Source organism: Methylobacterium sp. CCH7-A2, assembly GCF_001557075.1.
GTDB lineage: Bacteria > Pseudomonadota > Alphaproteobacteria > Rhizobiales > Beijerinckiaceae > Allobosea > Allobosea massiliensis.
The window spans coordinates 1-55,637 of record NZ_LSKN01000008.1; the positions used below are offsets into that span (position 1 = coordinate 1).

Genomic DNA, 55,637 nt, shown 5'->3' on the forward strand with positions numbered 1-55,637 from the left:
TGACCGGCACGGCGCGGGGGAGGCCGTCCTCGCCGAGCACATAGACGCGGCCGGGCATGCCCTGCTGCGGCGCGCCGCGGCCCTCCTGCATCATCGCCTCGAACTTGGCTCGGCGCTCGGGGTCGAGCACGGCGGCGACCTTGGCGATCATGTCGGCGCGCGCCTTGCGGAAGACCGCGCGGCGCTCGTCCTCGCTCATGCCGGCCATGGCCTCGCGGAAGCCGGCGCGACGCTCCTGCATGATCGCGGCGATGGCCTGCTTCTGCTCGGGCGTCGGCTGCAATTCGGTTTCGATGCGCTCGCGGAAGGCGGCGGCCTGGCCAGGCCCGCCGCCGCGGGTGGAGGGGGCTGCCGCAACGGCCGCTCCGGTGGCAGGTGCCGACCCACCAGCCGCTCCTGGCGGGCGGAAGCGCAGGGCGGCGTTCGCCACGCGCAGCACGTCGCGCCGGTCCTCGGTGACGACCTGGAGATTGGCGGTCATGCCGGGCAGCAGTGCCATGTCCCGGTTTTCGACCCGGATCACGCCGGTATAGGTGACGACGTTCTGGATGGTCTGCGCGCCGAGGCGCACCATTTCGACGCGGCCCTCGAAAGTGCGGTTGGGATAGGCGTTGACGGTAAAGGTCGTCGGCTGGCCCGGCTTCAGGCGGCCGACATCGGCCTCGTCGACATTGGCGTAGATGTCGATGGTGCGCAGGTCCTGCGCGATCTGGAACAGGGTCGGCGTCGAAAGCGAGGCGGCAACCGTCTGGCCGAGATCGACCTGTCGCTGTACGACGACGCCGTCCACGGGCGAGCGGATGTCGGTGCGCTCGAGGTCGATCAGGATGTCCTTGAGCTTGGCGTCACGCTGGGCGATCAGCGCCTCGCCGGACGCGACCTGACCCTCGGCGAGGAGAATATCGGCGTCGAGGCCGTTGAGTTCGGCTTTGGCCGAGGCGACCTGTGCCTCGCTGGAGGCGAGCGTCGCCGTCTGGACCTCGAGCTGGGTGCGGGCGGTGTCGAGCGTCTGCTGCGAGCCGGCGCCGCGGCTGAACAACTCGCTCTGGCGCTCGAAAGTGCGCTTCGCATCGGCGAGCTGGGCTGCGGTGCGGTCGCGCTGGGCTTCGAGGTCCCTGACGGTCGAATTGGCCTTGAGCCGCGTCGAGCGGGCGCGGTCGAGCTGGGCGCGCTTGACCAGGAGATCGGCCTTTGCCTGCATCAGGTCTGCCTGCGCGGCGTCGCGACGTGTCTTGATCTGATCGCTGTTGAGGCGGGCGACGACCTGTCCGGCCTTCACCTGCGAATTGTAGTCGGCGAGGATTTCGACGATCTGGCCGGAGAGCTGCGAGCCGACCAGCACGGTCGTCATCGGCGTCAAGGTGCCCGTGGCGCGCACGGCGGCGGTGATCTGGCCGCGGTCGATCGGAGCCGTCCTGTAGGCCGCCTCGCTGGAGGGACCGCCGGCCGGACGCCACGCCCAGTAGCCGCCGGCCGCGAGCACGGCCACGACACCCGTTCCGATCACCCACTTGCGCAAATTGGTCCCCATCGTCGCGTCGGCATGGCCGACGTCTTTTCAGCCGCCGCACCATGCCAGAATCCGTGTTCGGCGGCGAGTTAACTTACCGCAATGTTGAGGAGAGGTCGGTTTCCGGTTGTTTCGGCGTCAGAAGTCGATGGGTCACGCTGTCCGCGAACCCTGCGTCGCGGCGATCAGATCCCGCAGGGTCGTGATCGTCGAGGCGTCGGCGACGCCGTCAACTTTGTCTTGGCGCCAGTGGCGCTGGAAGGCGGCGACCACCGCTTCCAGCTTCTCGTCATAGATGCCGTCGACCGCGACGCCGTAGCCGAACATCGCGAACATCGCCTGCAATGCCTCGACCGGCTGGCCCGAGTCGCCGCGGGCGAAAAAGCGGCCGCTGCGGATCGGCGCGGGTTCGCTCCAGAGGCCGACGCCGCCTTGCGCAAAATGGCGCCAGGGGAATTTCTCGCCGGGGTCGATCTTGCGGCCCGGGGCGACATCGGAATGGGCGAGCACGCGCTCAGGCGGGATGGCCCATCGCTCGCAGATGTCGCGGCAGAGGTTGAGCGTGGCTGTGATCTGCTCCTCCGGGAAATCGGGCAGGCCGCCGGGATGGCCGGGATTGGCGATCTCGATGCCGATCGAGCAGGAGTTGATGTCGCTCTCGCCGGCCCAGTGCGAGGCGCCGGCATGCCAGGCGCGGCGGGCTTCCGGCACGAGCTGGAGCGTGTGGCCGTTCTCGAAGACGAAGTAGTGCGAGGAGACCTGCGAGACCGGGTTGCAGAGCCATTGCAGGGCTTCGCCGGCAACTGGCATGCCGGTGTAGTGCAGGATCAGCATGTCCGGCCGGCGTGGCGCGCCCTCAAGGGGACCGCCCTTGCGTTCGCCATGGTTGGGCGAGGGGAAGATCTTGGCCGCGAAGCGGCTGTCCGGGGTGGCGTCTCTGCTCATGCGCTGAGGCTCAGGCCGGCTCGATGCTGAGCCGCGCCCGCAGACCGCGCTCGCGCTCGATCCGGTCCCAGGCGGCGTTGATCGCGGCGAGGCGGCGGGTGGCGATGGCGACCGCCTCCTCGGGCAGGCCGCGGGCGAACTCGCGGTCCGGGTGGTTCTGGGCGACGAGCTGGCGGTAATGCCGCTTGAGCTCTTCGTCGCCCATCTCGCGCGAGGCGCCCAGCACGAGATAGGGATCGTCGGCGCGCCGCACATGGCGGGCCTCGATGCGGGCAAAACCGGCCTCGTCGATGCCGAAGATCGTCGCGACCTCGCGGAGATAGGCGTGCTCGTCCTGGTGGATCGCGCCATCAGCGGCCGCGATCAGGAAGAGCCCGTCGAGCACGTCCTCGAGCAGGGCCGGTTCGTCGCGGAAGCTCTCGGCGATCTGCCCGGCATAGGCTTCGAAACCGGCGCTGGTCTGCTTGGCGAGATCGAACAGCATCTCGATGCGCGCCTGCTGCTCGGGCGGGACGGTGACGATGCGCTGGAAGGCGGCGACCTCGTCGCGCGTCACCACGCCGTCGGAACGGGCCATCTTGGCGGCGAGCGCGACGAGGCCGGTGGTGAAGACCAGTTCGCGGGGCGCCGCGCCGAAGGGGGAACCCTCGCGGTCGACCAGCATATGGCCGGCGAGTGCCCCGAGCAGGGCGCCGAGCGGGCCGCCGAGAACGAGGCCGAGGCCGCCGCCGCCCAGCAGCCCCCAGAAAGACGAAACCATGGTTCAGGCGACTCCGGGCGCTGTGGTGACGGCGCGACCATAACCAGAACGCAGCTGCGCCGACAGCCCCGGCATGAGGCCGACTCGCCGCGTTATCCGGTCGCAAACCTCAATTATGGCGGAAATAGGGCACAAAGTGCCGGGTGGGCGCCAATACACAGCCGGCTCGGGACCGCGAAGTGTCGGGGGCGAATTTTTACATGCTCAATACTTTCCAGTAAGAATACGTAGATCGGCCGGATCAAGGTACAAATCGAACGATTTGGCGAATCGAGGGACAGATTCTCGTCACATTTACTGATCACTGGACTGCGCCTTCTAGCCAATAGGCGGTAGCAAAGGTTCAGTCGATCATGCGGTATACCTCCAGCGGCGCTCTCGCCGTCGTCGCGATTTGCCTCGCATCGCTCCAGCCGGCCCAGGCCCAGGTCAATGACGAGACGGACGCCCGGGCGTTCATCGTTCGCGAGGCCGAGATCCAGCGGGAGAAAGCGGCCGCAGCGGCGGGCGAAGCCAAGCCGGAGGAAGCAGCCGCGCCCGCCGCATCGAGCGATGGGAAGAAGGCGAAGGCGGAGCGGGCCGCTCTGTCGGCTCCTGCCGGATCGGAGGGGCTCAAGGCACTGGTCGCGCGCCATGCGGCCGCCAATGGCGTGCCCTTCTCGCTGGCCGATGCCGTGGTGCGGATCGAGAGCCGCTACAATCCCCGTGCCGCCAATGCGGGCAACTACGGGCTGATGCAGATCCGCCACCAGACTGCGCGCGGCATGGGCTATACGGGAGGCGCCGGCGGTTTGCTGGATCCCGAGACCAACGCCCGCTACGCGATGAAATACCTCGCCATGGCCTATCGGGCGGCTGGCGGCGACACCTGCCGCACCATCATGAAGTATCAGAGCGGCCACATGGCCGAGCGCATGAGCGGGGCGAACCGCACCTACTGCGCCAAGGTCCGCACCATCACGGCCCGCAACTGAAGGCGTCGTGGCGGTTGACGCAGCCGCCGGGAGCGCGCACTAGCCCTCCCGCCAGTCGGCCGGACGGCCGCTCTCATGGGAACGCAGGTTCCTGCGAGGGAGGAAAGTCCGGGCTCCACGGAAAAACGGTGCCGGATAACGTCCGGCGGGGGCGACCCCAGGGATAGCGCCACAGAGATCGAACCGCCTCGCAGGGAAGCCTCGGCCTCCACGCGCGGTAAGGGTGAAAAGGTGCGGTAAGAGCGCACCGCGGACCCGGCAACGGGGACGGCATGGCAAGCCCCACCGGGAGCAAAACCGAATAGGGACGATGCTGTCCGCGCGAGCGGAGAGGGGCCTTTTCCGGGCCCTGTCGTCCGGGTTGGTTGCTCGAGGCGCGCAGTAATGCGCGTCCCAGAGGAATGGCCGTCACGCCGGGAGAGCGATCTTCCGGCCATCCAGAACCCGGCTTACAGGCCGACTGGCAATTCTACTCCGGCGGCCGGCTGAAGCGATGTCCTGCGCTTCCGGTGCTCGCGGACGAGATATCCGCTCCGCTCCGGTTCTCGAACATCGCTCCATCCGACTCACCAGAGCGAATTGCCGCAAGCCTCTGCGCGGTGCTTCGGCTTCACGCCACCTTGAGCTCGACGTCGATGTTGCCCTTGGTCGCATGCGAATAGGGGCACACGATGTGGGCCTTCTGGACGAGGTCCTCGACCACGGCCTTGTCGACGCCCGGAACCGAGATGGTCAGCGTCACGGCCAGGCCGAATCCGGCGCCGTCGTCGCGCGGGCCGATGCCGACATCGGCGCTGACCTTCGCATCCTCGGGGATCTTCACCTTCTCCTTGCCGGCGACGAATTTCAGCGCGCCGAGGAAGCAGGCCGAATAGCCCATCGAGAAGAGCTGCTCGGGATTGGTGCCTTCGCCGCCGCCGCCGCCGAGTTCCTTTGGGGTGTTGAGGACGACGGCGACATTGCCGCTGTCGGTCGCGGCCTTGCCTTCGCGGCCGCCGGTGGCCGAACCGTGAGCGGTGTAAAGAACCTTCATGGCGAACTCCTTCGCTGCTGGGCCGCGCGGGCATACCCGTTTGCGACCAGGTGATCTTGCGGGTTCGATTTATATCGTGCACAATCTAATTGTCAACGATCATAACGCCGCGGTTCACGCTGAGTTGATTGGGCTCGCCAATGCTGGTTCATCGCCGCGGCGATGGCCCGGATCGGGTGAGGGCGGCGGATAGGGAAGCGGTCATGTCGAAAAAAGTTCCCGGGCGGGCGAGCCCCAGGCTGGAAGAGCAGCTCTGCTTCGCCGTCTATCGGGCCGGCCAGGCCTTCACCCGGATGTACCGGTCCGTGCTCGCGGAGACCGGGCTCACCTATCCGCAATATCTGGTCATGCTCGTGCTGTGGGAAGGTGACGGGCTGACGGTGAAGGCGCTGGGCGAGCGGCTGTCGCTCGATTCCGGCACGCTGACGCCCCTGCTCAAGCGGCTCGAGGCAGCCGGTCTGATCCGGCGCGAGCGCAGCCGCAGCGACGAGCGCCAGGTCCTGCTCCATCTGACCGAGGCGGGGGAGCGGCTGCGGGAGAAGGGGGCCTGTGTGCCGGGTGCGATGGGCCGGGCCATCGGTGCGGCCCTTCCGCCGGACGGGCGGCTGCTCGCAGACCTGGCAGCGCTGCGCGAAGCCCTGCTGGCCGCAAGCGATCCGGACTGATCGCAGGATAATTTTTTTGAGGTCATTTCCCCGCCCGCAGTGGCCGCGCCGGCCGCTGCGAACGAGGAATCGCGCGTGGTTACGGATACTTAACCTTAACGGGCTGTGATGATCGACAGCCCCCGCAGCGGCGCCTGCGCGGGCGCGATTCCGTTGACGCCCATACAGGCCCATGCTATCCCAAATCATCCCGTCGAAGCCGGCAGGCAGTCGTCAGATCAGGGTCCGTGTGCCGCGCGGAAACTGGTCGATCGTGTCGCCTTGCCTGCTTCGGCGGGGGGCTACCGCCCCGCAAGCTTCGCGGGCGAGCGGCCAGCCAGTGAGCAGGCCGGGAGGCGGCGTTGACGGACCGCTTCGTCTCGAATTTCACCAACCGGCTGGACGCCAAGGGGCGCGTCTCGATCCCGTCGAGCTTCCGCGCCGTGCTGGCCAAGGATGGCTACGAGGGGCTTTACGTTCATCCGGCGCTCGATCTCGCGGCCTTCGATGCCGGCGGTCACGCCCTGCGCAAGACGATCGACGACATTCTCGCGGGCTTCTCGCCCTTTTCGGAGGAGTGGGAGTCGCTGTCGACGGCGCTGAACGGCACCTCGGAGGTGCTGAAGGTCGATCCGGAGGGCCGCATCATGCTGAGCGAGGCGCTGCGCGCGCATACGGGGATCACGGATGCGGTGACCTTCGTCGGGCATGGCCACAAATTCCAGATCTGGGAGCCGGCCCGGTTCCAGGCGCATCTCGATGCCGCCAAGGCGAAGCTGCGCGACGTCAAGCGCGCGCTGAGCGTGCCGCCGCCGAGCGGTGGGGCGGCTGGCTGATGCCGGGCCGCATGCAGAGCCGGGCGGGCCAGACCGCGATCGAGTCGCAAGAGGGCGCGCCGCATATCCCCGTGCTGCTCGCCGAGGTGTTGAGCGCACTCGCGCCGAAGCCGGGCGGGCGCTATCTCGACGGCACCTTCGGCGCCGGTGGCTATGCCCGCGCGATCCTCGAGGCCGCGCCGGATGCGAGCCTGCTGGCGCTCGACCGCGACCCGACCGCCATCACCGGCGGCGCGAAGCTGGTGTCCGAGATGGCCGGGCGGCTGACGCTGGCGCAGGCCCGTTTCAGCGAACTCGCCGAAGAGGCGCAGCGTTTCGACCGCGTCCCGCTCGACGGCATCGTGCTCGACATCGGCGTCTCCTCCATGCAGATCGATCAGGCGGAGCGAGGCTTCTCCTTCCGCTTCGACGGGCCGCTCGACATGCGCATGGGCCGCGAGGGCCGCAGCGCCGCCGACCTCGTCAACGAGGCGGAGGAGGGCGTCCTCGCCGACATCTTCTACCATTACGGCGAGGAGCGGCGTTCCCGCGCGGTGGCGCGCGCGATCATCGAGGCGCGGCGCAAGGCCCCGCTGACGACGACGAAGCAACTCGCCGATCTCGTGGCCGGCATCGTCTGGGCGGAGCCCGGCGGGCCGCATGCCGCCACGCGGGTGTTCCAGGCGCTGCGCATCGCGGTCAATGACGAACTCGGCGAACTCGTGCGCGCGCTGCATGCGGCGGAAGAGGTTCTGGCGCCGGGTGGACGTCTCGTGGTCGTCACCTTCCACTCGCTGGAAGATCGCATCGTCAAACAGTTTCTGGCCGAGCGCTCGGGGCGTGCCCCGGCCGGCTCCCGCCACGCGCCGGTGTTGACGGCCGCTCAGCCGACCTTCAGCCTGGTCAGCCGTGGGCCGGTGGCGCCATCCGAGGCCGAGATGCGGCTCAATCCGCGCGCCCGCTCGGCCAAGCTGCGCGCCGCCGCCCGCAACGAGGCGCCGCCGCGCCCGGCCGGTCCCGATCTCGTCGCGCTCGCCGGCCTGCCCGAGCCGCAGCCCCGCCGGAGGCCCCGTGCATGATCAAGCTGCTGCATCTCGTCGCCATCGGGGCGCTCGTCTCCTCGGCCTTCTACGCCTACACGATCAAATACGAGACGACGCTGGAGGCCGAGCAACTCCAGAAGATCCGGATGAAAGCGCAGCGCGAGCGCGACGCCATCGCCGTGCTGAAGGCCGAGTGGCAGTTCCTGAACCGGCCGGATCGTCTGCAGGCGCTCGCCGACCGCCATCTCGATCTGCAGCCCTTTTCGGTGACGCAGGTGGTGCGCATGTCGGATGTCCCCAATCGCGGCCCGAAGGTCGATGCCATCGGCCGCAAGCTCGAGGATCTCGGCTTGGGCGTGCCGACGGAGACGCCGCGCGACCGCAAGCCGAGTGCGACCACGCCGGGAGGCCGTCCATGAGCGAGACCCCGACCCACATCGTCGAGGAAGCGCCGGAGGCCGCGCCACGGCGCCGTTTCGGCGCGCTGCGCGACGTCTTCCGGATGAGCGGCGAGAAGAGCCAGCCGCGCGTCGGTCTGGTCATCCTCGGCTTTTCCGCGCTCTTCCTGGCGATCACCGGCCGGCTTGTGATGCTGGCGACCCTGCCCAACGAGCAGGTCGGCCTGCGCCGTGCGACGTCCAACGCGATCTCGGCCGCGCGTCCCGACATCGTCGACCGCAATGGCGAGGTGCTGGCGACCGATATCCGCACCGTCTCGGTCTTCGCCGAGCCGCGGAAGATCCTCGACAAGGACGAGGCGACGGAGTTGCTGACCGCCGTTCTGCCCGATCTCGACGCGAAGGACCTGCGCGACAAGCTCGGCACCAAGAAGGGCTTCGTCTGGGTCAAGCGCGAGATCACGCCGCGCCAGCAGGCCGAGGTGCACCGCCTCGGCATCCCCGGCGTCGGCTTCGTGCCCGAGAACAAGCGCGTCTATCCCAACGGCACGGCCGCCGCCCATGTGCTGGGCTTCGCCAATGTCGACAATGTCGGCATCGCCGGCATCGAGAAATACATCGACTCGCATGGGCTGCAGGATCTCAACGGTGCCGGCCTCGCGACGCAGGCGTCCGATCTCAAGCCGATGACGCTGTCGATCGATCTTCGCGTCCAGCACGCGCTGCGCGACGAGCTTTCGAAGGGCCTGGAGAAATACAAGGCGATCGCCGCTGCGGGCGCGATCATGGACGTGAACACCGGTGAGATGATCGCGCTGGTGTCGCTGCCCGACTTCGACCCCGGCAACCCGGTCGACGCGCTGGAGAAGGACCGGATCAACCGGATGAATGTCGGCGTCTACGAGATGGGCTCGACCTTCAAGGCGCTGACCATCGCGATGGCGCTGGATTCCGGCAAGGCCAACATCAATTCGAGCTATTCGACCGCCGGCGGCATGATGCGGTTCGGCCGGCAGGTCATCAAGGAGTATCACGGCACGGGCCGGACCCTGACCGTGCCGGAGGTCTTCCTGCACTCGTCCAACATGGGCTCGATCAAGATGGCGCTGGCCGTCGGCGTCGAGGGGCACAAGGCCTTCCTGCGCAAGATGATGCAGCTCGACCGGATGACGACCGAGCTGCCGGAGAGCGCGGCGCCGATCGTCCCGCAGCGGTGGGGCGAGATCAACACGGCGACCATCGCCTTCGGCCACGGCCTCGCGGTCGCGCCGCTCCAGGCGATGGCGGCGGTCGGTGCGCTGGTCAATGGCGGCACCCTGATCACCCCGACCTTCCTGAAGCGGTCGGAGGAGGAGGCCAAGCGCAGCGGCGTGCGGGTGATCAAGCCCGAGACCTCCGAGGCGATGCGCTTCATCATGCGCCTCAACGGCGAGAAGGGCTCGGCCCGCAAGGCCGACATCGCCGGCTATTTCGTCGGCGGCAAGACCGGCACGGCCGAGAAGGTCATCAATGGCCGCTATGCCAAGAACAAGAACTTCACGACCTTCACGGCGATCGCGCCCTCCGACAAGCCGCGCTACCTCTTCCTCGCGATCTATGATGAGCCGAAGGGCTATGCCGAAAGCGGCGGCTATTCGACCGCCGCCTGGAACGCCGGCATCACCACCGGCAAGGTGATCGAACGCACGGCGCCGATCCTCGGCCTGCCGCCGCGCTTCGAGCCGCCGGCCCAACCCTTCCCGCTGATGGCGCGGCTGGGGGCCTGGGGCACGCGCTGACGCTTGCCGCAGGCCGGGCTCCACGCTAGCGAGCGATCATGACAGAAGCCTTCAGCCTCGGCCGCCTGTTTCCGGGCGCCTTCCCCGCGGATGCCACGCGAGCGGTCGCGGGCGTCGCCTTCGACAGCCGCAAGGTGCGGCCGGGTGAGGTCTTCATCGCGCTCGCCGGTGCCAAGGCCGATGGCGCCCGCTTCATCGCCGATGCGATCGCCAAGGGCGCCGTCGCGGTCGTGTCGGGCGGGCCCCGCCCGGAGGGGCTCGACCCGGCCGTCGCCTTTGCCAAGGTGGCCGAGCCGCGCCTCGCGCTCTCTTTGGCTGCCGCGCAGATCCACCCTCGCCAGCCGGGCACGATCGTCGCGATCACCGGCACCAGCGGCAAATCCTCGGTTGCCGACTTCACGCGCCAGATTTTCCAGTCGCTGGGCCACGCGTCGGCGAGCCTCGGCACCATCGGCATCGTCACCGCCAAGGGCGCCGATTATGGCACGCTGACCACACCGGACCCGCTGTCCCTGCACGCTTCGCTCGACCGGTTGGCGGGTGAGGGCGTCACGCATCTCGCGATGGAAGCCTCGTCCCATGGGCTCGACCAGCACCGGCTCGACGGCGTCAGGCTGGCCGCAGGCGCCTTCCTGAATCTGGGGCGCGACCATCTCGACTACCATCCGACGGTGGCCGACTACCTCGCCGCCAAGCTGCGGCTCTGGTCGCTCTTGCCGAAGGGCGCCCCCGTGGTGATAAATCGCGACGAGCCCTATGCGCAGGAGGCTGCGGATGCGGCGCTGGCCGCCGGCCACCGGCTCGTCGGCATCGGCCGCAAGGGCGAGACGATCCGGCTGGTCGAGAGCGTGCGCGACGGCTTCTCGCAGCGCCTGACGGTGGCGGTCGGCGGCCGCGAGCACCGCGTGACGCTGCCGCTGGTCGGCGACTTCATGGCGGGCAACGCGCTGGTCGGCGCCGCGCTTGCCATCGCTACCGGCGACGACACCGAGCGCGCGCTGCAGGCGATCGCAGGACTGACCGGTGTGGCCGGTCGGCTGGAGCGCGTCGGCGAGGCGAAGGGCGGTCTGGTGGTCGTGGATTACGCTCACAAACCCGATGCGCTGGCGGCCGTGCTGTCGACCCTGCGCGGCTATGCGACCGGGCGCCTGATCTGCGTCTTCGGCTGCGGCGGCGACCGCGACACCGGCAAGCGCCCGGTGATGGGCGCGATCGCGGCCGAAAAGGCCGACATCGCCATCGTCACCGACGACAATCCGCGCAGCGAGGACCCGGCCGCGATCCGTGCGCAGGTGATGGCCGCCTCGCCGAAGCTGCGCGAGATCGGCGACCGGGCGGAGGCGATCCGTGCGGGCGTCGCGATGCTCGCCCCCGGCGATGTGCTGGTCGTGGCCGGAAAGGGCCATGAAACCGGCCAGATCATCGGCGACCGGACCTTTCCCTTTTCCGACCAGGACGTGGTGCGGACGGCTATCGCGGAGATCGCAGGATGAGCGCCCCTCTCTGGAGCGGAGACGAACTGGTCGCGGCGCTGGGCGCGCGGGCCGAAGGCCCTGTGCCAGCAGCCATCTCCGGCATCTCGATCGACACCCGCACGCTGGAGCCGGGCGACGCTTTCTTCGCCATCACCGGCGAGGCCCGCAACGGGCATGACTTCGTCGCGGCTGCCTTCGAGAAGGGTGCCGCGCTCGCCGTCGTGGACGAGGCGCACGCCGCCCAGTTCGCCGGCAAGGGCGCCCTCGCCATTGTGCCCGACGTGCTGAAGGCGATGGAGCGGGCCGGCAGCGTTCGCCGGGCGGAGCTGAAGGCCGGCGTGCTCGCGGTCACCGGCTCCGTCGGCAAGACCGGCACCAAGGAGGCGCTGCGGCTCATCCTGTCGCGCCAGGGCAAGACGCATGCGCCGGTTGCCTCCTACAACAACCATTGGGGCGTGCCGCTGACCTTGTGTCGGACTCCCCGAGACGTGGCTTACGCGGTCTACGAGATCGGCATGAACCACCCCGGCGAGATCCTGCCGCTGGCGCGGATGGTGCGCCCGCAGGTCTCGATCATCACGACCATCCAGCCGGTCCATCTCGAGGCCTTCGCCTCATTGGAGGGGATCGCCGAGGAGAAGGCCGGCGTGTTTTGGGCGCTGGAGCCCGGCGGCACCGCGATCCTCAATGCGGACATCCCCCAGGCCGATCTGCTGGAGCGGATCGCCAGGGCCGGCCCGGCCGGCGAGGTGATCCGTTTTGGCGAAAGCGCGGATGCCGATGTCCGGCTCATCTCCTGTGCGCTGCGCTCCGACGTCTCGACCGTCGATGCGGTGGTGATGGGGCAACCGGTCACCTACCGGCTCGGCAGCCCGGGCAAGCATATCGTGTTGAACTCGCTCGCCGTTCTGGCGGCGGTGAAGGCGGTCGGCGCCGACATCGCGCTGGCGGCGCTGGCGCTGGGCGATCTGCGCCCGCCCGCGGGGCGCGGGGCGCAGCAGCGGCTGGAGGCACCCGGCGGAGCGTTCACGCTGATCGACGAGAGCTACAACGGCAACCCGGCCTCCGTGAAGGCGGCGATCGAGAATCTGGGGCGCATCCCGGTGGCCGGCCGCGGCCGTCGCATCGCCGTGCTCGGCGACATGCTGGAGCTGGGGCCGACCGGTCCCGAACTCCACAAGGGGCTCGGTCCGGCCATCACCGCCAACGGCATCGACAGTGTCTTCGCCTGCGGTCCGCTGATGCGCGGGTTGTATGACAGCTTGCCTTCGACCCTGCGGGGGGCTTATGCCGCGCAGGCGAGCGGGCTCGAGGCGCTCGTTCTGGATGCCGTGCGAGCCGGCGACGTGGTGATGGTCAAGGGCTCGCTCGGTTCGCGCATGGGGCCGATCGTCAAGGCGCTGACGGCCCGCTTCCCCGCCTCGTCGGCCGAAGACTAGAACAAGAGACCGAAACACCGATGCTCGTCTGGCTCGCCGACTTTTCCGGGACGTTCCCCATCCTCAACGTCTTCCGGTACATCACCTTCCGGGCCGGCGGCGCGACGGCGACGGCGCTGCTCGTCGTCTTCTTCTTCGGCCCCGCGGCGATCTCCTGGCTGCGGATCAAGCAGGGCAAGGGCCAGCCGATCCGCACCGACGGGCCTCAGACGCATCTCGCCAAGCGCGGCACGCCCACCATGGGCGGGTTGATGATCCTCGGCGGTCTGCTGGTCGCGACGCTGCTCTGGGGCAATCTGCGCAACCCTTATGTCTGGATCGTGCTCGGCGTGACGGTGAGCTACGGCGCCATCGGCTTCTATGACGACTATCTCAAGGTGACCAAGCAGTCCCACAAGGGGTTCTCCGGCAAGGCGCGGCTCACGCTCGAAATGGCGATCGCGCTCGTCGCCTGCTGGGGCGTGATGCAGCTCGGGCCGCCGGCCATCGCGTCGGGCTTCGCCATGCCCTTCCTCAAGGAGCTGATCATTCCCCTCGGCATCCTGTTCCCGTTGGTCACCGCCTTCGTGGTAGTCGGTGCCGGCAATGCGGTGAACCTGACCGACGGGCTCGACGGTCTGGCGATCGTGCCGGTGATGATCGCGGCGGCGACCTTCGGCTTCATCTCCTACCTCACGGGCAATGCGATCTTCGCCAACTACCTGCAGATCCATCATGTCCCCGGCGCCGGCGAACTCGCCGTGGTCTGTGGTGCGGTGATCGGCGCCGGCATCGGCTTTCTGTGGTTCAATGCGCCTCCGGCCCAGATCTTCATGGGCGACACGGGTTCACTCGGGCTCGGCGGCCTGCTCGGCGTGGTGGCGGTGGCCACCAAGCACGAGATCGTGCTGGCGATCGTCGGCGGGCTGTTCGTGATCGAGGCGCTCTCGGTCATCATCCAGGTCTTCGTCTACAAGCGCACCGGCAAGCGCGTCTTCCTGATGGCGCCGATCCACCACCATTTCGAAAAGCTGGGCTGGACCGAGCCGCAGGTTGTGATCCGCTTCTGGATCATCTCCGTGGTGCTGGCCCTGATCGGCCTGTCGACGCTGAAGCTGCGCTGAGATGACTCCGATCACCTGTTTTGCGGGCCGGCGCGTCGCGCTGTTCGGCCTGGGCGGTTCCGGCCTCGCCACGGCGCGCGCGCTGATTGCCGGGGGGGCGCAGGTCGAAGCCTACGACGACAATGCCACCAGCCGCGACCGTGCGGCAGGCGAGGGGATCGCTGTCGTCGACCTCGCGGCGGCCGACTGGTCGCGCTTCGACAGCCTCATCCTCGCGCCCGGCGTGCCGCTGACCCATCCTGCCCCGCACTGGACAGTGGAGAAGGCCAAGGCCGCCGGCGTCGAGGTCATCGGCGACATCGAGCTGTTCTTCCGGCAGCGCGCGGCGACGGAGCCGGCGGCGCCGGTCGTCTGCATCACCGGCACCAACGGCAAGTCGACGACCACGGCGCTGGTCGCCCATGTCCTTCGCCAGGCCGGACGCGACGTCCAGATGGGCGGCAATATCGGCACGGCCGTGCTGGCGCTGGAGCCGCCATCGGCGAGCCGTGTCCACGTCATCGAGTGCTCGAGCTACCAGATCGATCTCGCGCCCTCGTTGGCGCCGAGCGTCGGCATCCAGATGAATCTGACGCCAGACCATCTCGACCGGCACGGCACCTTCGAGGCCTATGGCGCGATCAAGGAGCGCCTGGTCTCCGCGGCGGACGTCGCCGTGATCGGCGTCGACGACGAGCCGTCCAAGCAGATGGCGCGGCGGCGCGCGGCGTCCGGCCGCAAGCTGGTCAGGATCAGCGGCGAGCAGCCGCTCGATGACGGCGTCTTCGCCGGCGTGACCGCCAATGCCGGCACGCTGGAGACGCGGATCGTCCAGGTGCTCGACGGCAAGCCCCGCATCGTCGCCAATCTCGCGGGCATCGGATCTCTGCGGGGCTCGCACAACGCGCAGAACGCGGCAGCCGCCTTTGCCGCCTGCTTCGCGCTGGGCCTCACGGCCGAGCAGATCGCGGCGGGTTTCGCCAGCTATCCCGGCCTGGCGCATCGCATGGAGGAGATCGGCCGCATCGGCCGCGTCGTCTTCATCAACGATTCCAAGGCGACCAATGCGGATTCGACCGAGAAGGCGCTGACCTCCTTCCGCGACATCTTCTGGATCCTCGGTGGCAAGGCGAAGGAGGGCGGCATCGAGTCCCTGCGCCGCTACTTCCCCAATATCGCCCGGGCCTATCTGATCGGTGCGGCGAGCGACCTCTTCGCCGCCACCTTCGACGATGACGGGCGCGTCGCCTATGAGCGCAGCGGCACGCTCGAGGTCGCGCTGGCGAGCGCGGCGCGGGATGCGCTGGCCCATCCGGGGCAGGGCGACATCGCCGTGCTGCTCTCGCCGGCCTGCGCCTCCTTCGACCAGTTTCCGAATTTCGAGGTGCGCGGTGACGCCTTCCGCGCCCTGGCGAAGGCGCTGCCGGGCTTCCGGCCTGCGGGGACCGCCTAGCACCGGGAAAGGCGGCCTTACCGGTGCGGCATGGCGGCCATCCGCAGCGGGACTGGCCTCACGGCCCGCAACGCGACAAGGCTGCTGTGCGCGCCCGGTCCGCCGAGTCCGCCGAGTGAACGAGGAACGACGATGAGCAGCGCCCCCAATTTCGACGAGCGGATCGACCGCCGCGGCACCCATTCCTCGAAATGGGACATGATGGCGCCGCTCTATGGCGTGCCGGCCTCGGACGGCATCGCCATGTGGGTCGCGGATATGGATTTCCGGCCGCCGGCCTGCGTCCAGGCGGCGCTCGAGGGCATGGCAGCCCACGGGCTCTACGGCTATTTCGGCGACAGCAAAGCCAATCACGATGCGATCCGCTGGTGGATGCGCACGCGCCATGGCTGGGACGTCGAGCCGGCCGCGATCTTCACCGCCAACGGGCTGGTCAACGGCACGGCGCTCTGCGTCGCTGCCTATACCAAGCCGGGTGACGGCGTCGTGCTGATGACGCCGGTCTATCATGCCTTCGCCCGCGTGATCTCCGCGGCAGGCCGGCAGGTCGTCGAGTGTCAGCTCGCGATCGAGGACGACCGCTACGTTCTCGACATCGCGGCCTGGGACGCGATGATGACCGGCAAGGAGCGCATGTTCGTCCTCTGCTCGCCGCATAATCCGGGCGGGCGCGTCTGGACTCGAGAGGAACTGCGCGCCATCGCCGATTTCTGCGTCCGCCACGACCTGATCCTGGTCTCCGACGAGATCCACCACGATCTGGTCATGCCCGGCCACAAGCATCACGTGATGGCGCTGGCGGCGCCGGAGATCATCGACCGGCTGGTGATGATGACCGCCACCACCAAGACCTTCAACATCGCCGGTTGCCATGTCGGCAACATCATCGTGCCGGACAAGGCGCTGCGGGCGCCGCTGGCGGCGGCGATCAATGCCGGTGGCGTCTCGCCCAATTCTTTCGGCATGATGATGGCGACCGCCGCCTACAGCCCCGAGGGTGCGGCGTGGGTCGATGCGCTGGTGGCTTATCTCGACGGCAATCGCCGGCTCTTCGAGGAGGGGGTGAGTGCCATCCCCGGTGTCCGGGCTCTGCCGCTGGAGGCGACCTATCTCGCCTGGATCGATTTCGCGGGCACCGGCATGGCGACGGCCGAGTTCACGGCCCGCGTCGAGAAGCAGGCGCGGATCGCCGCCAATCACGGGCCGAGCTTCGGCAAGGGCGGTGCCTCCTTCCTGCGCTTCAACCTAGCGACGCCACGGGCGGTCGTGGCGGAAGCGGTGGACCGCCTGCAGCAGGCTTTCGGCGATCTGCAATAGGGTGGCATGCGGGGCTTCGGAATCATTCCGTTAACCCTTTGTTGACAGAGTGATTCGGATCGGGAGCGGTGGTTTGTGCCGCTCCAAGCCTGCTCTGGAGCCCCGTCATGGTCTCGCGCGCCGAACCTTCTCTCAGCGGCCGCTGGTGGTGGTCGATCGACCGCATCATCCTGAGCGCGCTCGTCGCGCTGATGGTCTCCGGCGTCGTGCTCCTGATGGCCGGCGGCCCGCCGGTGGCGGAACGGCTCGGGCTCTCCACCTTCCATTTCGTCAACCGCCAGGCGGCCTATCTTCTGGTGGCGCTGACGATCTTCGTCGGCGTTTCCTTCCTGACGCCGCGCCAGGTCCGGCGGATGGCGCTGCTGCTCTTCACCGTCTCGCTCGCGATGGTGGTGGCGACTCTCTATCTCGGCGTCGAGGTCAAGGGCGCGCGGCGCTGGCTCACGCTCGGGCCGATCGGTTCGGTCCAGCCCTCCGAATTCCTCAAGCCCGCCTTCGTCGTACTGGCCGCCTGGGCCTTCGCCGAGGGGACGCGGCGCCCCGACCTGCCGGGAACCTGGATCGCCTTCCTGCTGCTGCCGGCGACGATCGCGCCGCTCGTGCTGCAGCCGGACTTCGGCCAGACCATGCTCGTCACCCTGGTCTGGGCGGGGCTGTTCTTCGTCGCCGGGCTGCACTGGTTCTGGGTGCTGGGGCTCGGTGGGGCCGGCGCCGTCGGTATCCTGATCGCCTACCAGCTCGTGCCGCATGTGCGCGCCCGCATCGAGCGCTTCATGGACAAGGGCTCGGGCGACACCTTCCAGATCGATACGGCCCTTGAGAGCTTCGCCCAGGGGGGCTGGCTCGGGAAAGGCCCAGGCGAGGGCACGGTGAAGCGCATCCTGCCCGACGCGCATACCGACTTCATCTTCGCCGTGACGGCGGAGGAGTTCGGCATCGTCGTCTGCATCCTGCTGGTGATGCTGTTCGCGCTGATCGTGCTGCGGGCGCTATTCGTGGCCCAGAAGGCGGAGGACCCGTTCATCCGCCTCGCCGTCACGGGCCTCGCTCTGCTCTTCGGCATCCAGGCCGCGATCAACATGATGGTGAACCTGCACATGATGCCGGCCAAGGGCATGACGCTGCCCTTCATCTCCTATGGCGGCTCGTCGCTGATCTCGCTGGCGATCGGGACCGGGTTCCTGCTGGCCCTGACGCGCAAGCGGCCCCGCGCGGTCGATTTCGGCTACAGGCGCTGAGGCCGGCGTCATGGCAGAAGGCACGCTCGTGATGCTGGCCGCCGGGGGGACCGGCGGCCATCTCTTCCCCGCCGAGGCGCTGAGCCATGCGCTTCATGCGCGCGGCATTCGCGTCGTGCTGATGACCGACACACGGGCGGCCGAATATGCCGGCCATTTCCCCGCCGAGGCGGTGCATGCCGTGCCGGCGGCGACCCCGTCGGGCCGTTCGCCGCTGAAGATGGCCGGCGCCGTGCTGGAACTCGCCAAGGGTACCTTCGCGGCGCGCGCCATCATCAAACGGGTGCAGCCCGCGGTGCTGGTCGGATTCGGCGGCTACCCGACCGTGCCGCCGGTGCTCGGAGCCTCGCTCGCCGGGGTGAAGACGATCATCCACGAGCAGAATGCCGTGATGGGCCGGGCCAACCGGTTCCTGGCCGGTCGCGCCGCCGCGATCGCGACCGGCTTCGCCGAGGTGGGCGGGATCACCGAGGCGCTCAAGGCGAAATGTCGGCATGTCGGCAACCCGGTGCGGCCGGCGGTGCTGGAGGCGGCCTCCCTGGACTATAGCCGGCCGGGGGAGGGTGAGATCCGGCTGCTCGTCTTCGGCGGCAGCCAGGGCGCGCGGGTGATGGCGGATATCGTGCCGCCGGCGCTCCAGTTGCTGACGCCGGCGGAGCGTGCGCGGCTCGTCATTACCCAGCAAGCGCGCAGCGAGGATCACGCCCGGGTCACCGGCCTCTATGGCGAACTCGGCGTCCGCTGCGAGGTCGCGCCCTTCTTCAAGGATCTGCCGGCCCGGATGGCGCAGGCCCATCTCGTCATCGGCCGCTCGGGCGCCTCGACCGTCGCGGAGCTGACCGTGATCGGGCGACCTGCGATCCTGGTGCCGCTGCCGGGCTCGCTCGATCAGGACCAGGCCGCCAATGCCGCCTTTCTCGAAAGGGCGGGGGGCGCCAAGCGCATCCTGCAGCCGGACTTCACGCCGCAACGGCTCGCCGCCGAACTCTCGGCGATGATCGCGCAGCCCGCGGGGTTGACGAGCATGGCTGCAAACGCGAAGAGCGCCGGCATCCCCGATGCCGCCGAACGACTGGCCGATCTCGTGATCGCCACCGCCCATTCCCAAAACTGACAGGACCGCCGGATCATGAAACTGCCGCCGAAGCTCGGCTCCATCCATTTCGTCGGGATCGGCGGCATCGGCATGTCGGGCATCGCCGAAGTGCTGCACAATCTGGGCTACAAGGTGCAGGGTTCCGACGCGTCCGACGGCGCGAACGTCAAGCGCCTGGCCGAAAAGGGCATCACGACCTTCGTCGGGCACAAGGCGGAGAATCTCGGCGAGGCCGAGGTGGTCGTGGTCTCGACCGCGATCAAGCGCGACAATCCCGAGCTGGTTGCCGCCCGTGAGAAGCGGCTGCCGGTGGTGCGCCGCGCCGAGATGCTGGCCGAGCTGATGCGGCTGAAGAGCTGCGTCGCGATCGCCGGCACCCATGGCAAGACGACGACGACCTCGCTCGTCGCGACGCTGCTCGAGAAGGGCGGGCTCGACCCGACCGTGATCAATGGCGGCATCATCAACGCCTATGGCACCAATGCCCGCATGGGCGAGAGCGACTGGATGGTGGTCGAAGCCGACGAGTCGGACGGCACCTTCCTGAAGCTGCCGGCCGATGTTGCCATCGTCACCAATATCGACCCCGAGCATCTCGACCATTTCGGCACCTTCGACGCGATCAAGGCCGCGTTCCGGAGCTTCGTCGAGAACCTGCCCTTCTATGGTTTCGCGGTGATGTGCATCGACCATCCCACGGTGCAGGGGCTGGTCGGGCAGATCGAGGACCGCCGCGTCGTCACCTATGGTGAGAACCCGCAGGCCGATTTCCGCCTGATCGACATCGATCTCTCGGGCGGGCAGGCGAAGTTCACGCTGCTCATCCGCGACCGCAAGCGCGGCCGCGACGAGGTCGTCCGCGATCTGATCATGCCGATGCCCGGTCATCACAACGCGCTCAACGCGACCGCCGCCATCGCGGTGGCTTATGATCTCGGCATCCCGGTCGAGCGCATCCGCGCGGCGTTGGCCGGCTTCGGCGGCGTCAAGCGCCGCTTCACCCGGACCGGCGAGTGGAACGGCGCGCTGATCTTCGACGACTACGGACATCACCCGGTCGAGATCGCCGCCGTGCTCAAGGCCGCGCGCGCCTCGACAAAAGGCAAGGTGATCGCGGTGGTGCAGCCGCATCGCTACACGCGCCTCGCCAGCCTTTTCGACGATTTCGCCGCCTGCTTCAACGATGCCGACACGGTGATCGTCGCCGACACCTATGCGGCCGGCGAGGCGCCGATCGCGGGGGCGGACCGGGATTCGCTGGTCTCGGGCATCAAGGCGCGCGGACACCGCCACGCCTTGCCGCTGGAGGGCTCCGACAAGCTCGCGGGGATGGTCGCCGAGCTCGCCGGCCCGGGCGATTACGTCGTGCTGCTCGGCGCGGGCAACATCACCCAATGGGCCTATGCGCTGCCGGGCGAGCTGGCGGCGCTGTCGCCGCCAAAGACCGCCGCATGAGCTTTCCGGACATCACGCCGGCCCTCCGCGCCGCGGCACCCGATCTGCGCGGGCGGCTGCTCGCGAATGCCGAGATGGCGCCGTTGACCTGGTTTCGGGTCGGCGGACCGGCCCAGGCGCTGTTCACGCCGGCCGACGAGGCCGATCTCGCGCATCTCCTGTCGGGCCTGCCGCAGGAGATCCCGCTGACGGTCGTCGGGCTCGGCTCGAACCTGATCGTCCGCGACGGCGGCATTCCGGGGCTGGTGATCCGGCTCGGCGGCAAGGCCTTCGGCGAGATTACGATCGAACCGGGCGATCGTCTGCGGGCCGGCGCGGCGGTGCCCGACGTCAAGCTGGCGCGGGCGGCGGCGGATGCGGCGCTCGACGGGCTGGCCTTCTACCGCGGCATCCCTGGCTGTATCGGTGGCGCGCTCAGAATGAATGCCGGCGCGCATGGCGGCGAGACGACCGACGTACTCGTCGAGGCGCGTGGCGTGCGGCGCGATGGCAGGCTCGTCACCTTGTCCCATGCCGAGATGGGTTTTTCCTATCGCAGCAGCGGCGCCGGAACCCAGGACATCATCTTCACCTCGGCACTGTTCCAGGGCCGGCCGGGCGACAGGGCCGCGATCCAGGCCGAGATGGATCGCGTCACCGCCGCGCGCGAGGCGGCGCAGCCGATCCGGGAGCGCACCGGAGGCTCGACCTTCAAGAACCCGCCCGGCGGCAAGGCCTGGCAGCTGATCGACGCCGCCGGGTGCCGCGGCCTGCGGATGGGTGGCGCGCAGGTCTCCGAGATGCACTGCAACTTCCTGATCAACACCGGCGGGGCGACGGCGGCCGATGTCGAGGGCCTGGGCGAAGAGGTAAGGCGCCGGGTGAAGGCGCATTCCGGCTTCGAGCTGCAGTGGGAGATCAAGCGGATCGGCGTCGTTTGACGCTCAGGCGATCGGTTGTTTCAGCCATTCGCGCAAGGCGTCGTTGACCCGCGACTGCCAACCCGGGCCGGACGCCCTGAGCTGTTCGACGAGATCGATGTCGAGCCGGATCGACACGGCTTCCTTCGTCCGGGCCGGTCCGCGTCGCCTGATGCTGTCCTGAAGCGCGGCGTGGACCTCGGGCAGGGCTTCCTGCATGGGGCGCAGACCCGCAAGTTCCGCTTCCGTCAGTTCGGGGTTGTCGACAGCGGCCCAATCGGCCTCGTCATAACCTCTCCCGTGAACGAAAGGCTTCGTCATAGGATACTCCTCTCGCGGCGCGAGGCCGGCCGCATGCTGATGATGGACAGGGCTTCCGTGCCCAAGGTCACGAAGACCACCGTCACGACGCCGTTCAAGCGTCCGATTGCAGTCCAACGCCCGTCCCGGGCAGGACCGATGCGAGCTTCCGCGAAGAAGCGCTCGTCGAGCGCCGCGAAGTCCATCCCGTGCTTGTCGAGATTCGCCAACCGCTTGGGCTCGTCCCACAGGATTTTCATTTAACTTGTATATACGGGTTTGTGCCGTCCAGGGCAAGGGCCTCGCAGTCGGTCCCCTTTCGACGCTTGGAGAATCCCGGCTCCGGAGAGTCTCGCTCGCCGGCCGCAGCAAAGGAATCCACGCGCGATCCCCATCTCCCGCGCGCAACCTTTACCAAAAATTTACCAGCAGATCGAAGAGTGGGCGTTAACGGCGCATCAAGCAATCGGGTGCCGGGACGTCTGCAGAACCTTCATGAGCCGGGGCCGCAAAACAGCGTGTTTCCGTGCTGAGAAGAGGCTCCGGACGGCCCGACGAGACCGAATCGACTCGGTGCCCGCCCTGGCTGCCCATGCGGGCTCAACTTCGGTGAACGCGTCACATGGATGGTGGAGGACGCCTCCCTCGATCGGTGAAGTCGGCAGCCGCCGTCGCGGCGTCCCGCCTGCCGGTCCCGGCTCCCGGGCCGCAGCTGCTCGTCGGTGAGCGGAGCGGCCGCTGGCTGCGCCGGTCGCGGCGCAGTGCGGTCGCCGTGCCGTTGGCCCGGCGCCTGCCGCGCCGGATCGGGACCTGGCTGGCGCTCGGCTTCCTGAGCCTCAGCCTCGGCGCGGGCACGGTGCTGGGCGGCCATGTCGAGACTCTGCGCGCCAATTACGGCGAGCCGCACCACATGCTGGCCCGCCTCGTCGGCTTCGGCATCGACCGCGTCACGATCGCCGGCATCGCCGAACTGTCCGAGGTCGAGGTTCTGGTCGCGGCCGGGATCGACCCCAAGATCTCGCTGCCCTTCTTCGATGCCGACCAGGCGCGCCGCCGCCTCGAAGCCGCCCCGCTGATCCGCGAGGCGGCGATCCGCAAGCTCTATCCCGGCGAGGTCGCGATCACGCTCGTCGAGCGCGAGCCCTTCGCGCTCTGGCAGGTCAAGGGCGAACTCTTCGTCATCGCCGCCGACGGAACCGTGATCGACAAGATGGATGACGGGCGCTTCGCCCATCTGCCGCTGGTCGTGGGCCCGGAGGCCAATGTGCGGGCGCGCGAATATCTCGCTCTGCGCAGCCAGGCGGGGCCGCTCGCCGCGCAGATCAGGGCCGCGACGCTGGTCGCCGGGCGGCGCTGGAACCTGAAGCTCGAGAACGGCATGGATGTTCGTCTGCCGGAGGTCGATCCGGGCGCTGCCGTCAAGCGCCTCGCCGCACTGCAGGCCGATTACCGGATCTTCGACAAGGACCTGCTGGCCATCGATCTGCGCCAGCCGGACCGCGTCGTGATGCGGCTGACGGAGGAGGGCGCCGCGACCCGCGCCGAGCAGCTCAAGAGCAAGACCAAGAAGAAGGGAGGCGAGGCATGAACCACGTCACCTCCCAGGGTCTGACGCCGCGGATGCGTCCGCTCTCGTCGCGCAAGAGCGCGACGCTGTCGATTCTCGACATCGGCACCAGCAAGGTCGTCTGCCTGATCGCCGAGCTGAATCCGGCCGAGGCGAATGAGCGGCTGCGCGGACGCACCCATGTCGCGCGCATCATCGGCATCGGCCATCAGCGTTCGCTCGGCCTTAAGGGCGGCGCGATCATCGACCTCGAAAGCGCCGAGAAGGCGATCCGTGCCGCGGTCGATGCGGCCGAGCGCATGGCCAAGGTCGAGGTGCAGTCGGTCATCGTCAACCTGACCGGCGGGCGCCTCGCTTCGCAGCATTACGCAGCCAGCGTCGATCTGCGTTCCGGTTCGGTGGGCGACGGCGACGTCAAGCGTGTGCTCGCCCATGCCGCGACCCACGCGCTACGGCCGGGCAAAGCGGTGCTCCACGCGCTGCCGACCGGCTATGCGCTCGACGGCGTGCCCGGCGTTCTCGATCCGCGCGGGCTGATCGGCGGCAAGCTCTCGGTCGACATGCATGTCGTCGCCAGCGAGGCCTCGGCGGCGCGCAACGTCATGCTGGCGGTCGAGCGCTGCCATCTCGAGGTCGAGGCGGTGGTCGCGACCCCCTATGCCTCAGGCCTCTCCGTGCTCGTCGACGACGAGGCCGAGATGGGCGTCGTCGTGGTCGACATGGGCGGCGGCACCACCAGCCTGGGCGTGTTCTCGGGCGGGCATCTCATGCATGCCGACGCCATCGCCGTCGGCGGCAACCACATCACCATGGACGTGGCGCGCGGGCTTTCGACCCGCGTCTCGGCGGCCGAGCGGCTGAAGACGCTGCACGGCTCCTGCATCGCCAGCGCCTCGGACGAGCGCGACATGATCTCCGTGCCGCAGGTCGACGATGACGAGCGCGACACGCCCAACCATTTGCCGAAGTCGCAGCTGGTCCGGATCATCAAGCCGCGGGTCGAGGAGATCCTCGAACTGGTGCGCGACCGGCTGAGCCAGGCTGGCTTCTCGGCACAGGCCGGTCGGCGCGTCGTGCTGACGGGCGGCGCCTGCCAGCTCACGGGCCTCCCCGAAGTCGCGCGGCGTGTGCTCGGCGGGCAGGTCCGCACCGGCCGGCCGCTCGGCATCAAGGGCCTGCCGGAAGCCGGCAAGGGCCCGGCCTTCGCGGCCGCGGTCGGCCTGCTGGTCTATCCGCAGGTCGCGCATGTCGAGCATTTCGAGCCCCGCGCGAGGCAAGCCTATTTCGCCACCGGAACGGACGGGTACTTCTCCCGTGTGGGCCGCTGGCTGAAGGAGAGTTTCTGACCGGGCGCCGCCACGCGGCCGCCCGTCGGAGGACAGTGTGAGTACCGGCGAGCCCTTCTTCGGGGGAGCCACGGCGTCGAATGTAGCAATCGGGACGGCTCCCGCCAGGCGCCGGACAAGGGATCAAAAGAGGCAACCATGGCGATGAATCTGCAAGCCCCGGACATCCGGGAACTCAAGCCCCGGATCACCGTGTTCGGCGTCGGTGGCGCCGGGGGCAATGCGGTCAACAACATGATCGAGGCCGGTCTCGACGGCGTCGATTTCGTGGTCGCCAACACGGATGCCCAGGCTCTGGCCCTGTCGCGCGCCTCGCGCATCATCCAGATGGGCCTGCAGGTGACCGAGGGCCTCGGCGCCGGCTCCCAGCCCGAGGTCGGCCGCGCGGCCGCCGAGGAGGTGATCGACGAGATCCGCGACCATCTCGCCGGCGCGCACATGGTTTTCATCACCGCCGGCATGGGCGGCGGCACCGGCACCGGTGCGGCGCCCGCCATCGCCCGCGTCGCCCGCGATATGGGCATCCTGACCGTCGGCGTCGTCACCAAGCCGTTCCAGTTCGAGGGCCATCGCCGCATGCGCATGGCGGAAGCCGGCATCAGCGAGCTGAACGAGGCGGTCGACACGCTGATCGTGATCCCGAATCAGAACCTGTTCCGCGTCGCCAACGAGACCACCGGCTTCGCCGATGCCTTCGGCATGGCCGACCAGGTGCTCTATTCCGGCGTCGCCTGCATCACCGACCTGATGGTCCGTCCGGGCCTGATCAATCTCGACTTCGCCGACGTGCGCGCCGTGATGCGCGGCATGGGCAAGGCGATGATGGGCACCGGCGAGGCCCAGGGCGAGAAGCGCGCACTGAACGCCGCCCAGGCCGCGATCAACAACCCGCTGCTCGACGACGTCTCGATGAAGGGTGCGCGCGGCCTGCTGATCTCGATCACCGGCGGGCGCGACATGAAGCTCTACGAGGTCGACGAGGCGGCCACCCGCATCCGCGAAGAGGTCGATTCCGAGGCCAACATCATCGTCGGCGCGACCTTCGACGAGGCGCTGGAAGGCATCGTCCGCGTCTCCGTCGTCGCCACGGGCATCGACAAGCCGGTGACCTCGCAGGCCGAGATGGACGAGACCGAGGCTCGCATCGCCCAGGTCGCCGAGCGCCTGAAGGCCGAGGCCCGCCTGCGCACCGCGGCTCCCGCCCGTCAGGCGGCTCCTGCTCCCGCGCCGGCCCCGGTCGAGGCCCCGATGGAGCTGCGGATGCCGCAGCCGATCGAGCCCGAGCCGCGCGCTAGCCTGCCGGAGGACATCCGCATCGCTCCGATCCAGCCGCGTCCCGCCATGGCCGCGGCCGCGCCGGAGCCCGTGCGCCAGCCGGAGCCCGCTCCGATGCTGGAAGAGAGCTTCATCCCGCCCATGCCGGAGCGCTCGGTCGTCCGCCCGACCCGCATGCCGCGCGTCGAGGACCTGCCGATCCCGGCGCAGAACCAGATCAATGCCCAGCGCGGCGCCCAGGCCGCCCCGCTGCCGCCCAGCGCCGCCGAGCAGAAGCGCATGTCGCTGATGCAGCGCCTCGCCTCCGTCGGCTTCGGCCGCAAGGAGGAGGAGCCCGCCGAGCCGGCTCCGATGCCGGTGCGTCAGGCTCCCGCCATGCCGCAGGCGCCGAGCGCGGCTCATGCCGAATACATGCGCCGTCCGGCGGCCCCGGCCGCCCGCCCGGCGCAGGGACAGCTCGACCCGCATGGCCGCGCCGCACCGAATCGGACCAGCGAGGAGGATCACCTCGAGATCCCGGCCTTCCTGCGCCGTCAGGCCAACTGAGCGCATCGGGCTTCCGAGCCACTGTAACACCGTCCCGGCGCGCCTTCGGCGCGCCGGGATTTGCCTTGTCGAAAACCTCAATCATTCCAGTTCGATAGAGATCATCCGGGCAGCGCAGAAACCTGTAACAGAGCGAAAGAAAGCGTGATTTTGTGAGCATGCTCCGAAAGCTTATGTTGCAGCTGCACCACGACAGACGGGAGATGGGGTTCGCCCCTTCCCGGCCTCAGGACGCATCGCTGACGAACTGCCCCCACGGGAAGCAAACCCGATGAGACGGCCTCGTTCGCGATCAGGATTGGATACCGGAATGAGCTTCGATCGGCAGACGACCCTGCGGGCCCCCGTGACCTTGACCGGCATCGGCGTCCATTCCGGAGCTCCCGCCACGATCTGCCTCAAGCCTTCCAGCGTCAATTCCGGCATCGTTTTCCTGCGCCAGGGCATCGAGGATGCGCCGGCGCAGTTGATCCATGCCAAGCATACCAAGGTGAGCGCCACCGAGCTGTGCACGGTCATCGGTGACGGCGCCTCGGCGTCGGTCGCGACCATCGAGCATCTGATGTCGGCCTGCGCCGGTCTCGGGCTCGACAATGTGCTGGTCGAGATCGACGGGCCCGAAATGCCGATCATGGACGGCAGTGCCGCTGAATTCGTCGCCGCGATCGAGGCGACGGGTCTCGTCGGCCTTTCCGCCGCGCGCCGCTATCTGCGGGTCCTGCAGCCGGTGCGCGTCGAGCATGGCCGCGCCTTCGCCGAGCTGCTGCCCGCCAAGAGCGGCTTCCGTCTGGATGTCGAGATCGACTTCGACACCAGCGTGATCGGCCGCCAGCGCAAGGTCTTCGATCTCGAGGCCGCGGCCTATTCCAAGGAAATCTCGCGCGCCCGGACCTTCGGCTTCATGCGCGACGTCGAGCAGCTCTGGAAGGCCGGTTTTGCGCTCGGCGCCTCGCTGGACAACACCGTCGCCGTGGGCGACGACAAGGTGATCAATCCCGAGGGGCTGCGCTATGGCGACGAGTTCGTGCGCCACAAGGTCCTCGATGCGATCGGCGATCTCGCGCTCGCCGGCTATCCCATCATCGGCGAGTTCCGCTCCTATTGCGGCGGCCACCGGATGAATGTCCGCATTCTGGAAGCTCTGTTCGCCGACCGCGCCAATTACGCGATCGTCGAGGCCGAGCCGGTTTATGCCGCTCCGCGCGCCGTCCAGATGGCGGCTGCCGCTCCGGCCGCCTTCGCGCCGGACGTGCACTGAGCCGTCCGTACGACTGCGCCTTCCTGTCGCCGGTTTTCTGTCGAATAGACGTCGTCATAGCCGCGGGCGCTTGCTTTCGGCAGTGGCGCGGCTTCGGCGTCTGAGGTAAGGCATGCTTCCCCAGGAGCGGGGACGAAGACATGAGGACGGACGACGTGAGCGTCATGCGGCTGAACAACCCGACATCCAAGCGCACCGGATCGATGGCGCGGGGCACCGCCCTCGCGCTGGGCGCCGCCCTGCTGCTCGGCGGCTGCGACACGGTCTCCTCGCTCAATCCCTTCGACCGGCCCGAGGTCTACAAGCCCGAGGTCAAGGAGATCGTCCCGGCGGACAGGCTCTACAACGAGGGTTTGGCCCGTCTGCAAAACGGTGACAGCGAAGGCGCGGCCAAGAAGTTCGATCAGATCGACAAGGAGGCGCCGTTCTCCCCCTATGCGCGCAAGGGGCTGATCCTCGCGGCCTATACGAACTATCAGGCCTCGAAGTGGGAGGAGACGATCACCGCCTCCAAGCGCTTCATCGCGCAGAACCCGGCGAGCCCCGATGCTGCCTATGCGCAGTATCTGATGGCGATGTCCTATTACAACCAGATCCCGGATGCGACGCGCGATCAGGAGCGGACGCAGCTGGCCATCGCCGCCTTCGAACAGCTCATCCAGCGCTATCCCAAGTCGGAATATGTGCTCGACGCCAAGGAGAAGCTCCTGGTGGCGCGCGACCAGCTCGCCGGCAAGGAGATGAATGTCGGACGCTTCTATCTCGAGCAGCGCAACTACACCGGCGCGGTGAACCGTTTCCGCGAGGTCATCATCAAGTACCAGACCACGAGGCATGTCGAGGAGGCGCTGATGCGCCTGACCGAAGCCTATATGGCGCTCGGCATCACCAACGAGGCGCAGACCGCCGCCGCGGTCCTCGGTCACAACTTCCCGGACAGCCCCTGGTACAAGGACGCCTATGTCCTGCTGGAGAGCGGCGGACTGCAGCCGCGCGAGAATCGCGGCTCCTATATCAGCCGGGCCTTCCAGGGCTTCCAGCGCGCGGTGGTGGGCGTCGTCGGGTTCGGCGGCCGCTCCTGACCGCTCACCCGAGGGTCGCCCGCGCATGCCCCTCCTCCTGAGTCTGCGCTGACCGCCATGCTCGTCCAGCTGTCGATTCGCGACATCGTCCTGATCGACCGGCTCGATCTGACATTTCGCGACGGGCTCAGCGTACTCACGGGCGAGACGGGCGCCGGCAAATCCATTCTCCTCGACGGATTCGCACTAGCCTTGGGCGGGCGCGGCGATGGCGGCCTCGTGCGCCATGGCGAGGCGCAAGGGCAGGTCAGCGCGGTCTTCGACCTGCCGGGCGACCATGCGGCGCGGAAATTGGCAGAGGCCCAAGAGATCGACACCGACGGCGACCTGATCCTGCGCCGCGTGCAATATGCCGACGGTCGCACCCGTGCCTTCGTCAACGACCAGCCGGTCAGCGTACAGATTCTGCGGATGATCGGCGCTGCGATCGTCGAGATTCATGGCCAGCATGACGACCGGGCCCTGACCGACCCGGCGCAGCATCGTGTCATTCTGGACGGTTTCGCCGGGCTCGAAGCGCAATCCGAATCGGTCGTCGCCGCCAGCGAAACGCTCAAGCGCGCGCGCCAGGCCCTGCAGGCGCAGCGCCTGCGCGTCGAGGCGGCGCGCAAGGAGGCGGATTTCCTGCGCCATGCCGTCGCCGAACTCGGCAAGCTCGCGCCGCAGCCCGGCGAGGAGGAGGCGCTCGCCGCCCAGCGCCAGGGCATGATGCAGGCCGAGAAGGTCGCCCGCGACCTGATCGACGCGCATGAAGCGGTCGCCGGGCAGGGCTCGCCGATTTCCGCGCTCTCGGCCGTCCTGCGTCGCCTCGAGCGCCGGGCCGGACAGGCGCCTTCGCTGATCGACCCCTCGCTCGCCGCGCTCAACACCGCGATCGTGGCGCTGGAGGAGGCGGGCGAGGCGCTGGCCGCCGGGATGCGCGCGGCCGAATACGATCCGCGCGAGCAGGAGCGTATCGAGGAGCGGCTGTTCGCGCTGCGCGGCGCCGCGCGCAAATACGACGTGCCGGTCGAGGGGCTGGTGCCGCTGGCGCAGAGCATGGCGGCCGATCTCGCCGCGCTCGACGACAGCGAGATTTCGCTCGGACGGCTGGAAGAGGATCTCGTCCGGGCCGAGGCGGCCTATGTCGGGCTGGCGGGCAAGCTCTCCGCCGCCCGCCAGAAGGCGGCGGCAAAGCTCGACGCCGCCGTGAAGGCCGAACTGCCGCCGCTCAAGCTGGAGCGCGCCCGCTTCATCACGCGAATCGACAGCGACGAGACGGCGCGGGGCCCGGAGGGTTTCGACCGCGTCGAGTTCTGGGTCGAGACCAATCCGGGCACGCGGCCCGGCCCGATGATGAAGGTGGCGTCCGGCGGCGAGCTCTCGCGCTTCATGCTGGCGCTTAAGGTCGTGCTGGCCGAGCGCGGCTCGGCCCCGACGCTGGTCTTCGACGAGATCGACACCGGCGTCGGCGGCGCCGTTGCGGACGCGATCGGCGAGCGGCTGGCGCGGCTCGCCGGCAAGGTCCAGGTGATCTCGGTGACCCATGCGCCGCAGGTTGCCGCCAAGGCCGCCCAGCATTTCCTGATCGCCAAATCGGCGCTGGCCGGTGACGCCGCCTCGCGCACCGTGACGAGGGTGACGGGGCTGGAAGACCAGGCGCGGCGCGAGGAGATCGCCCGCATGCTGGCCGGCGCGAGCATCACCGAAGAGGCGCGAGCGGCTGCGGGGCGGTTGCTGGAGGCGGCCGGGGTGCGGGGGTGAAGAAGGCGGCCCTGATTTTCGCGTTGTGCGGGCTGGTCGCCCTGCTCTGGGCCTCCGCGGTCAAGACCCCCCATCACGCCTACCGCCTGACGGTGTCGGTCGAGACGCCACAGGGCGTGAAGAGCGGTACCAGCGTCGTCCATGTCTTCATGGACACGAGGAAGGGCTTGCTGCCGAACACCGGCGGTGGCACCGCGATCTGGGGCGACGCGATCGTTCTCGATCTGGGTGATGGCAAGAATGTCGTCGCATTGCTCGCGCCGGATGACATCGCCCTGAAGGCCTTCGGTCGCGCTGGCCGAAGTCTGATGCCGGACGAGGTCAAGTCGTTGACTGGAGAGGTCGTGTTGAATCGCGTTCTGGTCCCGACCGTCGTGACGTTTCCCGATCTGAACGATCCGGCAGGCGCAACCATCGTTTACGGTGTCCGGTGGCGTGACACGCCTCCGCAGGGTGTCGCTCCCGATTACATCGATGATTTCAGGGCCGTTCTGGGCGTCGGCTACGGCTTCCGGTCCGCCACCATCGAATTGGTTCCTGGTGGGATATGGCCATTGAACCTTGTTGGACTAACTGGCTTGCCAGTGACGAGAGGGGTCGAGAAGAGAATCCCTTTTCTCGCAAGCCATCGCGAGCAGCTATACAGGCAGTCGTCGCAGCTTGGTCGCTATGTACCTATGCTGGGACATTTCGTGAGATGAGTGGTTCATCGGCGTCCTTGCCAAAGGATGCGTTGCGTGACGGTAGGCTGCAACCACTCACCGCCCTGGAATGAACTGCGCGTCGCTGATGGTGAAGGCGCCCTGCGCTGAGGCGGCCGTGAACTCCAGCGCGCCGCGGCAGCCGGCGGCCGCCGGGCGCCTGCTGGAGGCGGCCGGGGTGCGGGGCTGAATCCGCTCAGGCGGCCGGCACCAGTTCGAAGACGTCGCCGACACGCCTCACAGTCTTGAAGCCGTCGACATGGCCGCCGGAGACGACCCAGCCATGGTCGCCCGCCCGCCCGAGGATGTCGCGACGGGTCGCGACCGCGACCGCGCCGTCGAGATCGAAGACGAGGCCAACCTCGGGGTCGGCTGCCTGCAACGTCTCCAGATGGACCGCATCGCCCCAGAGAAGTAGGTCGCGCCCGCCATTCTCGATCAGATAGCCGCTCTGGCCGTGGGTATGGCCCGGCAGCGGGATCAAGGTCACCCTCGGAATGACGTCTCCGGTGGTTCCGATGGCGTCGATGCGATCCGGGTAGAGGCGCAGGAGCGTCTCGGCGATGGCGAAGCCGCCGCGACGGTTCTCGGGCGTGCTGAGGCGCTTCTCCGCGTCCGTGAAGAAGCTGAGCTCCGTGGCCGGAACGAGGACGCGCGCATGGGGGAAATAGGCCGCCTCGCCATCGAAGAGGCCGAGCGCGTGGTCGCCATGGAGATGCGTGATCAGGACGCGATCGATGCTCTCGCGCGTCAGGCCGAGTGATTTGAGGGCGGTCCGCGCATGGCCATAGGCCTCGCCCCAGGCCGTGCCTGTGCCCGCATCGACGAGGGTGATGCCGCCGGGGCCGCGCAGGAGGAAGCAGTTGACGACGATCCGCAAGGTCGGCCGGCCCCAGGCCGCGATGGCGCCGTCGCGCGCGGCCGGGCCGGCGGCGTGTGTCAGCACGTCGATGGGGGCCTCGTAGAAGCCGTCATGCAGAATCGAGACCTCGTAGAGGCCGAAGCGCCGCGTCTGCTGATCCATGAAGGCCGTCCCCGTTCCGCGGGATCCCGATCACAGCGCGCGGCGGCTCGCCTTGGCAAGGCGCGACTCCGGACGGTCGCCATGTGCCTCAGTTCTGCGGGATGAACTGTGCGTCGCTGATGGCGAAGGTGCCCTGTGCGGAGGCGACCGTGAACTCCAGCGCGCCGCGGCAGCCGGCCGGCGCCGCGGCCGCGGCAGGCTTCGTGCAATGGCGCTCGAGATAGCTGATGGTGTCCTGCGGCATGCCGGTGTCGTCGAGGCGAACCGTGGCGCTGGCGTCGCGGGCGAGGCCGCCGCGGGCGATGGTGAAGCCGGACACGGTGACGTTCTCGACGCGAATGAAGAGCCCTGCGAGTTCGGCGCGGCGCTGCCTGACCTCGGCCAGCGTCATCATCTGGGCGCCGTCCTGGGCATGAGCCTGAGCGCTCGCCGCCAACACCCCCGCCACGATCGCCCACCGCATCCGCATCGTTCTCCCCGCAAGCGGCGGCGGGATGGCGCGACGGGACCTGAGTCGTCAAGGGTGCTGCCCTCACTTCATCCGCGCCGTCCTTGCGGGTCTTCGCTCCGCTCGCCCGGAAGGACGGTTCGGGTGAGGGGAGCGGGCGCATTCGCCCTCAACTGCCATCACGGTTTCTTTCCGTCGGCTTTTGCGCTATGAGCCCCGCAATCGATGGCTGCGCCTCGCGCCCGTCGCCGACATCCTGCGCCGTCATTCCGATTCCGCGCCGTAACCCTAGGCCCTCTGTCCCATGTCCTTCCTGACCTCGAGTGCGCCGCTCGCGCGCGCGCTCGCCGAACGCAATTATTCCGAACCCACGCCGGTGCAGAGCGCCGTGCTGGAGGAGGCGGCCGCCGGCCGCGACCTGCTCGTCTCGTCGCAGACGGGCTCCGGCAAGACCGTCGCCTATGGCCTCGCCATCGGCGCGACGCTGCTCGGCGAGGCGGAAGCCTTCGGCCGGGCCGGCCAGCCGCTCGCCCTGATCATCGCGCCGACGCGCGAACTGGCGCTGCAGGTCCAGCGCGAGCTCGCCTGGCTCTACAAGCACGCCAATGCCCGCATCATCGCCTGCGTCGGCGGCATGGACCCGCGCCGCGAGGCCGCCCTGCTGGATGAAGGTGCCCATGTCGTCGTCGGCACGCCGGGCCGTCTGCGCGACCATATCGAGCGCCATCGCCTCGACGTTTCGGCGCTCAAGGCCGTCGTGCTCGACGAGGCCGACGAGATGCTCGATCTCGGCTTCCGCGACGATCTCGAATTCATCCTGAAGACGGCGCCGGCCGAGCGCCGCAGCCTGCTGTTCTCGGCGACGCTGCCCAAGGCGATCATCCAACTCGCCAAGAGCTACCAGAACGATGCGCTGCGCATCGAGGTCGCGGGCACGCCCGGCGGCCATGCCGACATCGAGTATCGCGCCATCCGCTGCTATCCGAAGGAAGCCGAGCTCGCGGTCGTCAACCTGCTGCGCTTCCACGATTCGCCTTGCTCGCTGGTGTTCTGCAACACCCGCAACGCGGTGCGCCATCTCGAGGCGATCCTGCTGGAGCGCGGTTTCTCGGCCGTGGCGCTCTCGGGCGAACTCTCGCAGAGCGAGCGCAATTCGGCGCTGCAGGCGCTGCGCGACGGCCGGGCGCGCGTCTGCGTGGCGACCGACGTCGCCGCGCGCGGCATCGACCTGCCGGGCCTGACGCTGGTGATCCATGCCGAACTGCCCAACGATCCGGAGGTGATGCAGCATCGCTCCGGCCGCACCGGTCGCGCCGGCAAGAAGGGCACCAGCGTGCTGCTGGTGCCGCCGTCGCGCCGCCGCAAGGCAGAGATGCTGCTGGCCGAGGCCAAGGTCGAGGCCGTCTGGGCCGGCCCGCCGACGCAGGACGAAATCCGTGCGCTCGACCAGGAGCGGCTTCTGAGCGACCCGATCCTGACCGGCGAGCCCGGCGAGGTCGATGCCGCGATGGTCGAGGCGCTGCTGGCCGGCCGCACGGCCAACGAGATTGCGGCCGCGCTGGTGCGGATCTATCGCGCGCGCCTGCCGGCTTCGGAAGAGGTCGGCGACCCGAATTATGCGCGCGACGAGCGCCGTCCCGCCCGGGCGCGCGAGGATTACGCGCCGCGCGAAGGCGCGCGCTTCGGCGAGCACCGCGAGGGCAGCCCCCGGGCGGACGGTCCCCGCAAGGCCGGCCCGCGTGGTGACACGGTCTGGTTCCGCCTCAGCGTGGGCCGCAAGGATGGCGCCGACCCGCGCCAGCTGCTGCCGATGCTGTGCCGCCGCGGCAAGATCACCCGCGACGAGGTCGGCGCGATCCGCATCTTCGACAAGGAGACCAAGGTCGAGATCGATGCCGATGTCGCCGAGCGCTTCTACGAGCTGGCGAAGGCCGTCGACCGCGACAAGATCGCGATCGAGCCGGTGACCGGCGAGGAGGAGCGCCGCCCGGCCAAGCCCTTCGCCGAGAAGGCGAGCCACGCGCCTGCGCCCTATAACAAGCCCGAGCGCGACGGCGAGGCGCGTCCGGCCCGGGCCTATGAGAAGAAGCCCTACGACAAGAAGCCTTACGAGAAGAAGCCCTATGAGGGCGGCGACCGGAAGCCCTACGCCAAGAAGGCCTATGAGCCGAAGCCCTACGAGGCCCGGCCCGAAGCCAAGCCTTACGAGGGCGGCGAGAAGAAGCCCTATGAGGGCAAGAAGAAGGCCTATGAGGGCAAGTCGAAGCCCTTCGGTGCGGGAAAGGCCTATGATCCGGTGCGCAGCGACCGCGAGGCGCTGGCGGACCCGAACGTGTCGTTCCGCGGCGGCCCGAAGCCGCGCCTCGACAAGCCGGCCGGCGACAAGCCCTCTGGCGAGAAGAAGCCCTATGCGCCGAAGCCTTTCGGCGCCGGTAAGTCGGGGGCCGGCAAGTCCTTTGCGGGCAAGTCCTTTGCGGGCAAGGCGCCCTTCAAGGGCAAGAAGCCGCGCTGAGGCGGCCGGCGCCGGCGCGCCCGGCGCCTCCTGACTGCCTCAGCGCAGGCCGAGGAAGGACAGGATGGCCAAGACGACGACGATCAGGCCGACGATGTAGATGATGCTGTGCATGGACGAAGCCCCCGCTGTCGCGGCTGGGCCTGGCCCTGCCGCTCTGGTCGATGATGGGCAGGAAACCGCGCTTTTGCGCGAAAGTTCCCTGCCCACAGGGGGCTTGCATCGCCTCAGCCGTCGACGACCTTGCGGTAGAGATGCCAGCTCGCATGGCCGAGCACGGGCATGACCACGATCAGTCCGACGAGCAGCGGCAGGCAGCCGAGCACGAGCAGGCCGGTCACCATCAGACCCCAGATCATCATCACGCGCGGATTGCGCTCGACCGCGGCGATCGAGGTCCGCACTGCTGTCGCGACATCCACCCGACGGTCGATGATGTGCGGGAAGGAGACCACCGAGATCGAGAAGGCGACGATCGCGAAGAGCAGCCCGACCGAATTGCCGACCACGATCATCGTCCAGCCGTCGAAGGTCGTGAAAACGGCGCGCAGGAAGTCCCAGGTCGAGACGTCGGCGGGCAGGCCGAGCAGCCCCTGGTAGATCAACCAGGCGCAGCCCAGCCAGGCGATGAAGAGCCCGGTCAGCATCGCGCCGAGAAGCAGGATCTGGCCGATCGCCGGCGAGCGCAGCAGGGCGAAGGCGTGTTCCCAGCTCGAATCGAGCTGGCGCTCGCGCCGCCGGCTGATCTCGTAGAGCGCGATCGCGGCAAAGGGCCCGAGCAGGGCGAAGCCGCCGAGCAGCGGAAACAGCAGCGGGAAGATGTTGAAGCTCACCGTCGCCTGCGCCAGCAGCACGCCGATGACGGGGTACATCAGCGCGACGAAGGCGAGGTGGCTCGGCTGCGCCTTGAAATCCTCCCAGCCGAGACGCAGGGCGTGGCGCAAATCGGCGGTGGTGATCGTGTTGACGCGCGGCAGGGCGGGGGCATCCTCCCGCGGAACGCTGTGCAGATGGACGTCGAGATTGGCCATGGCGTGTCTCCCGGTTGCGGCCCGGTTCGCCTTGCAGCCCTTTGACGCGATCCTTGGGTCAACGGCCGATAGGCGTCGAGCTTCCAATTCCCAGCGATTTCAGGATAGCGCAGAACGGACGCGTTGTCGCAGGGGGCGGGAACACGAAAGCGGGATGAGGCGAGGGGTAGCACTGCTGCCCTTTTTCGACGCGGGCTTCTCGCCTAATGAGAGCGCATGAACGAGCCCGCAGAGATCCCCGTCGAGCAATTGACCTCCCGCCAGGCCCGGGCCGAGCACAAGCGGCTGGCCGAGGCGGTGGAGGCCGCCGACATCGCCTATCACCAGAACGACGCGCCGGAGATGGACGACGCCTCCTATGATGCGCTGCGGCGAAGGCTGGTGGCGATCGAGGCGGCGTTCCCGGCGCTGAAGGCGGCGTCCACGGTCAGCGCCAAGGTCGGCGCCAAGGCGTCGGGCAAATTCGCCAAGATCCGCCATCGCGTGCCGATGCTCTCGCTGGACAACGCCTTCACCGACGAGGCGGTGGCCGAGTTCGTGCAGCGGGTGCACCGCTTCCTCGGCCGCAGGGACGAGGAGCCGATCGCCTTCACCGCCGAGCCCAAGATCGACGGGCTGTCGCTGTCGCTGCGTTATGAGAAGGGTGCGCTCGTCCACGCCGCGACGCGCGGCGATGGCGAGGAGGGCGAGGACGTCACGGTCAACGCCCGCACCATTGCCGAGATCCCGCAGACACTGGCCGGGCCGGATGTGCCGGCCGTCGCCGAGGTGCGCGGCGAGGTCTATCTGGGCCATGCCGATTTCGCGGGGATCAACGAGCGCCAGCGCGAGAAGGGGCTGCCCGAATTCGCCAACCCGCGCAATGCGGCGGCGGGTTCGCTGCGCCAGCTCGACGCCACAATCACCGCCTCGCGGCCGCTGCGCTTCTTCGCCTATGCCTGGGGCGAGATGCCGGAGCTGCCGGCGCCCACCCAATCGGGCGTCGTTCAGGCGTTCGGGCGCTGGGGCTTCCGCACCAACCCGCTGATGAAGCGCTGCGAGAGCGTCGAGGACCTGATCGCGCATTACCGGCTGATCGAGAGCCAGCGCGCCACGCTCGGCTACGATATCGACGGCGTGGTCTACAAGGTCGACGAACTCGCGCTTCAGGCGCGACTCGGCTTCGTCTCGCGGGCGCCGCGCTGGGCGATCGCGCACAAGTTCCCGGCCGAACTCGCGACGACCGTCCTGGAGGCGATCGAGATCCAGGTCGGCCGCACCGGGGCGCTCTCGCCGGTGGCGCGGCTGTGCCCCGTGACGGTCGGCGGCGTCGTCGTCACCAATGCGACGCTGCACAACGAGGATTACATCCGCGGCTACGATTCCAAGGGCGAGCGCATCCGCGACGGCGAGCCACCCGACATCCGCGTCGGCGACACGGTGACGGTCAAGCGCGCCGGCGACGTCATCCCGCGCGTGGCGGCGGTCGATCTGAGCAAGCGACCGGCGGATGCGAAGCCTTATGCGTTCCCGACGCTGTGCCCCGCCTGCGGCAGCCATGCGACGCGGGAGATCAATCCGCGCTCCGGCAAAGAGGATGCGGTGCGCCGCTGCACCGGCGGGCTGATCTGCCCGGCGCAGGCGGTCGAGCGGCTGAAGCATTTCGTCTCGCGCGACGCACTCGACATCGACGGGCTCGGCGACAAGCAGATCGAGTTCTTCCACGGCGATCCCGACCTGCCGGTAAAGGAGCCGGCCGACATCTTCACGCTCGCCGCGCGCGACGGCGCCAATCTCAAGAAGCTGAAGGACAAGGAGGGCTTCGGCGCCCAGAGCGTGGCCAAGCTCTTCGCCGCGATCGAGGAGCGCCGGACGCCACCGCTCAACCGCTTCATCTTCGGGCTCGGCATCCGCCATATCGGCGAAACCAATGCCCGCCTGCTGGCGCGTCACTACGGCTCCTTCGAGGCGCTGCGGGCGGCGGGGCTGGCGGCGGCCGACCCGGCCTCGCCCGAGCGGCAGGAACTCGACGCGATCGACGGTGTCGGGCCCACCGTGGTCGAGGCGCTGACCGACTTCTTCGGAGAGCCGCATAATGAGGAACTGCTCGACCGGCTTCTGGCGCAGGTGACGCCGCAGCCGCTGGAGGCGCTGGCGTCCGCCAGCCCTGTCGCCGGCAAGATCGTGGTCTTCACCGGCGCGCTCGAGCGGATGACGCGCGACGAAGCCAAGGCGATGGCGGAACGCCTCGGGGCGAAGGTCGCGGGCTCGGTGTCCTCCAAGACCGACCTGCTGGTGGCGGGGCCGGGCGCGGGCTCGAAACTGAAGGATGCGCAGAAGCACGGCGTTCAGGTGATCGACGAGGCCGGCTGGTTCGATCTCGTCGGGGGCTGAGGCCTTCGTCGTTGGCCCGTCCGGCCGATCGCCCAGGCTGATGCGCGCGATCACTTTTCTTCAAGACGCTCCCGGCGCGATCGGGTTTAACCTCGCGCCATGGATCTGATCACGCAGGAACAGGCGCTGGCCGAGACGCCGCTGAAGGCGGGCGAGCGGGCGCATCTCTTCGCCGCCCGCCGCTTCGACGGGCTGGAGTTCCTGGCGGCGACCTTCCGCACCCATGCCTATGCGCCCCATGCCCACGACACCTATGCGATCGGGACCATCCTGAGCGGATGCGAGGTCTGGCATGCGCGCGGCCGGAAGCTCTATGCCGGCCCCGGCGATCTCGTGATGAACCAGCCGCTCGACGTCCATGACGGGGCGCCGAGCGAGGGCGGCTATCGCTACCGGATGAGCTATCCCGGCCTCGATCTGATGCAGGAGCTGGCGGCTTCGCTGACCGGGCGCGAGAGCGTCGGAACGCCCTTCTTCCGCAAACCGGTCGTGCATGATCCGGAAGGGGCGGCGCAGTTTGCCGCGGCCCATCGCCTGCTGGAGGAGGGGGCGGATGCGCTGGCCGGCGAGGAGGCGCTGCTGCGGGCCTTTGCCGCGATGCTCGCGCGCCATGCCGATCTCGGCCCGCGCTCCGTCGGGCGCGAGCCCGGCCCGGTCGACCGTGCACGGGCGCTGATCGAGGCCCGCCACGACGAGGACCTCTCGCTGGCCGAGATCGGCGCCGCGGTCGGCCTGCCGCGGCATCATCTCATCCGCGCCTTCCGGGCCGAGACCGGGTTGACGCCGCATGCCTTCCTCGTCGATGTCCGCGTCAGGCGGGCGCGCGAGCGGCTGCGGCGGGGCGAGGCGCCGGGCGCGGTCGCGGCCGCCACCGGGTTCTGCGATCAGGCCCATCTCACCCGCGCCTTCAAGGCCCGGCTCGGCGTCACGCCCGGCGCCTTCCGCGCCGCCCATCTCTCCTGAAGGCTTCCTCCATGTCCTCCACGCGAGACGATGCCCTGCGGGGCCTGCGCGACATCGCGCCCGCTCTGCTCGCGGCGGTGCCGATCGCGCTGCTGTTCGGGGCGCTCGCGGCCGGAAAGGGCCTGTCTCCGCTGGAGACGTTCGCGATGGGCGCGCTCGTCTTCGCCGGCGGGGCGCAGTTCGCGGCCGTGGAACTCTGGGCGACGCCGGCGCCGATCGGTGCGATCGTCTTCTCGACGCTGCTGATCAATGCCCGCCATGTGCTGATGAGCGCTTCTCTCGCGCCGAAGCTCGCAGGCTTCTCGCGCGCTCAGACCGCGATTGGACTCTACTACATGGCCGACGAGAACTGGGCGCTGGCCGAGACGCGGGCGCGCAGCCACGCGCTGACGCCGGCCTACTGGTTCGGCATGCTCGTGCCCTTCGTAGTCTGCTGGTGCGCGACCTCGACGCTCGGCGCCCTGGTCGGTGCCGCGCTGGGCGATCCGCGCCGCTTCGGGGCGGATTTCGCCTTCACCGCGCTGTTCATCGCGCTGGTCGCCGCCTTCTGGAAGGGGCGGGTGACATTCTGGACCGTGGCGGCGGCCGGCCTCGCCTCGGCCCTCACCTACCGGCTGATCGGGCCGCCCTGGCATGTGCTGGCGGGCGCGCTCTGCGGGCTCGCCGCCGCCTGGCTCGCGGCCGGGGAGGTCGAGCCCGTGCCGGAGGCTCGCCCGTGACGCTCGACCCGCACAACCTCCTCGCCATTCTCGGCATGGCGCTCGCGACCTATGCGACCCGCCTCGCCGGGCTCGCGCTCGCCGGCCGGCTTCAGCTCTCGCCGCGCGCCCAGGCGGCTTTCGACGCGATCCCGCCGGCCGTCCTCGTCGCCGTCATCGCGCCGAGCGCGCTCGCCACAGGCTGGCCGGAGACGGCCGCCGCGCTGCTCGCCGCGCTCGCCGCGACGCGGTTGCCGCTGCTCGGCGTGGTCGTTGTCGGTGTCGCGGCGGTGGTGGCGTTGCGGGCGCTCGCCTGACTTACTCGCGGATGATCGGGTTGACCGCGATCACCATGCCCTGACCACTCACTGCCAGGTTGTAGCTGCGCGAGAGGGCGGCCTTGAGCTGAGGCTCCGCGACGGCGATCTTGGCCTTGATGTCGGCGGAGGCGCCGCTATCCGCCTTCCGCCGCAGCACGATGTCGCCGGTCTTGATCGACAGGATCTGGTAGCGGGCCCAGTTCTCGCGCGAGATGTTTTTGCGCCAATGGCTGCAGTCGCGTTTGAAGGCCCGGTCGGTGAAGAGGGTCTGCGCTTCCTGATAGGTGATGCTGCGATCGACGACATTGGTCAGCTTGTATTCGAAATGATCGCTGAAGTTGCCGCCGAGGCCGAGATTGACGAAGATGTTCTTGATGCCGCTGACGGCGCCGCTGGCCTCGAGCTTGAAGCTGAGATCGAGGTCCGACTGCCTGGCATCGACCGGCAGCACGGCGTAGCGCTCCAGATTGACCTCGCAGAGACGCTCCAGATTGACGGGACGGGACCGGTCCTCCGTCGCCTGCTCGCGGGCGAAATAGAGCGAGCCGACATTGATGCCGGCGCGCGCGGGCCGAAGTTCACGCCCTCCGATGTCCGGGGAGACAGAGCCCGGCGGCGAGGTCGCACAACCGGCCGCCAGAAGTCCGCATGCGATCGAGAGAAAATGCCTGGTCATGGTCGCCCCCGCCTGAGAATGGCAGAGACGATAATGCTACCTTAGGTTGTGTCAATTCCGATCTTCTCTCAAAGCGGAAGGCAGGCGCTCTCCAGCCATGCCTTCGCCTCGCCCTCGACCAGACCCGCGAGCTTGTTCCAGACCTGAGCGTGATAGGCGTCGATCCAGGCGATCTCGCCTTCGTCCAGCAAGGCGCGGTCGATCAGCGCGCGCTCATACGGGCACCAGGTGATGGTCTCGAAGCCGTAGATGGTGCGCTCGCCGCCCGGAATGATCCGCTCCTCGACGACGATCAGGTTCTCGATGCGGATGCCGTAATGGCCTTCCTTGTAGTAGCCGGGCTCGTTGGAGAGGATCATGCCGGGCTCCAGCGGCGTGGTGCCGAGCTTGGAGATGCGCTGCGGCCCCTCATGCACCGAGAGATAGCTGCCGACGCCATGGCCGGTGCCGTGGTCGAAATCGAACCCCGCCTGCCAGAGCGGCAGCCGCGCCAGCGCATCGAGCTGGGCGCCCGAGGTGCCCTTGACGAAAACTGCGCGCGAAATGGCGATGTGGCCCTTGAGCACGCGGGTGTAGCGGTCCCGCATCTCGGCGCTCGGCTCGCCGATCGCTATGGTGCGCGTAATGTCGGTGGTGCCGTCCTCGTACTGGCCGCCGGAATCGACCAGCAGGATGCCGGGCTCGATCGCCCGGTTGCTTGCCTCCGTGACGCGGTAATGCGGCAGGGCCGCATTAGGGCCGGCGCCGGCGATGGTGGTGAAGGAGACGTCCTTGAGCAGCCCGGTCTTCAGCCGCTCGGCCTCGAGTGCCGCGACCGCGTCGATCTCGGTCAGCCCACCCTTGGGCGCCTCGCGCGCCAGCCAGGAGAGGAAGCGCACCATCGCCGCGCCGTCACGCAGATGGGCGACACGGGCGCCGGCGAGTTCGGCGTTGTTCTTGCGCGCCTTCATCAGGGCGATCGGGTCCGTGCCCGCATCGGGCGTGCCGCCGGCGTCGCGGATCAGGGTCGCGAGCGCTGAAGCGGCGGTCGTCGCGTCGAGCCTCACCTTTGCTCCGGCCGCGCCCAGCGCCTTGAGCTGTGTCGTCAGGGCGCTCGGCGGCGCGATCTCGCCGACGGCGCCGATCGCGTCTCCGGCCTCGTTGGTGATCTTCTCCGGCGCGAGGAAAACGGTGGGACGGCCCTCGCGCGGCACGATGGCGTAGCCGAGGGGCAGCGGCGTGTGCTCGACATCGCCGCCGCGGATGTTGAAGGTCCAGGCCAGCGCGTGCGGGTCCGAGACGACGAGCGCATCGACCTTCGCCTTGGTCAGCGCCTCCTGGATGCGGCCGAGCTTGCCGGCTGCGTCCTCTCCCGCGAAGTCGCCGCGATGGGCCTTCACGGGCGCGGCGGGGGGCACCGGCCTGTGGCGCCAGATCGCATCGACCGGGTTCTGCGCCACCGCCACGAGCGTGCCGCCGGCGGCCGCCGCCGCCTTGTCCAGCTTGGCGACGCCGTCGACCGTGTGCAGCCAGGGATCGTAGCCCAGCCGCCCGCCGGCCGGCAGGTTTGCCTCGATCCAGCGGTCGAGCGGCATCTCTTCCATCCGCGTCGGCGTGACGATGGCAGTGTCGGTCTGCTCCTGGGACTGGATGGTGTAGCGGCCATCGACGATCAGCGCGGCCCGGTCGGCGAGGATAACGGCGTTGCCGGCGGAGCCGGTGAAGCCGGTCAGCCAGGCGAGGCGGGCCATATGGGCGGGGACATATTCGCCCTGATGCTCGTCGGCGCGCGGCACGATGAAGCCGGCGAGCCCCTGTCTCGCGAGTTCCTGCCGCAGCGCGGCGATGCGCGGCGCCACCTGGGACGGGTCGGTCGGCTCGGAGAAGCTCTGGAAGCGGCAGGTCGGCAGGGCAGGCGATTCGGGCATCGGCGGGGTCCGGTTGGCAATGGCGCCATCGTCGCGGCTGCCGGCGGCGATGGCGAGTCGAAATGGCGTTGGGCGCCCTGTCGTGCCCCTTGAAACCGCCGCCTGAAAAACAGGCGTCTGCCCCTTCGCTATGCGGAATCGTGACAGGTTAACGAAATCCTGTCCCGCCCATGCGTCAAATGCATATCTCGCATCTGCGAAGTCCTCTTTTCGCAAGTGCGAAGACGTACCACTTTGGTCGCATAAGAGAACGAGGAAGCGACCGGGACTGTCCTTCGTTTCGATTGAGGAGATGGATCCCCATGACCTATGTGCTGAACGATACCGCCGTCCTGCCCGCCACCGAGGTCACCAAGACCGCGAAGGCCGCGGAAGGTCCAGGCTTCTGGCCGCGTCTCTACGCCGCGCTGATCGAAAGCCGCCGCCGCTCGGCGCTTCGCGAACTGCGTGCCCACAGCTTCCGCATCAACGAGTCCGGCATGCTGCTCGGCGGCATTCCGACGACGACGCTGGCGACCGACGAAGCGCTGCCGTTCAACCGCTGAGCCTTGCCTTTCGTCCGGCGCATGACGCGCCGGAGCCTCCCATTCCGCGCCGCCTTGCGGCGCCCGCCAAGGACGAAAACCATGATCGCCATCATCAAGCATGTCTACGAGAGCATCGTCGACGCCGTGAAGTTCACCTCCGCCGTCTGGCACGACGCCCGCTCGATGCAGGCCGAGGCGGAAGCCAAGTACGGCCATATCGGCTTCTGATCCGCGATCCTTTGCGATGCTGGCCGCCTGACGCGACGTTCTGCGCTTCCGGTGCTCACGGACGATATGTCCGCTCCGCTCCGGTTCTCGAACGCCGCGCCATTCGGCTCAGCCTGGCGAAGGATCACGCCGCCCCTTGCGGAGGCGCCTGAATAGCTTTCCGGATTATCGAAGGTGGCGTGGCCTCGGGGCTGCGCCGCCTTTTTTCATGACCAGCGTCGCCCAGCCCTCGCGCAGCGACCGGCGGGCGAGATAAAGCCCCTGGTGCCGGTAGGTCGAGACGATGCCGGCGACATCCATCTCGAGCAGGCCAGACAGGATCACCGTGCCGTCATCCGACAGCACGCGCGCGAGCGACGGAGCGAGCTTCTTGAGCGGGCCGGCCAGAATATTGGCGAAGACCAGGTCGAAATGGCGCGGCCGGTTCGCCTTGGCGTGGCGCAGGCCCGGCGCGACATAGAGATCGAGGGCATGCGGCGCGTGGTTGACGCGGGCATTGTGCGCCGCGACCTCGACCGCGATGGCGTCGATATCGCCGGCGACGACCTTGCGCTTGGTCTGCTTGGCGAGCGCGAGCGCGAGAATGCCGGTGCCGGTGCCGACATCGATCGCGTTTCGCGGGCGGCGGCGCTTCAACTCGGCATCAAGGGCGAGCAGGCAGCCGGCCGTGGTGCCGTGATGGCCGGTGCCGAAGGCGAGCGCCGCAGGGATCTCGATGCCGACATCGTTGATCCGCACCGCGTCGCGGTCATGATCGCCATGGACGAGGACGCGGCCGGCGCGGACGGGCTTCAGCCCGTCCAGGCTGGCGGCGACCCAGTCCTGCTGGTTCACCGTCTCGAAGGGCGTCGCGTCGATGGTGGCGCCGACGATCGGCCGCAGCAGATCGCGCACGGCCGCCTCATCGGGATGCGTCGCGAAATAGATCTCGACCTTCCAGGGCGCATTGAGCGACAGCGTGGTGACGCCGGTCTCGATCTCGAAGGCCGAGATCGCCGTTTCGGTGGGGTCGAAGACCTCGCCGAGCAGCTCGGTCAGCGCGCGCGCCTTCTCGCCGCTGGTCGAGAGTTCGAGGACGGTCGCGACCGTGGAGGGGAGGAGGCCTTCGCGCATGGCGGCGGGATAGCAGGCGTGGACGCAGTTGTCATGCGCGTCCCGAAGGCCTCCTGTGCCTTCAGTGGTCGCGCGCGGCAAGGGCGCTGAACAGGGTCTGCGTCTGCCCGTTACGCTCCGCGAAGCGCAGAGGCTTGCAGCGCTCGACGATGATCTCGCCATCCGCCGGCGCGGCTTCGAGAAGCGCCATCACCTCGGCGGTGAAATCGGCCAGCGGCATGGCGTCGGGGTCGGTCGCCTGCTGCGGACCGAGCAACTCGGTCTGGACGTAAGGCGGCGCGATCTCGACGACCTCGACCGAGGTGTCCTTAAGCTGATGGCGCAGTGCCATCGACCAGGAATGGATTGCGGCCTTGGTGGCGGAATACGTCGGGGTCGCGGCGAGCGGCACGAAGGCGAGGCCCGAGGAGACGGTGACGACGGTGGCGCGTGGCTGTGCCAGCAAATGCGGCAGCAGTGCCGCCGTCAGCTGGATCGGGCCGAGCAGATTGGTCGCGATCGTCTCCTCGGCGATGGCGAGGTCGATCTGCGTTTCCGGCCGCATGATGCCGGCATTGTTGACGATGACGTTCAGCGCGGGGAAGCGCGTGACGGCCTCACGGGCGAAGGCTGCGATGTCGGCCTTGTCCTGAATGTCGAGCACCATCGATGCCATGCCGGGATTGGCCTGGGTGACGTCGTCGAGCACGCGCTCGCGGCGGCCGGCGATGACGACGCTGTTGCCTTTCGCATGCAGTGCTTCGGCCAGGGCGCGGCCGATGCCGCTGCCGCCGCCGGTGATGAGGATGGAGTTTCCGGTGATGTTCATCGCAAGGCCCTTTCTCGGTTGCGTCCGACACAGCTAGGGCCGATGCTCTCTAATCGAAAGAAGGCACCTGAAAGTACCATAGGCACCCAAAGGAAAGCGTCGCATGCAGATGATCCGCGAAGCCGTGGAGGCGATGCGCGAGCAGGGCCGGCTGATCCATCCGGAGGTCAGTCCGCAGGTCGAGGCGCTGGTGCGGGACGTGATCGGTCAGGTCGCCGATAAATGGACCATGCTGATCCTGGAGGCGCTGGAGGAGCATGGCACACTGCGCTTCCGCCAGCTCGGCCGCATCGTTGGCGGCATCAGCCAGAAGATGCTGACCAAGACGCTGCGGCAGATGGAATGCGACGGGCTAATCACCCGCAAGGTCCACCCGGTGATCCCGCCGCATGTCGACTACACGATGACGGAGATCGGCCGTGAACTGACGGCGGCCTTCTGCGGCGTCTGGGTCTGGGCGGAGACCTATCACGCTCAGGTCGAGGCGGCGCGGGCGGCGTTTCGGGCGAGGGAGGGGTGAAGGACAGAGAAGCCGTCGTCCTCGGCCGCGCCTCACCCCGCCTTCTGAACAAAGCTGTCCAGCACCATCTTCCGCCCGGCCTTATCGAAATCCACCGTCAGCTTGTTGCCGTCGACGGAGGCCACCGAGCCGGGGCCGAATTTGACGTGGAAGACGCGTGCGCCGGTGTCGAAGGCCGATGTTCCCGAGGATTTGGCGGTGAGTTCGCCCTCGATCAGGAGCGGGCCGCGCTGGCGGCCATTACCGAAGCCGTTGCCGCCGAAGCCGCTGCCGTTCTCCGAGAAGCCTGAGCCGCCGCCGCGGGCCTTGTTCTCCTGGGCACGCTGCCAGCCGGGCGTGTTGTAGGAGGAGCCGAAGCTCTCCATCCGGTCGAAGCGCGAAGCACCATAGCCGCCCTGGCTGTAATTGGTCGCCGCCTGCACGACCTCGACATGCTCCTCAGGCAGCTCGTCGATGAAGCGCGAGGGCAGGCTCGACTGCCAGAGGCCGTGGATGCGGCGGTTCGAGGCGAAGTACAGCTTCAGCCGCTTGCGCGCCCGCGTCAGGCCGACATGGGCGAGCCGGCGCTCTTCTTCCAGCCCGGCGCGGCCGCTCTCGTCCAGCGCGCGTTGGTTGGGGAAGAGCCCTTCCTCCCAGCCGGGCAGGAAGACGGTGTCGAATTCGAGCCCCTTGGCGCCGTGGAGCGTCATGATCGAGACGCGTTCGGCGCTGTCGCCGCTGTCGGCGTCCATCACCAGCGAGACATGTTCGAGGAAGGCCGGCAGGTCGGGGAACTCGTCGAGCGAGCGCACCAGCTCCTTCAGGTTCTCGAGCCGGCCTGCGGCGTCGGCCGAGCGGTCCTTCTGCCACATCTCGGTGTAGCCGCTCTCCTCCAGCACGAGTTCGGCAAGTTCGCCCTGGGGCATGTGCTCGGCGCGCTGCGACCAGCGGCCGAAGGCCTCGACCAGTTCGCGCAAGCTCGTGCGGGCCTTGGGCTTGAGCTCGTCGCTCTCGACGATGGCGCGGGCCGACTGCAACAGGGAGAACCCGGTGGCGCGGGCGTGGTTGTGCAGGATCTGGATGGTGGCGTCGCCCAGGCCGCGCTTGGGCACGTTGACGATGCGCTCGAAGGCGAGATCGTCGGTGGGCGAGACGACGCAGCGCAGATAGGCCATGGCGTCGCGGATCTCGGCGCGCTCATAGAAGCGAGGGCCACCGATGACGCGATAGGGCACGCCGGTCTGGACGAAGCGCTCCTCCAGCTCGCGCATCTGGGCGGAGATGCGCACCAGCACGGCGATCTCGGCGAGGTTCTCGCCTTTCAGCTGCATCGCCTCGATCTCGTCGGTGATCAGCCGCGCCTCTTCCTGGCTGTCCCAGGCGCCGGTGATGGTGACCTTCTCGCCGAGTTCGTCCTCGGTGCGCAGCGTCTTGCCCAGCCGGCTCTCATTGCGGGCGATCAGCTTCGCGGCGGTGGCGAGGATATGGCCGGTCGAGCGGTAGTTGCGCTCGAGCCGGATCACGGTGGCGCCTGGAAAATCGTGCTCGAAGCGCAGGATGTTGTCGACCTCGGCGCCACGCCAGCCATAGATCGACTGGTCGTCGTCGCCGACGCAGGCGATGTTGCGCCGCCCCTGGGCCAGCAGCCTCAGCCAGAGATACTGCGCCGTGTTGGTGTCCTGATACTCGTCGACGAGGATGTAGCGGAAGCGCTCGTGATAGGTTGCGAGCACGTCGGCATGTTCGCGGAACAGCGTCAGGCAGTGGAGCAGCAGATCGCCGAAATCGACCGCGTTCAGCGTCTTCAGCCGGTCCTGATAGGCGGCGTAGAGCGTGCCGCCCTTGCCGTTGGCGAAGACGGCCGCCTCGCCCGGCGCGACATCCTTCGGAGCCAGCCCGCGGTTCTTCCAGCTGTCGATGAATCCGGACAGCATGCGCGCCGGCCAGCGCTTCTCGTCGATCCCCTCGGCCTGGATCACCTGCTTCATCAGGCGGATCTGGTCGTCGGTGTCGAGGATGGTGAAATCGCTGCGCAGATCGAGCAGTTCGGCGTGGCGGCGCAGGATCCTGGCCGAGATCGAGTGGAAGGTGCCCAGCCAGGGCATGCCCTCGGCGACCGCACCGACGAGATGCCCGATGCGCTCCTTCATCTCGCGCGCGGCCTTGTTGGTGAAGGTCACCGAGAGGATCTGCGAGGGAAAGGCGCGGTTGGTCGCGATCAGATGGGCGATGCGGGTGGTGAGCACGCGGGTCTTGCCGGTGCCGGCACCGGCCAGCACCAACACGGGGCCGTCGGTGGCCTCGACCGCCTGGCGCTGCTCCGGGTTCAGCCCGCTGAGATAGCCGGCCGCGGGCGCGGCCTGCGCGCGCGCGGCGAGGCCGCCGGGGCGGGGCAGGGGGGCGGAGGTGATGCTGTGGTCTGACAAGATCGGCGCTGCTCGTGCGTGATTCGTTCACGGTCAATATAGGGGCAGGCCGGCGCGATTGCGCCCTCGTGCCGCGACATTCGGCCGTCGTGCCTCGGCTTGGCGCAGGAGCCTGCCTGCGGCATCGTCAGCGTCAGCTCAAACGAGGATCCCATGAGCCGTCCCGAGACCACCCTGCTGCGCCTCGCCGCGCTTGTCCTTTTCGCCACTCCGCTGGCAGCCGGCGCCCAGACGCGCCCCGTCCCCGATCCGCTGGCCGATTGCGAGCGCTTCGCTCTGGCCGAGTCGAAGCGCGACGGCGGCACGCTGAAATCGGTGCGGATCGAGCGCGGCGACAGCCTGATCGAGAACCGCTTCGACAAAACAATCGGCGGGCAGCAGGTCGCGACCGAATACATCGCCTTCGCCGCCGTCGAGGATGCGGGCGGCAAGCGCCGCGCCCGGGTGGTCTGCCTGCATGCGGGTATCCCCGCCAACCGCGCCGTCTACTGGGTCGAAATCCCGCAATAGGGCGCGGCATGGGCCGCGCCCTGCTGGGCTGTCACGCGGCGGGCTCGAAGTTCATCGCGACGCCGTTGATGCAGTAACGCAAGCCCGTCGGCGGTGGGCCGTCCGGAAAGACATGGCCGAGATGGCCGCCGCAATTGGCGCAATGGACCTCGGTGCGGATCATGCCGAACTTGCGATCCTCCGTCGTTCCGACGGCGCCCTCCAGCGGCTCGTTGAAGCTCGGCCAGCCGGTGCCGCTCTCGAATTTTGTGAGGTTGCGGAAGAGCGGCTGGTCGCAGCCGGCGCAGGAGAAGGTGCCGGGGCGCTTCTCATAGTTCAGCGCGCAGGAGCCGGGGCGCTCCGTGCCGTGGCCGCGCAGCACATGGTACTGCTCGGGCGTCAGCTTGGCGCGCCACTCGTCGTCGGACAGTTCGTAGGGGAAGTGCTCCCGGGGCGCCTGGCTGCCGCCGAACATGCTCATCAGTCCCATTCCCGCTCTCCCTTTCGCGCGTTTCGGTCTCATCCGTTCGCGCAGGATATGGGGAGCGGGAGCCCGGTTGTCAGCAGCGCCGGTCGCCCGGCAGGGTCACGATGGCGTTGACGGCTCAGGCGTTGTCGCCGGCGATCGCGGCGATGACCGCGTCCGTGACAGCCCGCGTCGTCGCCTTGCCGCCGAGATCGGGCGTGTGGAAGGCCGGGTCGGCCGTCACGCGCTCGATCGCCCGCATCAACCGGGCCGAAGCGGCGGCCTCGCCGAGATGATCGAGCATCATCGTCGCCGTCCAGAAGGTGCCGATCGGGTTGGCGATGCCCTTGCCCGCGATGTCGAAGGCCGAGCCGTGGATCGGCTCGAACATCGAGGGGAAAGCGCGTTCGGGGTTGAGATTGGCCGTCGGCGCGATGCCGAGCGATCCGGCCAGCGCGGCGGCGAGGTCCGACAGGATGTCGGCATGGAGATTGGTCGCGACGATGGTGTCGAGGCTGCTGGGCTTGATCACCATGCGCATGGTCATGGCGTCGACCAGCATCTTGTCCCAGGCGACATCCGGAAACTCGGTCGCGACCTCGGCGGCGATCTCGTCCCACATCACCATGGCATGGCGCTGGGCGTTCGACTTGGTGACGACGGTGAGCAGCTTGCGCGGCCGCGACTGCGCCAGCCTGAAGGCGTAGCGGATGATGCGGGCGACGCCGTGGCGCGTCATCATCGAGACGTCGGTGGCGACCTCCTCGGGGAAGCCCTTGTGAACGCGGCCGCCGACGCCGGCATATTCGCCTTCCGAGTTCTCGCGCACGATCACCCAGTCGAGCTCCGGGCCGGAGACATGGCGCAGCGGCGAGGTGATGCCGGGCAGGACCCGCGTCGGGCGGACATTGGCGTATTGGTCGAAGGGCTGGCAGATCGCCAGCCGCAGGCCCCAGAGCGTGACATGGTCGGGCACGTCCGGCGCGCCGACCGCGCCGAAGAAGATCGCGTCATGGTCCTTGATCTGCTCGCGCCCGTCGGCCGGCATCATCAGCCCGGTGCGCTTGTAGTAGTCCGACCCCCAGTCGAAATGGTCGAAGGCGAAGCCGAACGAGCCGTCGCGCCGCGCCAGGGCTTCCAGCACCTCGATGCCGGCGGCGATGACTTCGACGCCGATGCCGTCCCCCGGGATGGCTGCGATGCGGTGGGTCTTCATGACGCGTCTCTCCTCGAACCTGTCGTCCCGACCGTCTTTGCGGTCGCCGCTGCTGCAAGTCAAGAATGCATTGCAGCTTCCATGGAAGCTGATAAGCTTCGATCAGGCAGGAGAGGTCGATGAAGCTCGGGGACGTGCAGGAGCGGGGCGAGGTCGCGAGCGAGCGCGGCGCCAGTCTCGTCGACAGCGCCTATGCGGCGTTGAAGCACGCGATCCGCGAAAGCGTGTTTCCGCCGGGCTACCAGGCCTCGGCCGGCGAGCTGGCGTTGCGGCTCGGCATGAGCCGTACGCCCGTACACGAGGCTTCGCTGCGCCTGCAGGAGGAGGGGCTCGTCCGCATCCTGCCGAAGCGCGGGATCCTGATCTGCGCGCTCGCCCCCCATGACATCGCCGAAATCTACGAGGTGCTGATCGCGATCGAAGCCGGGGCGGCGGCGCGGGCAGCCGCGCTGCCCGAGGCGGAGCGAACGGCGCTCGCCGACGAACTCGATCAGGCGACGGCCGCGATGGGCCAGGCGTTGGCTGTGGGCGATCTGCCGGGCTGGGGCCGCGCCGACGAAGCCTTTCACCGGCTGCTGGTGGAGCGCTGCGGCAATGGCCGCTTCGCGCGGATCATCCAGACGGTCAACGACCAGTCGCACCGCGCCCGCATGCTGACCCTGCGTTTGCGGCCGCGCCTGCTGGTCTCTGAGGCCGAGCATCGCGATACCAGCGAGGCGATCCGCCTGGGGCTGCCGGATGCCGCCCATGAGGCGGCGCGGCGGCACCGCATCCGGGCCCGCGACGAATTGCTGCCGCTGATCGAGAGCGTGGGCCTTCGGCACATGTGAGCCGTCGGCCCGTCCCAACCATCCCAGACCGCGGTCAACGCGGCATCAACTCACGGAGGACAACAATGCGTCGCCTGATCCTGGCCCTCGGGGCCGCTTTCGCCATGGCCGCGGCACCCGCGGCTGCGCAGACCTATCCCGCAAAGTCGATCACGATGATCGTGCCCTTTGCCGCGGGCGGGCCGACCGACGTCATCGCGCGGATCGTCTCCGACCATATGAGCCGCACGCTCGGGCAGTCGATCGTGGTCGAGAACGTCGCCGGGGCGGGCGGTACGACCGGCTCGCTGCGCGTCGCCCGCGCGACGCCGGACGGCTACACGATCATGATGGGCAATCTCGGCACGCATTCGGCCTCGGTCGGGCTCTATCCCAATCTCGCCTATGACCCGCGCACCGACTTCGCCCCAGTCATCAACACGGCGGGAACGCCGATGCTGATTTCGGCCCACAAGGACTTCCCGGCCAACACGCTGCAGGAGTTCATCGCCCTGCTGAAGGCCAATCCGTCCAAGTACAATTACGGTCATGGCGGCATCGGCTCGACTTCGCATCTGACCTGCGTGTTCTTCCACCACCTGATCAAGGCGCCGGTGCAGCAGGTGCCGTTCCGCGGCTCCGGCCCGGCGATGAACGCGCTGCTCGCCAAGCAACTCGACTATGTCTGCGACCAGACGGTCGGCATCGTGCCGCAACTCACCAACCTCAAGACCTATGTCGTGGCGACGCCCAACCGCCTCGACGTCGCCAAGGATGTGCCGACCAGCGCCGAGGGCGGTCTGCCCGAGTTCCAGGCGGTGGGCTGGAACGCGATCTTCGCGCCGAAGGACACGCCGAAGGAGATCGTCGATCGCCTGAATGCCGCCGGCCGTGCGGCGCTGGCCGATCCGGGCGTGCGGGCGCGGCTGCTGGAACTGGGCTGCATCATCCCCGACGATGCCGGCCAGAGCTCGGCGGCGCTGGGCGCCCATGTCCGCGCCGAGGTCGACAAATGGACGCCGGTGATCAAGGCGGCCGGCGTCACGGCGCCGTGATCCCGGCGGCTCGGTCGCGTCACCCAAGCGTCATGCGACTCCACTAGTCGGCTCGCCATCGAGGGATGGCGAGCGAGGGCCCCGTGACGGATCAGGCGACGCGGACGGTGCGTGCGGTGCGGCGCACGACCAGCAAGGGGCTCACCACGGCGGTCCATCGCAGCAAGGCTCTGTCGAAGGCGGGGCTGCTCGAGCGGATGTTCACCCTGGCCTTCTCCGGTCTGGTCTATCCGCAGATCTGGGAGGATCCGGTCGTCGACATGGAGGCGCTGGCGCTGAAGCCCGACGACCATGTCGTCGCCATCGCGTCGGGGTCCTGCAATGTGCTGTCCTATCTGACGGCGGACCCGGCGAAGATCAGCGCGATCGATCTCAACGGCGCCCATATCGCGCTCGGCAAGCTCAAGCTCGCGGCGCTGGCGCGGATGACGCGGCACGACACGTTCCTGCGCTTCTTCGGCCAGGCACAGTCGCGCGACAACATCGCCTTCTACGACCGCGAGATCGCGCCGCATCTCGACGCGACCTCGCGAGCCTATTGGGAGGGCCGAGGGCTGGACGGGCGCCGCCGCATCGGGATGTTCGCCGGCAACGTCTACCGCTTCGGCCTGCTCGGCCGCTTCATCGGGGCCGGGCATCTGCTCGGACGAGCGCTGGGCTGCGATCCGCGCAAGATGCTGGAGGCACGCGACCTCGCCGAGCAGCGGGCGCTGTTCGAGCGCCATCTGGCGCCGGTCTTCGACAAGCCCCTCGTGCGCTGGTTGATCCGCCAGCCGGCCTCGCTCTACGGCCTCGGCATCCCACCGGCCCAGTACAAGGCGCTCGCCGCCGACGGAGCCGACGGCATCCGCGGCGCCCTTTACGACCGTCTCGAGCGGCTGGCCTGCGGCTTCGACCTGAAAGCCAATTACTTCGCGAGGCAGGCCTTCGGGCGGGGCTACGAACCGGCGGAGGACGCGGCGCTGCCGCCCTATCTGCAGCGGGCGCATTTCGAAAAGGTCCGTGCCAGGGCGGCACGCGTCTCCTATCATCAGAGAGCGATTACGGCTTTCCTCGCGGAGCAGCCGGCCGAGAGCTGTGACGCCTATGTCCTGCTCGACGCGCAGGATTGGATGAACGACGCCGATCTGACCGCGCTGTGGACCCAGATCACCCGCACATCCCGGCCCAGCGCGCGCGTCATCTTCCGCACGGCCGCCGATGAGCGCCTGCTGCCGGGACGCGTGCCCGCCGAAATCCTCGAGCAATGGCGCTACGAGGAGGACAAGAGCCGGGCGCTGAATGCCCGCGACCGCTCGGCGATCTATGGCGGCTTCCACCTCTATGTTCGGCCGGAGGCCGTGGCGTGAGCAGCCTCGCCGCCGGACAGGGTGCTGCCGGGCTGATGGACGCGATCTATCGCCGGCAGCGGCACATCTACGACGCCAGCCGGAAGTTCTACCTGCTGGGCCGTGACCGGCTGATCGACGAGCTCGCACCGCCGGAGGGGGGCTGCGTGCTGGAGATCGGCTGTGGCACAGGCCGCAACCTGATCCGGATCGCGCGGCGCTATCCCGGACGCGCCTGCTTCGGTGTCGACGTTTCCTCGGTGATGCTGGAGACGGCGCGGCGCTCGGTGGGGCGGGCCGGCCTGTCGGACCGGATCGCGCTCGCCCAGGCCGACGCCACGGATTTCGACCCGCAGGCGCTGTTCGGGCGGGCGGGCTTCGACCGCATCGTGATCTCCTACGCGCTGTCGATGATCCCACCCTGGCAGGGCGTGGTCGAGGAGGCGCTGCGGCGTCTCGCGCCGGGCGGCGAACTGCACATCGTCGATTTTGGTGACCAGCGCGAGCTGCCGCGCCCGTTCAGCGCGGTGCTGAACCGCTGGCTCGCCCTCTTTCACGTCACGCCGCGGCGGGATATGGCGGCGGTGCTGGTGACCAGCGCCGCGGGCGCCGACGTGACGCTGCAGGCGCGTTCGCTCTATCGCGGCTACGCCGCGCTCGCCGTGCTGCGTCGGCAGCGCTGAGGCGTGTCAGCCGACCTGGACCCCTTTCCAGAAGGCGATACGGCCGCGGATCTCGGCGGCGGCCGGCTTGGGGTCGGGGTAGTACCAGGCGGCGTCCCGGTTCTCCTTCCCGTCCACGACGATCGAATGGTAGCTGGCGGTGCCCTTCCAGCCGCAGGTGCTGGTCGTCTCGCTCGGCTTGAAGAAGTCCGGACGGATCGAGAAGTCGGGGAAATAGTGGTTGCCCTCGATGACGATGGTGTCGTTGGATTCGGCGATGACCGCACCGTTCCAGATCGCTTTGACCATGGCGTTCGCTCCCGTGACGTTCTTGTCGTTGCCGACAAATTAGAACGATGTCTCGCCTCGCGCCAATCACGGCTGCGCTGGACGCCCTGACGGGCGCGTGATAGCGCCGCGCGATGAGCTCGATGCCTCCCTGCGACGCGCCTGACGCTCCCGGCAGCCTGCGTGATCGCCTCCGACAGCTCTATCACGGGCGATCGCCGGCCTCGCTGCGGTTCCAGTTGGCGACGACGGTCATCGACATCGTCATCATCGCCTTCTTCATCGCGACGCCGCTGATCCGGGATCGGCCCGCTTTTCTCTGGATCGACTACACGGTTGCCGCGATCCTGGCGGCGGAGATCGTGACGCGGATGCTCGCGGCCTCGAACATTCCGCGACTGCTGCGCCAGCCGACGATGCTTCTCGATCTCGTCATCCTCGCGACGCTGCTCGTGCCGAGCATGCTCGAGAATCTCGGCTTCCTTCGGATTCTGCGGCTATGGACGCTGTCGCAGCGCGGCGTGATCTGGCAGCAATGGCGGCGCACCCGCTTCCGCGACCGAGAGGATGCGGCGCGGGCGGTGATCAATCTGACGACC

At 68.6% G+C, this 55,637-nt stretch carries 53 protein-coding genes and 1 other RNA gene (1 of these 54 running past the window's edge); 37 read left to right on the top strand and 17 right to left on the bottom strand.

Annotation, left to right across the window (positions count from 1 at the left end):
• The 3 genes from AX750_RS00180 to AX750_RS00190 form a co-directional block, all read right to left on the bottom strand.
• The coding region (locus AX750_RS00180; RefSeq protein WP_067253423.1) for an efflux RND transporter periplasmic adaptor subunit at window positions 1–1,531 on the bottom strand (1,531 nt) is incomplete at its 3' end.
• A 132-nt stretch (window positions 1,532–1,663) separates the two neighbouring features.
• Window positions 1,664–2,455, bottom strand: coding sequence for an N-acetylmuramoyl-L-alanine amidase (locus tag AX750_RS00185; RefSeq protein WP_066722173.1), 792 nt, complete (start codon window positions 2,453–2,455; stop codon window positions 1,664–1,666).
• A 10-nt stretch (window positions 2,456–2,465) separates the two neighbouring features.
• Window positions 2,466–3,215, bottom strand: coding sequence for a molecular chaperone DjiA (locus AX750_RS00190; protein ID WP_066722175.1), 750 nt, complete (start codon window positions 3,213–3,215; stop codon window positions 2,466–2,468).
• Between the two features lie 353 nt (window positions 3,216–3,568).
• On the opposite strand from AX750_RS00190, the gene AX750_RS00195 reads away from it, so the two are divergent.
• Together AX750_RS00195 and rnpB are read left to right on the top strand one after the other, a co-directional pair.
• Window positions 3,569–4,189, top strand: a complete 621-nt coding sequence (locus AX750_RS00195; protein WP_066722177.1) for a transglycosylase SLT domain-containing protein — start codon at window positions 3,569–3,571, stop codon at window positions 4,187–4,189.
• Window positions 4,190–4,240: 51 nt separating this feature from the next.
• An RNA gene (gene rnpB, locus AX750_RS00200) (RNase P RNA component class A) lies at window positions 4,241–4,657 on the top strand.
• Window positions 4,658–4,799: 142 nt separating this feature from the next.
• Here the strand turns inward: rnpB and AX750_RS00205 are convergent.
• Window positions 4,800–5,222, bottom strand: a complete 423-nt coding sequence (locus AX750_RS00205; RefSeq protein WP_066722179.1) for an organic hydroperoxide resistance protein — start codon at window positions 5,220–5,222, stop codon at window positions 4,800–4,802.
• Window positions 5,223–5,425: 203 nt separating this feature from the next.
• Between AX750_RS00205 and AX750_RS00210 the strand changes: the two genes are divergently transcribed.
• The 14 genes from AX750_RS00210 to murB all read left to right on the top strand — a co-directional run bounded on the left by AX750_RS00210 (window position 5,426) and on the right by murB (window position 21,375).
• Window positions 5,426–5,887: a MarR family winged helix-turn-helix transcriptional regulator gene (locus tag AX750_RS00210; RefSeq protein WP_066722181.1), complete on the top strand. Its 462-nt coding sequence runs from the start codon at window positions 5,426–5,428 to the stop codon at window positions 5,885–5,887.
• Between the two features lie 341 nt (window positions 5,888–6,228).
• Window positions 6,229–6,702, top strand: coding sequence for a cell division protein MraZ (locus AX750_RS00215; protein ID WP_066722184.1), 474 nt, complete (start codon window positions 6,229–6,231; stop codon window positions 6,700–6,702).
• Between the two features lie 11 nt (window positions 6,703–6,713).
• On the top strand, window positions 6,714–7,760 hold the full coding sequence (gene rsmH / locus AX750_RS00220) for a 16S rRNA (cytosine(1402)-N(4))-methyltransferase RsmH (RefSeq protein ID WP_066722265.1): 1,047 nt from the start codon (window positions 6,714–6,716) through the stop codon (window positions 7,758–7,760).
• On the top strand, window positions 7,757–8,143 hold the full coding sequence (locus AX750_RS00225) for a hypothetical protein (protein ID WP_066722186.1): 387 nt from the start codon (window positions 7,757–7,759) through the stop codon (window positions 8,141–8,143). Before rsmH ends, AX750_RS00225 begins: the two co-directional genes overlap by 4 nt.
• Window positions 8,140–9,900: a penicillin-binding protein 2 gene (locus AX750_RS00230; protein ID WP_066722188.1), complete on the top strand. Its 1,761-nt coding sequence runs from the start codon at window positions 8,140–8,142 to the stop codon at window positions 9,898–9,900. The genes AX750_RS00225 and AX750_RS00230 overlap by 4 nt, the downstream gene beginning before the upstream one ends.
• 38 nt (window positions 9,901–9,938) lie before the next feature.
• Window positions 9,939–11,393, top strand: coding sequence for a UDP-N-acetylmuramoyl-L-alanyl-D-glutamate--2,6-diaminopimelate ligase (locus tag AX750_RS00235; protein WP_066722191.1), 1,455 nt, complete (start codon window positions 9,939–9,941; stop codon window positions 11,391–11,393).
• The gene (locus AX750_RS00240; protein WP_066722193.1) at window positions 11,390–12,814 is read left to right on the top strand and encodes a UDP-N-acetylmuramoylalanyl-D-glutamyl-2,6-diaminopimelate--D-alanyl-D-alanine ligase; all 1,425 of its coding nucleotides are present in this window, start codon (window positions 11,390–11,392) and stop codon (window positions 12,812–12,814) included. The genes AX750_RS00235 and AX750_RS00240 overlap by 4 nt, the downstream gene beginning before the upstream one ends.
• A gap of 20 nt (window positions 12,815–12,834) precedes the next feature.
• Complete coding sequence (gene mraY, locus AX750_RS00245; protein WP_066722204.1) at window positions 12,835–13,917, top strand: phospho-N-acetylmuramoyl-pentapeptide-transferase; 1,083 nt, start codon at window positions 12,835–12,837, stop codon at window positions 13,915–13,917.
• A gap of 1 nt (window position 13,918) precedes the next feature.
• Window positions 13,919–15,349 (top strand): UDP-N-acetylmuramoyl-L-alanine--D-glutamate ligase, encoded by a 1,431-nt coding sequence (gene murD / locus AX750_RS00250; protein WP_066722206.1) that lies wholly within the window; start codon window positions 13,919–13,921, stop codon window positions 15,347–15,349.
• Between the two features lie 132 nt (window positions 15,350–15,481).
• Window positions 15,482–16,666, top strand: coding sequence for a PatB family C-S lyase (locus tag AX750_RS00255; protein WP_066722207.1), 1,185 nt, complete (start codon window positions 15,482–15,484; stop codon window positions 16,664–16,666).
• 107 nt (window positions 16,667–16,773) lie between these two features.
• Window positions 16,774–17,904 carry a putative peptidoglycan glycosyltransferase FtsW gene (locus AX750_RS00260; protein ID WP_066722208.1) on the top strand — a complete coding sequence of 377 codons (1,131 nt, stop codon included), beginning with the start codon at window positions 16,774–16,776 and terminating at the stop codon, window positions 17,902–17,904.
• Window positions 17,905–17,914: 10 nt separating this feature from the next.
• Complete coding sequence (murG, locus tag AX750_RS00265) at window positions 17,915–19,018, top strand: undecaprenyldiphospho-muramoylpentapeptide beta-N-acetylglucosaminyltransferase (protein WP_066722210.1); 1,104 nt, start codon at window positions 17,915–17,917, stop codon at window positions 19,016–19,018.
• 15 nt (window positions 19,019–19,033) lie between these two features.
• A complete protein-coding gene (gene murC, locus AX750_RS00270; protein ID WP_066722212.1) occupies window positions 19,034–20,455 on the top strand; it encodes a UDP-N-acetylmuramate--L-alanine ligase in 1,422 nt (473 codons plus the stop codon).
• Window positions 20,452–21,375, top strand: coding sequence for a UDP-N-acetylmuramate dehydrogenase (gene murB / locus AX750_RS00275; RefSeq protein ID WP_066722213.1), 924 nt, complete (start codon window positions 20,452–20,454; stop codon window positions 21,373–21,375). Before murC ends, murB begins: the two co-directional genes overlap by 4 nt.
• Before the next feature lie 3 nt (window positions 21,376–21,378).
• Here the strand turns inward: murB and AX750_RS00280 are convergent, their stop codons facing one another.
• Window positions 21,379–21,675 (bottom strand): BrnA antitoxin family protein, encoded by a 297-nt coding sequence (locus AX750_RS00280; protein WP_066722216.1) that lies wholly within the window; start codon window positions 21,673–21,675, stop codon window positions 21,379–21,381.
• Window positions 21,672–21,914, bottom strand: coding sequence for a BrnT family toxin (locus tag AX750_RS00285; RefSeq protein WP_066722219.1), 243 nt, complete (start codon window positions 21,912–21,914; stop codon window positions 21,672–21,674). Before AX750_RS00285 ends, AX750_RS00280 begins: the two co-directional genes overlap by 4 nt.
• A gap of 392 nt (window positions 21,915–22,306) precedes the next feature.
• Between AX750_RS00285 and AX750_RS00290 the strand changes: the two genes are divergently transcribed.
• The 7 genes from AX750_RS00290 (at window position 22,307) to AX750_RS00320 (ending at window position 31,172) form a co-directional block, all read left to right on the top strand.
• A complete protein-coding gene (locus AX750_RS00290) occupies window positions 22,307–23,242 on the top strand; it encodes a cell division protein FtsQ/DivIB (RefSeq protein ID WP_245282262.1) in 936 nt (311 codons plus the stop codon).
• Window positions 23,239–24,567: a cell division protein FtsA gene (ftsA, locus tag AX750_RS00295; RefSeq protein WP_066722223.1), complete on the top strand. Its 1,329-nt coding sequence runs from the start codon at window positions 23,239–23,241 to the stop codon at window positions 24,565–24,567. The genes AX750_RS00290 and ftsA overlap by 4 nt, the downstream gene beginning before the upstream one ends.
• Window positions 24,568–24,705: 138 nt before the next feature.
• Window positions 24,706–26,388, top strand: coding sequence for a cell division protein FtsZ (ftsZ, locus tag AX750_RS00300; RefSeq protein WP_066722225.1), 1,683 nt, complete (start codon window positions 24,706–24,708; stop codon window positions 26,386–26,388).
• 310 nt (window positions 26,389–26,698) lie between these two features.
• Window positions 26,699–27,646, top strand: coding sequence for a UDP-3-O-acyl-N-acetylglucosamine deacetylase (gene lpxC, locus AX750_RS00305; RefSeq protein WP_066722228.1), 948 nt, complete (start codon window positions 26,699–26,701; stop codon window positions 27,644–27,646).
• A gap of 140 nt (window positions 27,647–27,786) precedes the next feature.
• Window positions 27,787–28,728, top strand: coding sequence for an outer membrane protein assembly factor BamD (locus tag AX750_RS00310; protein ID WP_245282263.1), 942 nt, complete (start codon window positions 27,787–27,789; stop codon window positions 28,726–28,728).
• Window positions 28,729–28,785: 57 nt separating this feature from the next.
• Window positions 28,786–30,471, top strand: coding sequence for a DNA repair protein RecN (gene recN, locus AX750_RS00315; RefSeq protein WP_066722230.1), 1,686 nt, complete (start codon window positions 28,786–28,788; stop codon window positions 30,469–30,471).
• Entirely contained in the window at window positions 30,468–31,172 is a 705-nt protein-coding gene (locus tag AX750_RS00320) for a hypothetical protein (protein WP_066722232.1), read from the top strand. Before recN ends, AX750_RS00320 begins: the two co-directional genes overlap by 4 nt.
• A gap of 196 nt (window positions 31,173–31,368) precedes the next feature.
• Here the strand turns inward: AX750_RS00320 and AX750_RS00325 are convergent, their stop codons facing one another.
• A complete protein-coding gene (locus AX750_RS00325) occupies window positions 31,369–32,196 on the bottom strand; it encodes an MBL fold metallo-hydrolase (RefSeq protein WP_066722235.1) in 828 nt (275 codons plus the stop codon).
• An 88-nt stretch (window positions 32,197–32,284) separates the two neighbouring features.
• Window positions 32,285–32,659, bottom strand: coding sequence for a hypothetical protein (locus AX750_RS00330; protein WP_066722237.1), 375 nt, complete (start codon window positions 32,657–32,659; stop codon window positions 32,285–32,287).
• A 289-nt stretch (window positions 32,660–32,948) separates the two neighbouring features.
• On the opposite strand from AX750_RS00330, the gene AX750_RS00335 reads away from it, so the two are divergent.
• Complete coding sequence (locus AX750_RS00335) at window positions 32,949–35,156, top strand: DEAD/DEAH box helicase (RefSeq protein ID WP_066722239.1); 2,208 nt, start codon at window positions 32,949–32,951, stop codon at window positions 35,154–35,156.
• Between the two features lie 227 nt (window positions 35,157–35,383).
• On the opposite strand, the gene AX750_RS00340 is transcribed toward AX750_RS00335, so the two are convergent.
• Entirely contained in the window at window positions 35,384–36,187 is an 804-nt protein-coding gene (locus AX750_RS00340; protein ID WP_067253426.1) for a DUF2189 domain-containing protein, read from the bottom strand.
• Window positions 36,188–36,403: 216 nt separating this feature from the next.
• Here AX750_RS00340 and ligA point away from each other — a divergent pair, with 216 nt between their 5' ends.
• The 4 genes from ligA to AX750_RS00360 all read left to right on the top strand — a co-directional run bounded on the left by ligA (window position 36,404) and on the right by AX750_RS00360 (window position 40,538).
• Entirely contained in the window at window positions 36,404–38,560 is a 2,157-nt protein-coding gene (gene ligA / locus AX750_RS00345) for an NAD-dependent DNA ligase LigA (RefSeq protein WP_066734469.1), read from the top strand.
• Between the two features lie 99 nt (window positions 38,561–38,659).
• Window positions 38,660–39,523: an AraC family transcriptional regulator gene (locus AX750_RS00350; RefSeq protein WP_082735474.1), complete on the top strand. Its 864-nt coding sequence runs from the start codon at window positions 38,660–38,662 to the stop codon at window positions 39,521–39,523.
• Between the two features lie 11 nt (window positions 39,524–39,534).
• Window positions 39,535–40,242, top strand: a complete 708-nt coding sequence (locus AX750_RS00355; RefSeq protein ID WP_066734466.1) for an AzlC family ABC transporter permease — start codon at window positions 39,535–39,537, stop codon at window positions 40,240–40,242.
• Window positions 40,239–40,538, top strand: a complete 300-nt coding sequence (locus AX750_RS00360; protein WP_066734463.1) for an AzlD domain-containing protein — start codon at window positions 40,239–40,241, stop codon at window positions 40,536–40,538. Before AX750_RS00355 ends, AX750_RS00360 begins: the two co-directional genes overlap by 4 nt.
• A 1-nt stretch (window position 40,539) precedes the next feature.
• Here the strand turns inward: AX750_RS00360 and AX750_RS00365 are convergent, their stop codons facing one another.
• Window positions 40,540–41,217, bottom strand: coding sequence for a hypothetical protein (locus tag AX750_RS00365; RefSeq protein ID WP_066734460.1), 678 nt, complete (start codon window positions 41,215–41,217; stop codon window positions 40,540–40,542).
• A 68-nt stretch (window positions 41,218–41,285) separates the two neighbouring features.
• A complete protein-coding gene (locus tag AX750_RS00370) occupies window positions 41,286–43,124 on the bottom strand; it encodes an aminopeptidase P family protein (protein WP_066734458.1) in 1,839 nt (612 codons plus the stop codon).
• A gap of 302 nt (window positions 43,125–43,426) precedes the next feature.
• Between AX750_RS00370 and AX750_RS00375 the strand changes: the two genes are divergently transcribed.
• Both AX750_RS00375 and AX750_RS27040 read left to right on the top strand, forming a co-directional pair.
• The gene (locus tag AX750_RS00375; protein ID WP_066734456.1) at window positions 43,427–43,669 is read left to right on the top strand and encodes a hypothetical protein; all 243 of its coding nucleotides are present in this window, start codon (window positions 43,427–43,429) and stop codon (window positions 43,667–43,669) included.
• A gap of 81 nt (window positions 43,670–43,750) precedes the next feature.
• Window positions 43,751–43,879 carry a hypothetical protein gene (locus AX750_RS27040; protein WP_280939880.1) on the top strand — a complete coding sequence of 43 codons (129 nt, stop codon included), beginning with the start codon at window positions 43,751–43,753 and terminating at the stop codon, window positions 43,877–43,879.
• Between the two features lie 165 nt (window positions 43,880–44,044).
• On the opposite strand, the gene AX750_RS00380 is transcribed toward AX750_RS27040, so the two are convergent.
• On the bottom strand, window positions 44,045–44,992 hold the full coding sequence (locus AX750_RS00380) for a 50S ribosomal protein L11 methyltransferase (protein ID WP_066734454.1): 948 nt from the start codon (window positions 44,990–44,992) through the stop codon (window positions 44,045–44,047).
• 61 nt (window positions 44,993–45,053) lie between these two features.
• Complete coding sequence (locus AX750_RS00385) at window positions 45,054–45,800, bottom strand: SDR family oxidoreductase (RefSeq protein ID WP_066734452.1); 747 nt, start codon at window positions 45,798–45,800, stop codon at window positions 45,054–45,056.
• A 133-nt stretch (window positions 45,801–45,933) separates the two neighbouring features.
• Between AX750_RS00385 and AX750_RS00390 the strand changes: the two genes are divergently transcribed.
• Window positions 45,934–46,320 (top strand): helix-turn-helix domain-containing protein, encoded by a 387-nt coding sequence (locus AX750_RS00390; RefSeq protein ID WP_156450035.1) that lies wholly within the window; start codon window positions 45,934–45,936, stop codon window positions 46,318–46,320.
• Window positions 46,321–46,352: 32 nt separating this feature from the next.
• On the opposite strand, the gene AX750_RS00395 is transcribed toward AX750_RS00390, so the two are convergent.
• Window positions 46,353–48,725 carry a UvrD-helicase domain-containing protein gene (locus AX750_RS00395; protein WP_245282264.1) on the bottom strand — a complete coding sequence of 791 codons (2,373 nt, stop codon included), beginning with the start codon at window positions 48,723–48,725 and terminating at the stop codon, window positions 46,353–46,355.
• 153 nt (window positions 48,726–48,878) lie between these two features.
• Here AX750_RS00395 and AX750_RS00400 point away from each other — a divergent pair, with 153 nt between their 5' ends.
• Entirely contained in the window at window positions 48,879–49,235 is a 357-nt protein-coding gene (locus tag AX750_RS00400; RefSeq protein WP_066734442.1) for a hypothetical protein, read from the top strand.
• Window positions 49,236–49,266: 31 nt separating this feature from the next.
• On the opposite strand, the gene msrB is transcribed toward AX750_RS00400, so the two are convergent.
• Together msrB and AX750_RS00410 are read right to left on the bottom strand one after the other, a co-directional pair.
• Window positions 49,267–49,695 carry a peptide-methionine (R)-S-oxide reductase MsrB gene (gene msrB, locus AX750_RS00405; protein ID WP_245282267.1) on the bottom strand — a complete coding sequence of 143 codons (429 nt, stop codon included), beginning with the start codon at window positions 49,693–49,695 and terminating at the stop codon, window positions 49,267–49,269.
• A 124-nt stretch (window positions 49,696–49,819) separates the two neighbouring features.
• Window positions 49,820–50,896, bottom strand: a complete 1,077-nt coding sequence (locus AX750_RS00410) for a tartrate dehydrogenase (RefSeq protein WP_066734435.1) — start codon at window positions 50,894–50,896, stop codon at window positions 49,820–49,822.
• A gap of 119 nt (window positions 50,897–51,015) precedes the next feature.
• Here AX750_RS00410 and AX750_RS00415 point away from each other — a divergent pair, with 119 nt between their 5' ends.
• From AX750_RS00415 to AX750_RS00430, 4 genes are all read left to right on the top strand, one after another.
• Entirely contained in the window at window positions 51,016–51,726 is a 711-nt protein-coding gene (locus AX750_RS00415) for a GntR family transcriptional regulator (protein WP_066734432.1), read from the top strand.
• Between the two features lie 65 nt (window positions 51,727–51,791).
• Window positions 51,792–52,760, top strand: a complete 969-nt coding sequence (locus tag AX750_RS00420; protein ID WP_066734429.1) for a tripartite tricarboxylate transporter substrate-binding protein — start codon at window positions 51,792–51,794, stop codon at window positions 52,758–52,760.
• An 83-nt stretch (window positions 52,761–52,843) separates the two neighbouring features.
• Entirely contained in the window at window positions 52,844–54,109 is a 1,266-nt protein-coding gene (locus AX750_RS00425; protein WP_245282265.1) for a DUF3419 family protein, read from the top strand.
• Between the two features lie 35 nt (window positions 54,110–54,144).
• Complete coding sequence (locus tag AX750_RS00430) at window positions 54,145–54,771, top strand: class I SAM-dependent methyltransferase (RefSeq protein WP_066734474.1); 627 nt, start codon at window positions 54,145–54,147, stop codon at window positions 54,769–54,771.
• A gap of 6 nt (window positions 54,772–54,777) precedes the next feature.
• On the opposite strand, the gene AX750_RS00435 is transcribed toward AX750_RS00430, so the two are convergent.
• The gene (locus AX750_RS00435) at window positions 54,778–55,059 is read right to left on the bottom strand and encodes a DUF427 domain-containing protein (protein WP_066734426.1); all 282 of its coding nucleotides are present in this window, start codon (window positions 55,057–55,059) and stop codon (window positions 54,778–54,780) included.
• A gap of 113 nt (window positions 55,060–55,172) precedes the next feature.
• On the opposite strand from AX750_RS00435, the gene AX750_RS00440 reads away from it, so the two are divergent.
• Window positions 55,173–55,637, top strand: the 5' portion of a protein-coding gene (locus AX750_RS00440; RefSeq protein ID WP_066734416.1) for an ion transporter. Its footprint extends 330 nt past the window's final position; 465 of the gene's 795 nt are visible here — the first part of the coding sequence; the start codon lies at window positions 55,173–55,175; the stop codon falls past the right edge of the window.

Excerpts from the sequence above, each read along its gene's own strand:
- AX750_RS00185 (WP_066722173.1), bottom strand. The coding sequence starts at position 2,455 with ATGAGCAGAGACGCCACCCCGGACAGCCGCTTCGCGGCCAAGATCTTC.
- AX750_RS00190 (WP_066722175.1), bottom strand. The coding sequence starts at position 3,215 with ATGGTTTCGTCTTTCTGGGGGCTGCTGGGCGGCGGCGGCCTCGGCCTC.
- AX750_RS00195 (WP_066722177.1), top strand. The coding sequence starts at position 3,569 with ATGCGGTATACCTCCAGCGGCGCTCTCGCCGTCGTCGCGATTTGCCTC.
- AX750_RS00205 (WP_066722179.1), bottom strand. The coding sequence starts at position 5,222 with ATGAAGGTTCTTTACACCGCTCACGGTTCGGCCACCGGCGGCCGCGAA.
- AX750_RS00210 (WP_066722181.1), top strand. The coding sequence starts at position 5,426 with ATGTCGAAAAAAGTTCCCGGGCGGGCGAGCCCCAGGCTGGAAGAGCAG.
- rsmH (WP_066722265.1), top strand. The coding sequence starts at position 6,714 with ATGCAGAGCCGGGCGGGCCAGACCGCGATCGAGTCGCAAGAGGGCGCG.
- AX750_RS00225 (WP_066722186.1), top strand. The coding sequence starts at position 7,757 with ATGATCAAGCTGCTGCATCTCGTCGCCATCGGGGCGCTCGTCTCCTCG.
- AX750_RS00230 (WP_066722188.1), top strand. The coding sequence starts at position 8,140 with ATGAGCGAGACCCCGACCCACATCGTCGAGGAAGCGCCGGAGGCCGCG.
- AX750_RS00235 (WP_066722191.1), top strand. The coding sequence starts at position 9,939 with ATGACAGAAGCCTTCAGCCTCGGCCGCCTGTTTCCGGGCGCCTTCCCC.
- AX750_RS00240 (WP_066722193.1), top strand. The coding sequence starts at position 11,390 with ATGAGCGCCCCTCTCTGGAGCGGAGACGAACTGGTCGCGGCGCTGGGC.
- mraY (WP_066722204.1), top strand. The coding sequence starts at position 12,835 with ATGCTCGTCTGGCTCGCCGACTTTTCCGGGACGTTCCCCATCCTCAAC.
- murD (WP_066722206.1), top strand. The coding sequence starts at position 13,919 with ATGACTCCGATCACCTGTTTTGCGGGCCGGCGCGTCGCGCTGTTCGGC.
- AX750_RS00255 (WP_066722207.1), top strand. The coding sequence starts at position 15,482 with ATGAGCAGCGCCCCCAATTTCGACGAGCGGATCGACCGCCGCGGCACC.
- AX750_RS00260 (WP_066722208.1), top strand. The coding sequence starts at position 16,774 with ATGGTCTCGCGCGCCGAACCTTCTCTCAGCGGCCGCTGGTGGTGGTCG.
- murG (WP_066722210.1), top strand. The coding sequence starts at position 17,915 with ATGGCAGAAGGCACGCTCGTGATGCTGGCCGCCGGGGGGACCGGCGGC.
- murC (WP_066722212.1), top strand. The coding sequence starts at position 19,034 with ATGAAACTGCCGCCGAAGCTCGGCTCCATCCATTTCGTCGGGATCGGC.
- murB (WP_066722213.1), top strand. The coding sequence starts at position 20,452 with ATGAGCTTTCCGGACATCACGCCGGCCCTCCGCGCCGCGGCACCCGAT.
- AX750_RS00280 (WP_066722216.1), bottom strand. The coding sequence starts at position 21,675 with ATGACGAAGCCTTTCGTTCACGGGAGAGGTTATGACGAGGCCGATTGG.
- AX750_RS00285 (WP_066722219.1), bottom strand. The coding sequence starts at position 21,914 with ATGAAAATCCTGTGGGACGAGCCCAAGCGGTTGGCGAATCTCGACAAG.
- ftsA (WP_066722223.1), top strand. The coding sequence starts at position 23,239 with ATGAACCACGTCACCTCCCAGGGTCTGACGCCGCGGATGCGTCCGCTC.
- ftsZ (WP_066722225.1), top strand. The coding sequence starts at position 24,706 with ATGGCGATGAATCTGCAAGCCCCGGACATCCGGGAACTCAAGCCCCGG.
- lpxC (WP_066722228.1), top strand. The coding sequence starts at position 26,699 with ATGAGCTTCGATCGGCAGACGACCCTGCGGGCCCCCGTGACCTTGACC.
- AX750_RS00310 (WP_245282263.1), top strand. The coding sequence starts at position 27,787 with ATGAGGACGGACGACGTGAGCGTCATGCGGCTGAACAACCCGACATCC.
- recN (WP_066722230.1), top strand. The coding sequence starts at position 28,786 with ATGCTCGTCCAGCTGTCGATTCGCGACATCGTCCTGATCGACCGGCTC.
- AX750_RS00325 (WP_066722235.1), bottom strand. The coding sequence starts at position 32,196 with ATGGATCAGCAGACGCGGCGCTTCGGCCTCTACGAGGTCTCGATTCTG.
- AX750_RS00330 (WP_066722237.1), bottom strand. The coding sequence starts at position 32,659 with ATGCGGTGGGCGATCGTGGCGGGGGTGTTGGCGGCGAGCGCTCAGGCT.
- AX750_RS00335 (WP_066722239.1), top strand. The coding sequence starts at position 32,949 with ATGTCCTTCCTGACCTCGAGTGCGCCGCTCGCGCGCGCGCTCGCCGAA.
- AX750_RS00340 (WP_067253426.1), bottom strand. The coding sequence starts at position 36,187 with ATGGCCAATCTCGACGTCCATCTGCACAGCGTTCCGCGGGAGGATGCC.
- ligA (WP_066734469.1), top strand. The coding sequence starts at position 36,404 with ATGAACGAGCCCGCAGAGATCCCCGTCGAGCAATTGACCTCCCGCCAG.
- AX750_RS00350 (WP_082735474.1), top strand. The coding sequence starts at position 38,660 with ATGGATCTGATCACGCAGGAACAGGCGCTGGCCGAGACGCCGCTGAAG.
- AX750_RS00355 (WP_066734466.1), top strand. The coding sequence starts at position 39,535 with ATGTCCTCCACGCGAGACGATGCCCTGCGGGGCCTGCGCGACATCGCG.
- AX750_RS00365 (WP_066734460.1), bottom strand. The coding sequence starts at position 41,217 with ATGACCAGGCATTTTCTCTCGATCGCATGCGGACTTCTGGCGGCCGGT.
- AX750_RS00370 (WP_066734458.1), bottom strand. The coding sequence starts at position 43,124 with ATGCCCGAATCGCCTGCCCTGCCGACCTGCCGCTTCCAGAGCTTCTCC.
- AX750_RS00375 (WP_066734456.1), top strand. The coding sequence starts at position 43,427 with ATGACCTATGTGCTGAACGATACCGCCGTCCTGCCCGCCACCGAGGTC.
- AX750_RS27040 (WP_280939880.1), top strand. The coding sequence starts at position 43,751 with ATGATCGCCATCATCAAGCATGTCTACGAGAGCATCGTCGACGCCGTG.
- AX750_RS00380 (WP_066734454.1), bottom strand. The coding sequence starts at position 44,992 with ATGCGCGAAGGCCTCCTCCCCTCCACGGTCGCGACCGTCCTCGAACTC.
- AX750_RS00385 (WP_066734452.1), bottom strand. The coding sequence starts at position 45,800 with ATGAACATCACCGGAAACTCCATCCTCATCACCGGCGGCGGCAGCGGC.
- AX750_RS00390 (WP_156450035.1), top strand. The coding sequence starts at position 45,934 with ATGCGCGAGCAGGGCCGGCTGATCCATCCGGAGGTCAGTCCGCAGGTC.
- AX750_RS00400 (WP_066734442.1), top strand. The coding sequence starts at position 48,879 with ATGAGCCGTCCCGAGACCACCCTGCTGCGCCTCGCCGCGCTTGTCCTT.
- msrB (WP_245282267.1), bottom strand. The coding sequence starts at position 49,695 with ATGAGCATGTTCGGCGGCAGCCAGGCGCCCCGGGAGCACTTCCCCTAC.
- AX750_RS00410 (WP_066734435.1), bottom strand. The coding sequence starts at position 50,896 with ATGAAGACCCACCGCATCGCAGCCATCCCGGGGGACGGCATCGGCGTC.
- AX750_RS00415 (WP_066734432.1), top strand. The coding sequence starts at position 51,016 with ATGAAGCTCGGGGACGTGCAGGAGCGGGGCGAGGTCGCGAGCGAGCGC.
- AX750_RS00420 (WP_066734429.1), top strand. The coding sequence starts at position 51,792 with ATGCGTCGCCTGATCCTGGCCCTCGGGGCCGCTTTCGCCATGGCCGCG.
- AX750_RS00430 (WP_066734474.1), top strand. The coding sequence starts at position 54,145 with ATGGACGCGATCTATCGCCGGCAGCGGCACATCTACGACGCCAGCCGG.
- AX750_RS00435 (WP_066734426.1), bottom strand. The coding sequence starts at position 55,059 with ATGGTCAAAGCGATCTGGAACGGTGCGGTCATCGCCGAATCCAACGAC.